This window comes from uncultured Helicobacter sp. (assembly GCF_949282165.1).
In the GTDB taxonomy this organism is placed as follows: domain Bacteria; phylum Campylobacterota; class Campylobacteria; order Campylobacterales; family Helicobacteraceae; genus Helicobacter_F.
The window spans coordinates 1-43,941 of sequence record NZ_CASDOV010000017.1 but is presented as its reverse complement, the minus strand read 5'-3'; the positions used below and the strand labels follow the sequence as shown (position 1 = coordinate 43,941).

53 protein-coding genes and 1 tRNA gene are annotated in these 43,941 nt (G+C 47.6%); 14 read left to right on the top strand and 40 right to left on the bottom strand.

Annotation, left to right across the window (positions count from 1 at the left end):
- The 9 genes from ACH2BK_RS08315 to ACH2BK_RS08275 all read right to left on the bottom strand — a co-directional run.
- Positions 1 to 284, bottom strand: a 284-nt coding sequence (locus ACH2BK_RS08315) for a hypothetical protein (protein ID WP_395003317.1), incomplete at its 3' end; no start/stop codon positions are given.
- A 62-nt stretch (positions 285 to 346) separates the two neighbouring features.
- Positions 347 to 2,896 (bottom strand): translation initiation factor IF-2, encoded by a 2,550-nt coding sequence (infB, locus tag ACH2BK_RS08310; RefSeq protein ID WP_395003315.1) that lies wholly within the window; start codon positions 2,894 to 2,896, stop codon positions 347 to 349.
- Between the two features lie 5 nt (positions 2,897 to 2,901).
- Entirely contained in the window at positions 2,902 to 3,126 is a 225-nt protein-coding gene (locus tag ACH2BK_RS08305; protein ID WP_395003313.1) for a DUF448 domain-containing protein, read from the bottom strand.
- Positions 3,127 to 3,142: 16 nt separating this feature from the next.
- Complete coding sequence (gene thrB, locus ACH2BK_RS08300; RefSeq protein WP_395003311.1) at positions 3,143 to 4,051, bottom strand: homoserine kinase; 909 nt, start codon at positions 4,049 to 4,051, stop codon at positions 3,143 to 3,145.
- A gap of 9 nt (positions 4,052 to 4,060) precedes the next feature.
- On the bottom strand, positions 4,061 to 4,546 hold the full coding sequence (locus ACH2BK_RS08295) for a hypothetical protein (protein WP_395003309.1): 486 nt from the start codon (positions 4,544 to 4,546) through the stop codon (positions 4,061 to 4,063).
- Positions 4,547 to 4,561: 15 nt separating this feature from the next.
- Entirely contained in the window at positions 4,562 to 5,335 is a 774-nt protein-coding gene (locus tag ACH2BK_RS08290) for a MotE family protein (protein ID WP_395003307.1), read from the bottom strand.
- Positions 5,332 to 5,751 carry a flagellar export protein FliJ gene (locus ACH2BK_RS08285; RefSeq protein WP_395003305.1) on the bottom strand — a complete coding sequence of 140 codons (420 nt, stop codon included), beginning with the start codon at positions 5,749 to 5,751 and terminating at the stop codon, positions 5,332 to 5,334. Before ACH2BK_RS08285 ends, ACH2BK_RS08290 begins: the two co-directional genes overlap by 4 nt.
- A 9-nt stretch (positions 5,752 to 5,760) precedes the next feature.
- Positions 5,761 to 7,005: an adenylosuccinate synthase gene (locus ACH2BK_RS08280; RefSeq protein ID WP_395003303.1), complete on the bottom strand. Its 1,245-nt coding sequence runs from the start codon at positions 7,003 to 7,005 to the stop codon at positions 5,761 to 5,763.
- A 28-nt stretch (positions 7,006 to 7,033) separates the two neighbouring features.
- Positions 7,034 to 7,876: an ATP phosphoribosyltransferase regulatory subunit gene (locus tag ACH2BK_RS08275; RefSeq protein WP_395003301.1), complete on the bottom strand. Its 843-nt coding sequence runs from the start codon at positions 7,874 to 7,876 to the stop codon at positions 7,034 to 7,036.
- Between the two features lie 124 nt (positions 7,877 to 8,000).
- On the opposite strand from ACH2BK_RS08275, the gene mnmA reads away from it, so the two are divergent.
- Positions 8,001 to 9,035 (top strand): tRNA 2-thiouridine(34) synthase MnmA, encoded by a 1,035-nt coding sequence (gene mnmA / locus ACH2BK_RS08270; protein WP_394996827.1) that lies wholly within the window; start codon positions 8,001 to 8,003, stop codon positions 9,033 to 9,035.
- A gap of 148 nt (positions 9,036 to 9,183) precedes the next feature.
- Here the strand turns inward: mnmA and yihA are convergent, their stop codons facing one another.
- From yihA to ACH2BK_RS08250, 4 genes are read right to left on the bottom strand one after another with little or no spacing between them, the layout of a single operon-like run.
- On the bottom strand, positions 9,184 to 9,789 hold the full coding sequence (yihA, locus tag ACH2BK_RS08265) for a ribosome biogenesis GTP-binding protein YihA/YsxC (RefSeq protein WP_395003299.1): 606 nt from the start codon (positions 9,787 to 9,789) through the stop codon (positions 9,184 to 9,186).
- 9 nt (positions 9,790 to 9,798) lie between these two features.
- Positions 9,799 to 10,329, bottom strand: coding sequence for a lipopolysaccharide transport periplasmic protein LptA (gene lptA / locus ACH2BK_RS08260; RefSeq protein WP_394996830.1), 531 nt, complete (start codon positions 10,327 to 10,329; stop codon positions 9,799 to 9,801).
- A 15-nt stretch (positions 10,330 to 10,344) separates the two neighbouring features.
- Complete coding sequence (locus ACH2BK_RS08255; RefSeq protein ID WP_395003297.1) at positions 10,345 to 11,427, bottom strand: transglycosylase SLT domain-containing protein; 1,083 nt, start codon at positions 11,425 to 11,427, stop codon at positions 10,345 to 10,347.
- On the bottom strand, positions 11,424 to 12,236 hold the full coding sequence (locus tag ACH2BK_RS08250; protein ID WP_395003295.1) for a TatD family hydrolase: 813 nt from the start codon (positions 12,234 to 12,236) through the stop codon (positions 11,424 to 11,426). The genes ACH2BK_RS08255 and ACH2BK_RS08250 overlap by 4 nt, the downstream gene beginning before the upstream one ends.
- An 89-nt stretch (positions 12,237 to 12,325) precedes the next feature.
- Between ACH2BK_RS08250 and ribE the strand changes: the two genes are divergently transcribed.
- The 5 genes from ribE to ACH2BK_RS08225 all read left to right on the top strand — a co-directional run bounded on the left by ribE (position 12,326) and on the right by ACH2BK_RS08225 (position 17,557).
- Positions 12,326 to 12,967, top strand: a complete 642-nt coding sequence (gene ribE, locus ACH2BK_RS08245; protein WP_394996912.1) for a riboflavin synthase — start codon at positions 12,326 to 12,328, stop codon at positions 12,965 to 12,967.
- A 2-nt stretch (positions 12,968 to 12,969) separates the two neighbouring features.
- Positions 12,970 to 13,251, top strand: a complete 282-nt coding sequence (locus ACH2BK_RS08240; RefSeq protein WP_394996835.1) for an EscU/YscU/HrcU family type III secretion system export apparatus switch protein — start codon at positions 12,970 to 12,972, stop codon at positions 13,249 to 13,251.
- Positions 13,252 to 13,253: 2 nt separating this feature from the next.
- Positions 13,254 to 13,898: an ABC transporter ATP-binding protein gene (locus ACH2BK_RS08235; protein WP_395003292.1), complete on the top strand. Its 645-nt coding sequence runs from the start codon at positions 13,254 to 13,256 to the stop codon at positions 13,896 to 13,898.
- A gap of 84 nt (positions 13,899 to 13,982) precedes the next feature.
- Positions 13,983 to 15,596: an ABC-F family ATP-binding cassette domain-containing protein gene (locus ACH2BK_RS08230; RefSeq protein ID WP_395003290.1), complete on the top strand. Its 1,614-nt coding sequence runs from the start codon at positions 13,983 to 13,985 to the stop codon at positions 15,594 to 15,596.
- A 236-nt stretch (positions 15,597 to 15,832) separates the two neighbouring features.
- Positions 15,833 to 17,557, top strand: coding sequence for a methyl-accepting chemotaxis protein (locus ACH2BK_RS08225; protein ID WP_395003288.1), 1,725 nt, complete (start codon positions 15,833 to 15,835; stop codon positions 17,555 to 17,557).
- Between the two features lie 59 nt (positions 17,558 to 17,616).
- On the opposite strand, the gene ACH2BK_RS08220 is transcribed toward ACH2BK_RS08225, so the two are convergent.
- Positions 17,617 to 17,742 carry a hypothetical protein gene (locus ACH2BK_RS08220; protein WP_395003286.1) on the bottom strand — a complete coding sequence of 42 codons (126 nt, stop codon included), beginning with the start codon at positions 17,740 to 17,742 and terminating at the stop codon, positions 17,617 to 17,619.
- 246 nt (positions 17,743 to 17,988) lie between these two features.
- Between ACH2BK_RS08220 and ACH2BK_RS08215 the strand changes: the two genes are divergently transcribed.
- Positions 17,989 to 18,222, top strand: coding sequence for a hypothetical protein (locus ACH2BK_RS08215; RefSeq protein WP_394996841.1), 234 nt, complete (start codon positions 17,989 to 17,991; stop codon positions 18,220 to 18,222).
- A 483-nt stretch (positions 18,223 to 18,705) separates the two neighbouring features.
- On the top strand, positions 18,706 to 18,879 hold the full coding sequence (locus tag ACH2BK_RS08210; RefSeq protein ID WP_395003284.1) for a hypothetical protein: 174 nt from the start codon (positions 18,706 to 18,708) through the stop codon (positions 18,877 to 18,879).
- A 3-nt stretch (positions 18,880 to 18,882) separates the two neighbouring features.
- Here the strand turns inward: ACH2BK_RS08210 and ACH2BK_RS08205 are convergent, their stop codons facing one another.
- The 10 genes from ACH2BK_RS08205 to ACH2BK_RS08160 all read right to left on the bottom strand — a co-directional run bounded on the left by ACH2BK_RS08205 (position 18,883) and on the right by ACH2BK_RS08160 (position 28,328).
- Positions 18,883 to 19,125 carry a hypothetical protein gene (locus ACH2BK_RS08205; RefSeq protein ID WP_395003282.1) on the bottom strand — a complete coding sequence of 81 codons (243 nt, stop codon included), beginning with the start codon at positions 19,123 to 19,125 and terminating at the stop codon, positions 18,883 to 18,885.
- The gene (gene fliS / locus ACH2BK_RS08200) at positions 19,125 to 19,508 is read right to left on the bottom strand and encodes a flagellar export chaperone FliS (RefSeq protein WP_394996847.1); all 384 of its coding nucleotides are present in this window, start codon (positions 19,506 to 19,508) and stop codon (positions 19,125 to 19,127) included. The genes ACH2BK_RS08205 and fliS overlap by 1 nt, the downstream gene beginning before the upstream one ends.
- 9 nt (positions 19,509 to 19,517) lie before the next feature.
- Positions 19,518 to 21,569 carry a flagellar filament capping protein FliD gene (gene fliD / locus ACH2BK_RS08195; protein ID WP_395003279.1) on the bottom strand — a complete coding sequence of 684 codons (2,052 nt, stop codon included), beginning with the start codon at positions 21,567 to 21,569 and terminating at the stop codon, positions 19,518 to 19,520.
- Positions 21,570 to 21,571: 2 nt separating this feature from the next.
- Positions 21,572 to 21,955, bottom strand: a complete 384-nt coding sequence (locus ACH2BK_RS08190; RefSeq protein WP_394996852.1) for a FlaG family protein — start codon at positions 21,953 to 21,955, stop codon at positions 21,572 to 21,574.
- Positions 21,956 to 22,021: 66 nt separating this feature from the next.
- Positions 22,022 to 23,254, bottom strand: a complete 1,233-nt coding sequence (locus tag ACH2BK_RS08185; RefSeq protein ID WP_395003277.1) for a murein hydrolase activator EnvC family protein — start codon at positions 23,252 to 23,254, stop codon at positions 22,022 to 22,024.
- A gap of 4 nt (positions 23,255 to 23,258) precedes the next feature.
- Positions 23,259 to 24,068: an FtsX-like permease family protein gene (locus tag ACH2BK_RS08180; RefSeq protein ID WP_394996859.1), complete on the bottom strand. Its 810-nt coding sequence runs from the start codon at positions 24,066 to 24,068 to the stop codon at positions 23,259 to 23,261.
- Positions 24,055 to 24,726, bottom strand: coding sequence for a cell division ATP-binding protein FtsE (locus tag ACH2BK_RS08175; protein ID WP_394996863.1), 672 nt, complete (start codon positions 24,724 to 24,726; stop codon positions 24,055 to 24,057). Before ACH2BK_RS08175 ends, ACH2BK_RS08180 begins: the two co-directional genes overlap by 14 nt.
- Entirely contained in the window at positions 24,723 to 25,973 is a 1,251-nt protein-coding gene (trmB, locus tag ACH2BK_RS08170; protein WP_395003275.1) for a tRNA (guanosine(46)-N7)-methyltransferase TrmB, read from the bottom strand. The genes ACH2BK_RS08175 and trmB overlap by 4 nt, the downstream gene beginning before the upstream one ends.
- 2 nt (positions 25,974 to 25,975) lie before the next feature.
- Complete coding sequence (locus ACH2BK_RS08165; RefSeq protein WP_394996867.1) at positions 25,976 to 27,241, bottom strand: hypothetical protein; 1,266 nt, start codon at positions 27,239 to 27,241, stop codon at positions 25,976 to 25,978.
- Complete coding sequence (locus tag ACH2BK_RS08160; protein ID WP_395003273.1) at positions 27,192 to 28,328, bottom strand: pseudouridine synthase; 1,137 nt, start codon at positions 28,326 to 28,328, stop codon at positions 27,192 to 27,194. Before ACH2BK_RS08160 ends, ACH2BK_RS08165 begins: the two co-directional genes overlap by 50 nt.
- Here ACH2BK_RS08160 and ACH2BK_RS08155 point away from each other — a divergent pair.
- Both ACH2BK_RS08155 and ACH2BK_RS08150 read left to right on the top strand, forming a co-directional pair.
- Positions 28,219 to 29,523 carry an FtsW/RodA/SpoVE family cell cycle protein gene (locus tag ACH2BK_RS08155; RefSeq protein ID WP_395003319.1) on the top strand — a complete coding sequence of 435 codons (1,305 nt, stop codon included), beginning with the start codon at positions 28,219 to 28,221 and terminating at the stop codon, positions 29,521 to 29,523. The two genes, ACH2BK_RS08160 and ACH2BK_RS08155, sit on opposite strands and share 110 nt — an antisense overlap.
- Positions 29,485 to 29,561: transfer RNA gene (locus ACH2BK_RS08150), tRNA-Ile, on the top strand. The genes ACH2BK_RS08155 and ACH2BK_RS08150 overlap by 39 nt, the downstream gene beginning before the upstream one ends.
- An 85-nt stretch (positions 29,562 to 29,646) precedes the next feature.
- Here the strand turns inward: ACH2BK_RS08150 and ACH2BK_RS08145 are convergent.
- From ACH2BK_RS08145 to recO, 9 genes are all read right to left on the bottom strand, one after another.
- Positions 29,647 to 30,039: a hypothetical protein gene (locus ACH2BK_RS08145; RefSeq protein ID WP_394996871.1), complete on the bottom strand. Its 393-nt coding sequence runs from the start codon at positions 30,037 to 30,039 to the stop codon at positions 29,647 to 29,649.
- Positions 30,036 to 30,530 carry a peptide-methionine (S)-S-oxide reductase MsrA gene (gene msrA / locus ACH2BK_RS08140; protein ID WP_394996873.1) on the bottom strand — a complete coding sequence of 165 codons (495 nt, stop codon included), beginning with the start codon at positions 30,528 to 30,530 and terminating at the stop codon, positions 30,036 to 30,038. Before msrA ends, ACH2BK_RS08145 begins: the two co-directional genes overlap by 4 nt.
- Positions 30,520 to 30,867 (bottom strand): dihydroneopterin aldolase, encoded by a 348-nt coding sequence (locus ACH2BK_RS08135; RefSeq protein WP_395003271.1) that lies wholly within the window; start codon positions 30,865 to 30,867, stop codon positions 30,520 to 30,522. Before ACH2BK_RS08135 ends, msrA begins: the two co-directional genes overlap by 11 nt.
- Before the next feature lie 3 nt (positions 30,868 to 30,870).
- Positions 30,871 to 31,548 carry a glycerol-3-phosphate 1-O-acyltransferase PlsY gene (gene plsY / locus ACH2BK_RS08130; protein ID WP_395003269.1) on the bottom strand — a complete coding sequence of 226 codons (678 nt, stop codon included), beginning with the start codon at positions 31,546 to 31,548 and terminating at the stop codon, positions 30,871 to 30,873.
- Between the two features lie 24 nt (positions 31,549 to 31,572).
- A complete protein-coding gene (locus ACH2BK_RS08125; protein WP_394996879.1) occupies positions 31,573 to 32,970 on the bottom strand; it encodes a methyl-accepting chemotaxis protein in 1,398 nt (465 codons plus the stop codon).
- Positions 32,967 to 33,479 (bottom strand): histidine kinase, encoded by a 513-nt coding sequence (locus ACH2BK_RS08120; RefSeq protein WP_394996880.1) that lies wholly within the window; start codon positions 33,477 to 33,479, stop codon positions 32,967 to 32,969. Before ACH2BK_RS08120 ends, ACH2BK_RS08125 begins: the two co-directional genes overlap by 4 nt.
- 401 nt (positions 33,480 to 33,880) lie before the next feature.
- The gene (locus ACH2BK_RS08115) at positions 33,881 to 34,009 is read right to left on the bottom strand and encodes a hypothetical protein (RefSeq protein WP_394996882.1); all 129 of its coding nucleotides are present in this window, start codon (positions 34,007 to 34,009) and stop codon (positions 33,881 to 33,883) included.
- A gap of 93 nt (positions 34,010 to 34,102) precedes the next feature.
- A complete protein-coding gene (locus ACH2BK_RS08110; protein ID WP_394996884.1) occupies positions 34,103 to 34,600 on the bottom strand; it encodes a flavodoxin in 498 nt (165 codons plus the stop codon).
- Between the two features lie 98 nt (positions 34,601 to 34,698).
- Positions 34,699 to 35,319, bottom strand: a complete 621-nt coding sequence (gene recO / locus ACH2BK_RS08105; RefSeq protein ID WP_394996886.1) for a recombination protein RecO — start codon at positions 35,317 to 35,319, stop codon at positions 34,699 to 34,701.
- A gap of 37 nt (positions 35,320 to 35,356) precedes the next feature.
- Here recO and ACH2BK_RS08100 point away from each other — a divergent pair, with 37 nt between their 5' ends.
- A complete protein-coding gene (locus ACH2BK_RS08100) occupies positions 35,357 to 35,485 on the top strand; it encodes a hypothetical protein (protein WP_395003266.1) in 129 nt (42 codons plus the stop codon).
- A gap of 13 nt (positions 35,486 to 35,498) precedes the next feature.
- On the opposite strand, the gene ACH2BK_RS08095 is transcribed toward ACH2BK_RS08100, so the two are convergent.
- The 6 genes from ACH2BK_RS08095 to ACH2BK_RS08070 form a co-directional block, all read right to left on the bottom strand.
- The gene (locus tag ACH2BK_RS08095; RefSeq protein WP_394996890.1) at positions 35,499 to 36,053 is read right to left on the bottom strand and encodes a peptidylprolyl isomerase; all 555 of its coding nucleotides are present in this window, start codon (positions 36,051 to 36,053) and stop codon (positions 35,499 to 35,501) included.
- A 10-nt stretch (positions 36,054 to 36,063) separates the two neighbouring features.
- Positions 36,064 to 36,903 (bottom strand): tetratricopeptide repeat protein, encoded by an 840-nt coding sequence (locus tag ACH2BK_RS08090; protein WP_395003264.1) that lies wholly within the window; start codon positions 36,901 to 36,903, stop codon positions 36,064 to 36,066.
- Positions 36,904 to 36,934: 31 nt separating this feature from the next.
- The gene (locus ACH2BK_RS08085; RefSeq protein ID WP_394996894.1) at positions 36,935 to 37,486 is read right to left on the bottom strand and encodes an OmpA family protein; all 552 of its coding nucleotides are present in this window, start codon (positions 37,484 to 37,486) and stop codon (positions 36,935 to 36,937) included.
- A 78-nt stretch (positions 37,487 to 37,564) separates the two neighbouring features.
- Entirely contained in the window at positions 37,565 to 38,833 is a 1,269-nt protein-coding gene (tolB, locus tag ACH2BK_RS08080) for a Tol-Pal system protein TolB (RefSeq protein ID WP_395003262.1), read from the bottom strand.
- A gap of 63 nt (positions 38,834 to 38,896) precedes the next feature.
- On the bottom strand, positions 38,897 to 39,862 hold the full coding sequence (locus tag ACH2BK_RS08075) for a TIGR02757 family protein (protein WP_395003260.1): 966 nt from the start codon (positions 39,860 to 39,862) through the stop codon (positions 38,897 to 38,899).
- Positions 39,862 to 41,214 carry a M99 family carboxypeptidase catalytic domain-containing protein gene (locus ACH2BK_RS08070; protein ID WP_394996900.1) on the bottom strand — a complete coding sequence of 451 codons (1,353 nt, stop codon included), beginning with the start codon at positions 41,212 to 41,214 and terminating at the stop codon, positions 39,862 to 39,864. The genes ACH2BK_RS08075 and ACH2BK_RS08070 overlap by 1 nt, the downstream gene beginning before the upstream one ends.
- Positions 41,215 to 41,328: 114 nt before the next feature.
- Between ACH2BK_RS08070 and ACH2BK_RS08065 the strand changes: the two genes are divergently transcribed.
- From ACH2BK_RS08065 to ACH2BK_RS08055, 3 genes are read left to right on the top strand one after another with little or no spacing between them, the layout of a single operon-like run.
- On the top strand, positions 41,329 to 41,826 hold the full coding sequence (locus ACH2BK_RS08065) for a flagellar FLiS export co-chaperone (protein WP_395003258.1): 498 nt from the start codon (positions 41,329 to 41,331) through the stop codon (positions 41,824 to 41,826).
- A gap of 5 nt (positions 41,827 to 41,831) precedes the next feature.
- A complete protein-coding gene (gltX, locus tag ACH2BK_RS08060) occupies positions 41,832 to 43,154 on the top strand; it encodes a glutamate--tRNA ligase (protein ID WP_394996903.1) in 1,323 nt (440 codons plus the stop codon).
- 14 nt (positions 43,155 to 43,168) lie between these two features.
- Positions 43,169 to 43,345: a hypothetical protein gene (locus ACH2BK_RS08055; protein WP_395003256.1), complete on the top strand. Its 177-nt coding sequence runs from the start codon at positions 43,169 to 43,171 to the stop codon at positions 43,343 to 43,345.
- Between the two features lie 227 nt (positions 43,346 to 43,572).
- On the opposite strand, the gene ACH2BK_RS08050 is transcribed toward ACH2BK_RS08055, so the two are convergent.
- A complete protein-coding gene (locus tag ACH2BK_RS08050) occupies positions 43,573 to 43,887 on the bottom strand; it encodes a hypothetical protein (RefSeq protein WP_395003254.1) in 315 nt (104 codons plus the stop codon).
- Between the last annotated feature and the right edge of the window lie 54 nt (positions 43,888 to 43,941).

The window sequence follows — 43,941 nt, the reverse complement described above, 5'->3', positions numbered from 1 at the left end:
CTTGGGCTAGCACCTTTTCTATAAACCCGCCTTTTGGCAAAACTTGTTATCGCTCGTGGGGAGTGAATCCCCACTTCGCTCCGCTTACGCGAGCATACATAGAATCTAAGTGCGAGATTGTGTAATTGTTTAGATTCTAAAATCGCATTATGATAAGACAATCTTACAAAGGCGCGTAATTTTTCTAAAAAATTAAAACGGCGCAGACAGAAAACCTTGAGATATTTGCGCCTTTTGGGCTTTGGGGCTAGGGCAAATTCCTGCACAAAGAGATTGTAGGACAAAATCCACACATAACCAAATCTATGGAAAGAAAGAGGCCAAAGCCTCTCTTGCTATGGCTTTATCAAATTTGTGCATGGAGTTTAACCTCCCTAAATGTCTCAAACACATCGCCCACACGCACATCGTTGTAGCCCTCAAGCATTATGCCACACTCATAGCCCTTGCCCACTTCTTTCACATCGTCTTTGAAGCGCTTGAGTGAGGCGATTTGCCCAGTATGCACCACCACACCATCGCGTATGAGGCGCACCTTGATACCGCGCGTGATAGTGCCATCTACCACCATACAGCCCGCGACTACGCCGACTTTGGGGATCGTGAATGTCTCGCGCACTTGGGCTTGTCCGGTATCCTCCTCTTGTATTACCGGATTCATCATTCCAGATATGAGTCCTTTAATCTCATCAAGCAGGGCATAAATCACAGAATAAGTCTTAATCTCTACGCTTAGTTCTTTTGCCTTGGCTTTGACATTGCCTGTGGGGCGGACATTAAAGCCAAGTATGAAGCTATTTTCGCTCGCACTTGCTAGCGAGACATCGCCCTCGGTGATCCCTCCCACGCTGGCACTAACGATATTCACACGCACCTCATCATTGCTAAGCCCCTCCAAGCTCGCCCTGATAGCCTCGAGGCTGCCCTGCGTATCGGCTTTGACAATCACGGGCAGCACGGCGAGATTGCCCTGTGCCACCATATCGCCCAACTCCTCAAAGGTAACCTTGGTGCTCTTGCTAAGCTCTTTTTGGCGCAAATACAAGGCGCGCTTTTGGGCATATTCGCGTGCTTGCGCCTCGCTATCTAGTGCCACAAGCGTGCTTCCCGCCTCTGGCACTTCCGATAAGCCCACGATTTGCGCGACACTTGAAGGCGTGAGGGATTTTACCGCGCGCCCTAGATCGTCATTCATAGCGCGTATGCGTCCAAAAGCCGTCCCCGCCACGACAGAATCTCCCACTTGCAAAGTCCCGCTCTGCACGATGATAGTCGCCACTGGTCCGCGCCCTTTTTCCAAACTCCCCTCTAGCACCACCGCCTTTGCCTTGCCCTCACTTGCGGCTTTGAGCTCTAGGAGCTGGGCTTGTATGAGGATCGTCTCTAGCAGCGTATCCACGCCTAAGCCCGTTTTAGCTGAAATGGGGATAAACTCATACTCCCCGCCCCAATCATTTGGGGTAAATCCTAGCTCGGCGCATTCGGCTTTGAGCTTGTCGGGATTGGTGTTTTCTTTGTCCATTTTATTCATCGCGATGATGATTTGCACGCCCGCTGCCTTGGCGTGATTGAGTGCCTCTATCGTCTGAGGCTTGACACCATCATCTGCGGCTATCACGATGATAGCGATATCGGTTACCTGCGCGCCACGACTGCGCATACTGCTAAACGCCTCGTGTCCGGGCGTATCGATAAAGCTGATGATCTTATCGTCCTTTTGCACCATATACGCGCCGATATGCTGCGTGATCCCGCCCGCCTCTTTGTGCGCTATGCGAGAGTTGCGGATATAATCGAGCAAAGAGGTTTTGCCGTGATCGACATGCCCCATAATCGTAACCACTGGCGGACGCTCTTTGAGCGAGCTTGTGTTTTCCTCATACGCGACTTCAAGGCTGCTTTTTTCATCAATGATAGAAACCTCTATCTTAAATTCCTCCGCCAAAATCTCGATAGAATCTTTGTCCAAAAAGTCGTTTTTTGTCGCCATCACTCCCAGATCAAAGAGCGTCTTTATCACATCTTTTAGCTCCCTGCCAGAGAGCTCGGCAAACTCATACACGCGCACTTCCTCGGGGATTGAGATGACACTTTTTAGCTCTTTTGGTGGCTCTTTTTGTTGGTATTTTTTGTTTTTTCTGCTGCCGCGGCGGATAGAGCCCTCATTCATCCACGGGCTTTTTTTATGCACTTGCACGCGCTCGGTAATGGCTTGCTTTAGGCGGTTTTCCTCCTCCTCATCGCGCACTTCGCGCTCATTGAGATCAAAGAGCATAATCTCATCTTGCTCATCATCATAATCCCGCTCAAAAGTAATCTCCCTATCTTCTAAAATATCGATTTTGTGCTCGCCGCTATGCTTGTGCGCGGGGCGGGCTTTGGGCGATTTTTTGGGCTTGGCTTTGTATTCCTCATTTTGGGTTTGGGCTAAAAGCTCCTTGTAGCTAAGCGATGAGGGCTGCTTGTTTTGCTCGGGCTTTGGCTGCTCATTTTTGCGCACGATGCGAAGTCCCTTTTTGGGCGGTTCTTTGCTAGGCTCTGGGAGAGGTTCAGAATCTAGCTCTTTTTTGGGCTCTAGTGGCTCTGTCTTGGGGGCTTGCTGCGGCTCTTTGGAATCTTGTGTATCTTGCGCTTCTTGTGTGGGCTTAGGATCTTTGGTAGCTTTTGGCTTGGTGGTTTTTTTGGTAGAGGATTTTTCTTTGGCGGGGGCTTTGGGCTTGGGTGGATTGGGATTAATCCCTGTGGATAAAAACTCATAGAGTGCGCCCGCCTCCTCCTCTGTGATACTCGAAGAAGTCGTCTTGACATTTAAGCCCATCTCTAGGGCTTTTTCAAACACCTCCTTGGTGCTTTTGGCACATTCCTCCGCCACTTTGGTTAGTCTCACTTTTGCCATACTTGTCATACTCCTTTAGATTCTGTGTTTTGCTGTATTTTGTAGCGTTTCATCACGCCGCGCATCGCCTTTGGATCCTCATAGCAACGCGCACAGAGATAAAAGCTCCTGCCCACACCGCTAAATACACACAAGGCATTTTGCACAACTTGCAATCTCTTCAATTCACTCTGCAAAAGCCTCGCCCTACAAGCCACGCACATTCTCGTCTGTTTGGGGTTTCTCATCATTATACCAACATTCTAATTAAAATTCTCTAACGCCCAGATTGTCAAACCCTAGTGTGAGTATGCGGCATTTTGGGAAATTTTGCTCAAGAGTGCGCGCGAGATTGTGCGCATCGTCCTTGTAGCAGACATTAAGGAATGATGAGCCACTCCCGCTAAGCGTGCTTAATAGTGCGCCATTCTCTAACGCGGTGCGCTGCAGTGCAAAGAGCATAGGCAAGGCTTTCATACGCGTGTTTTGGTGGATTCTATCGCGGCTTGCTAGGCGCAGCTTTTCCCAATCGCCCTGCAAAAATGCCGCGCTCAAAAGTGAGGAATGCGAGAGGTTAAACACACAATCCTTGAGTTTATAGAGCTTTGGCAGACTCCGTCGCGAGTGCTTAGTCGAGATGCTCTGTGTAGGGATCGCCACCACCGCACGCAGAGAATCTGGAATATCAGCACGGATATGCACGACATTTTGGGTTTGAATCTTGCTGCCATAGTGCTCCAAAATCGCGACATTAAAGCCACCAAAAGTCGCGGGAGTGATATTATCTGGGTGGTTTTCGTATTCTATGGCGAGATTTAGAATCTTTTGCTTATCGATTGGCTCGCCCATATATTTGAGTGCTGCATAAATCGCGCTCACAATCACCGCCGAGCTCGAGCCAAGCCCGCGTGAAACGGGGATAGTGTTTTCAAACAAAAACTTGCAACGCGCCTGCCTGTCATAACGCTCTAGAATCTGTGAAAAGATTTTGACAAAGACATTATCGACTTTGAGTTTTAGGTATTGCTCGCCCTCGCCTATGATTTGCACGCTTGTGATATTGGCGGGGGTGATTTGGATTTTGTTATACAAGCCTAGGGCTAGTCCTAGGCAATCAAAACCCGGACCGAGATTTGCGCTTGTGGCGGGGACGATGAGATTTAATCTAGATTGCATACGCTCTCCTCATACCGCTGGCAGGACATACAGCGGGGTATTCTCACGCCCAAATTCTTGGGGATAGAGAATCTGTGGCAGCACAAACTCCCCTGCTTGCTGGCTAGATTCTAAAACAATCTCGCCATCGCGTAAGAGAAAATATTTATCAGCAAAGGCGTGGATAGGCTGATTGTCATTAAAGGCAAAGCTTGGGAGGCTAAAGAGCTCATAACCCCGAGTCTGGGCAAGCGTGTGGAGGTAGATATGCGTGGCTTTGAGCGCGCTAAAACGCCCCGGACCACGCGCGTAGTAGATACGCCCCAAACCCACGCCCTCGCTTAAAAGCGTGCTAAAAAGCTCATTAAGCGCGTGTGTGGTGTGCCCATAGAATCTATACATTTTGTGCAGCCTCATACCGCTCCCCTTGCCCTCCTCTGTGCGTGGCTGCGCATACAATCCCGCTATAAGCGGCTCATTGACACTAATAAGCCCCAAATGATACATCGCCATCATCGCACTCCGACTTGTCTAGTTGTTTTCATCTTGTGGTGGTTGTGAATCTTGCTCTAGGGGAGATTGCGTAGATTCTAAAGACTGCGCGGGGGTTTGCACGGATTGCGCCTCTAGAGAATCTACAAACTCACTTTTAGGAGGTTGTGGGGCTGGCGGGAGATTGGAGGCTTGCTCGCCCTGTGGCTGGCGCATTTTTTGCGTTATCATCGCGGCTTTTTGCGCGTCCATCTTGGCGAGGATTTTACTCACATCCTTGGGATTCATACTCGAGAGGATTGCCACGACTTCTTGCTCTGGCATTTGCTCAAATATCGCCGCGGACTTGCCCTCTTTCATCTGCTGATAGCTCTGCGTGATTTTGTCATCGCTGCCCTTTTGCATTTTGCGCAAAATCTCTTCGTTTTTAGCAAGGAGATCTTGGATATACTCCTCGCGCGCTTTCATATCGAGCTCGGCTTGCTCTTGGAGCTTTTGAAACTCCGCCCTTGCCTGCTCTTTTGCCTTTTGGAACTCTAGGATTTTTTCATTGATTTGGGATTCTTGCTCGCTTAATTTACGGCTTTTTTCCTCCAAAATCACTTGCGTGGCGTTTTGGAGCACTTGGAGGGCTTGCTGACGCTCGTCTATGGCTTGGAGCTCTTGGCGGATCTCGTCCTTGCGCTGATCAAAGATGATATTGCAATCAAGCAGCTGCGTGCCCTGCGTGCTAGGCGATGAGCCACTTTGAAGCGGGGCTGATAGCAGCAGCCCACAAAACGCGCACAGCGCGCCAACCCATACCGCTCTCATACCACCCCCCTGCGATGGAGTAGGATAGAGATCTCATCGAGCTCCTTATCGTGCGCGATTTTTAGGGCTTTGAGCTTAGATTCTCGCTCCTTGGTATCAAGGTATTTGATTTTTTCGTATTCGATATGGAGGGCTTTGTATTCCTCACGCAAGGTTTTGGCTTGGGCTTTGAGATGGGAGAGCTCGCTATGGAGTGTGTCGATATGCCCCAAAAGATTGTCTCTAGTCTGCATAAGTGCGCGATACACGCCAAAATCCCCGCTTGTAGGGAAACGCACCTGCCCCACATCACGCATAAACGCATCAATCTCGGCTTGCTTTTGTGCTACGAGGAGATTGTGCTGCATCATCTTGCGCTCACAGCTTTGGAGTGCTTTGTGGCGCAGGCTAAGGATCGCGCTAAATTTTGTCTTCAAAGCCTCTCCTTAGCGCGTGATCACATCTTCTCTATCGGGGCTTGTGGAGAGTAGGGAGATCTTTACTCCCACAAACTGCTCCAAAAACTCGATATAGGCTTTTGCGCTTGGTGGGAGAGCGGACTCATCGCGTATGCCCGCCACACTATCCCAGCCAGCAAACTCAGTGTAGATGGGCCTGACATTTTCGTAATCTGTGGGGATATAGGCGATTTGCTCTCCATTATACTCATACGCGGTGCAGACTTTGATACGCTCCAATCCATCGAGCACATCCATTTTCATAATCGCCAAGCTCGTGCAGCCATTGATACGGCACGCGTATTTGACTGCTACCGCGTCAAACCACCCACACCGCCGAGCTCGCCCCGTAGTCGTACCAAACTCCGCGCCTCTTTGGCGGATATACTCGCCACTTTGCCCAAAATCCTCGGTAGGAAACACGCCATTGCCCACTCTTGTGCAATACGCCTTGGCTATCCCTATCACTTGTTCCATATCGCGTGGGGCTAGCCCCGTGCCGCTACACGCGCCTGAAGCCGTGGTGTTAGAGCTTGTCACAAAGGGATAGGTGCCGTGATCGATATCTAGCATACTTCCCTGCGCGCCCTCACACAGAATCTTCTTACCGCCCTCCTGTGCTCGCCACAAAAGCTGCGTGGTATCACACACAAAGGGCAGCAGCACTTTCGCGCTAGATTCTAACCCACTCATTACAGAATCTAAGCTCGGCAACACAAAGTTGTATTTATCCTGCAAAACCTGCATTTCTTTTAGGGCATTGGCGATTTTTTGCTCCAAAGCCCCAAAATCCCGCAAATCCACCATACGAATCCCACTGCGCGCGATTTTGTCCGTATAAGCTGGTCCGATACCCTTGCCTGTAGTGCCAATAGCTCTGTCTTTTTTGTGCGCTTCCTTTGCTTTATCAAGCAGGCTATGATAGGGCAAAATGATATGCGCCTTGTCGCTGATAAAAAGTCGCCCTTGGAGGTTTTCAAATGGTTCTAACTCTTTTAAAAGCGCGCTAGGATCGATAACTACGCCATTGCCGATAACATTTTTGCAATGCGGATACAAAATCCCCGATGGGATAAGGTGCAGGGCGATTTTTTGTCCATTTACCACAATCGTATGCCCAGCGTTATGCCCTCCTTGGTAGCGCACGACATACTCATAATCCTTAGCAAGCGCATCGACGATTTTGCCCTTGCCCTCATCACCCCACTGAATCCCAACGACTAAATCTGCCATTGCTCACGCTCCCTTATGTTTGTAATGATTATCTAAGCAAAATATCTACGATATTATCCGTATAGATGGCAAAGCCACACGAGGGCGTTTGGGAAATCGTGTATTTGCCCCCGATAACAAGGATTGTATTGCCACAAATCATACGATAAAACAAATCCTCATAATACTGCCCCGGCGCGTAAAAAAGCGGAGAAAAAATACTCTCTTTATACTCACAAAAACTCGCGCACTCTAGCATTGCCTCTAGCTCTGTGGTGAGGAAGCGTGGCATATTTTTGATACATCGCTCCAAATCCTGCCGCGTATTCACCTCAATGAGATCTTTTAAAAAACGCTCTTTGTTCGCGATAGATTCCATATCGGGATTGTTAAATGCTTGGATATCGATACTTAGGTGTTTGGCGCACAAAAGGGGAATTTTTTGGTTACAAATCTGCAAAATGGGGGACAACCCAAGCTCGCCCATAATCATCGCTGAAAGCCCCATAACCGGCGTGAGCGAGACGCCATCGAGAAATTCCGCGCCGATTTGGTGCAGCTCGGTGGTGGGATAGTCATACACAGGCTGGATATAAAACCACTTCTTATGGCTCGTGCTGCGCGCGATTCGCTTGGTAATGATACGCATCACATCAATCGTGCTATCATAGCGCAACACAATCTGATGGTTGTCCTCACCGCTAAAGCAAATCATATCGCGGTTAGAAAAGTCATCTTGGTGGCTTAGGAAGCTAAAAATAGGTGTGGCAATCTCCTTATAGTCGTTCTCATAGAGAATCTTTATAGCCTTAGATTCTATATCGCGCTTTAGTCTCGCGGATTTGCCAAAGTAGAGTTTGCTCCCTTGGGGCAGTTCGTGATCTAAAATCAATCCTAATCCTTTCTCACAATAAAAGGCGCGATTATAGCACACGCACCCTTTAAATATTCCTTGATAATTTACCTTAACGCTCTACAATGCCAAGCCTCAAATCCCAAGTAGTAAAAGGAATGTGATGTCAAAAAAAGTAGCACTGCTAATGAGCGGTGGTGTGGATAGCTCCTATTGTGCCCATCTGCTCAAATCCCAAGGCTATGAAGTGGTGGGAATCTACCTCAAACTCCACGACAAAGAAGCAAAACACGAAGTCTTTATCGCAAACTGCCAAAAGGTGAGCGCGGAGCTGGGCATAGAGTTTCATATCCTGCAAGCCCAAGCGGAGTTTAGGGCGATCGTGTATGATGAGTTTGTTAATGCTTACAAGCGCGGCGAGACGCCAAACCCCTGCACGCTTTGCAATCCGCTTATCAAATTTGGCTTAGCCCTGCAGGAGGCAAAAAAGCTAGGCTGTGAGCATATCGCCACGGGGCATTATGCTAAGATCACGCAATACAATGGGATAAAGCGAATCCAAAAGGCGCGTGATGAGACAAAAGATCAAAGCTACTTCCTCTATGCACTGCCACAAGAGGCGATAGATTCTATCATTTTCCCACTAGGGGATAGCCTCAAGGCAGAGATCAAACCCACCGCGCTCCAAATCCTGCCGTTTTTGGGCACACTAGAGACTTATAAAGATTCTCAAGAGATTTGTTTTGTCGAGACGGATTATATCGATGTGCTCAAAAAACACGAGCAAGTCGAGCAAAAGGGCATAGTGCGCAACGCTCAAGGCGAAGTGGTGGGCGAGCATAATGGCTATATGCAATACACTATCGGCAAGCGCAAGGGCTTTAGAGTCTTTGGCGCGCACGAGCCCCATTATGTGATGGGGATAAATCCCGACAAAAACGAGCTCATCGTAGGCAGCAAAGAGGAGCTACAAACCAATATCGTGTATGCAGCCAACAAATCGCTTAATATCCCACTTACCAAGGAATTGTATGAAGTCAAAATCCGCTATCGCTCCACTCCTATCAAAGCGCGTGTGAGTGTGGAAAATGGCATCATCACTGCACAATTGCAAGAGAGTGCCTATGGCGTGGCAAAGGGACAGGCTCTCGTGGTGTATGATGGCGATGTGGTGCTTGGCGGAGGCGTGATAGTATAGAATCTTATTAAGGGCTAGGATTTACAAAGGCTGTGGATTCAAACCACACAAGCTTAAATCCAAAAGATTTTCAAAAGCATGTCCTAGCCCTTGGTGTGTTATGGCGTTTGTTGGGTTTGTAGTCTTTTTGTGGGATTGGTGGCGCACCTCACGCCTCGCCTAGCACTCTCTCTAGCACAAAGGCGCGCAAATCCTCTGTGGTGGGGATTTTTAGCTTTGGGTTATGCTGTGTGCTGCTAAGCAATGCGCGGGCGTTTTTGAGCTTGCTTAGCTCGCTTTGGGTGAGCTTATCGGCTTTGGTAAAGATTGTGAGGATCTCCTGATCCCCGCGCTTAAAGCCCTCAATCAGTGCGCACACCTCATCATCTTGCGCTAGATTTGGGTGGCGCGCATCGCGCAAATGGATAAAGAGCCTGATACTCCCTCGCTGTCGCAAAAACTCCAGCAAATGCCGCTCCCACTTAGCCTTTATCTCCTTGCTCACTTTCGCATACCCAAACCCGGGCAAATCCACAAACACAAGCGGGATTGTCTCGCTCTCGCGCACAAATTCCACGCTAAAAAAATTTATAAGCTGTGTCTTACCCGGCGTGGCAGAGCTTTTGGCAAGTTTTTTGCCTAGCAGGAGATTGAGCAGGCTCGATTTGCCCACATTGCTACGCCCTAGGAATACAACCTCGCTATGCTGCGCACTCGGGGCTTGGGCGATATGCTGTGCGCTAGTGAGGAAGTGCGCGTTTTTGGCGATCATCATACACGCGCCTCATTTGCCCTTAGCATTGCCCTTTGGCTTAGAATCTTTTGCTTTAGAATCCTTATCCTCGTCCTCATCGAGCAAAAATATCAGCGTCGTGGGCTTATCTTTAGCACCTTCTGAATACGCCTGCCCCTGTTTGTTGTTTAGCGTCATAAACTCCCCTGTGATGGTATTGGGGCTATCTTTTTCTTGAATCTTAGCGTTTTCATAGAGGCGATACTCGTCTTTGAGCGTATCATACACGACTTTTTGCGCGCTGCCATTTATCTTCCTGCCATCTTCTGTCTCTACATAGAATCTCACATTGCCCGTGGCGGTGTATTCTAGGGGCTTGCGCTTTTTGTCGGTTTTGATGACTACCTTGTCCGCCCAAAGCTTGTCGTTGGCTTTTTTGACAAACACATCGGAGTTGAGCTCGATGAGGTTGGTCCTGTCATCGCTACGGAAAGTTTTGGCATTAACCTCTAGTTTTTCCGCGCCTAGCAGTGCGTGTGCCACCACAGCTATCACGGCTATTATGAGAGCAAATCTTTTCATACGCCACCTTAGATTCTATGTTTTTTTGGGGATTGGGATTATAAGCTTTTGGTTGATTGAAAGCCGCGTGGTGCTTAAGCCATTGACGCGTTTTAGCTCATTGATACTTGTTTTGTATTGGCGCGCGATGGAACTTAGCGTATCGCCCTTTTGGACTTTGTGCATCATAAAGGCGGAGTTTGGCTGATAGTTCGCGTCAAAATGCTGCTTAAAGCGTGCGAGCTTCTCGTATGGCAGATAGACATTGTATTCCTTATCGCCCGCTCCGGGGGGCAAAAACGCGTATTTAAAGTGCATATTATAGCTGCGCAATTCATTTAGCGACATTCCCGCACTTTGGGCGATGATGCCTAGGGGCACACCGCTTTTTAGCTTTAAAATCGCTAGGGTATCAGTCGCGCCGCGATTGAGGAGGTATTCAGAATCGTTGCTTTTCAAAAAATCCGCGTCGTTAAACACCAAGCTCATCGCCACAATCTTGCGGATATAGTTGCGCGTTTCGGGCGGGAGGTATTTTTTGTCCTCATCGAGCAGGGTTTGGAGCGAGCTATCGCCCCCGGCTTCCTCTATGGCTTTTTGCAAACGCGTGTAGCCACAATTATACGCCATCATCGCTAGATACCACTCCCCTGTGAGGTTATAGAGCTGTTTTAGGTAGGTGATGGCTGCCTGCGTGCTTTTGATAGAATCTTGTCGCTCATCGATATAGTCGTTTATCTCTAGCCCCAGCCCCTTAGCAGTAGCGGGCATAAACTGCCAAATACCCGAGGCTTTTTTGGAGCTTTTGGCGTTAATGATAAATTCCGATTCCACCATCGCGAGGAATAAAAACTCTTGGGGCAAGCCCTCTTGGGCTATCATACTGCGGATAATGGGGATAAAAGTGTAGCTATTGTCAAATCGCTTGAGAAAATACTGCGCGCTAGATTCTATCGCGTCGCGCTGATCTGCCTGCTCGGGCAAAAAGTCATAGCCTAGCCCAAAAGATTGCAAAATCTTTGGCGTATGCCCATCACTATGCACAAAGGAATAATACTCCTCCCCCGCGCAGCTTAGCACCATCATCGCGCCCAAAAGTATGCTTCTTAAGCACTTCATAGGGCTTGCTCCGCCTCCGCCTCTATACTCGTGCAGGCGGCATAGATTGGCGGCACTTGGCTAAAGAGTGTGTAGGCATTTTGCGTGCTTATGGTGTGAATCTCTGTAGGCGTGCGGTGGAGTATCTCAGCGATTTTCTCCGCGATAAGTGGGATATACTTTGGCTCATTGCGTTCTCCTCTGTGTGGGTGGGGCGTGAGATAGGGCGCATCCGTCTCTAGCAGCAAGCGATCTAGTGGCACTGATGGCAGCACTTCTATGAGCCTACGCGCGTTTTTAAAGGTGCAAACCCCGCCAATGCCATAATAAAAATTTTCAAGCCCTAGCAAGATTCTATCGGCGTTAAAGCAATGCAACACGCCTCTAAGATTTGGGTAGTTTTTTAGAATCTCAAAGGCATCGTTTGACGCCTCGCGAATATGCACGATAAGCGGTTTGTCAAGCTCTAGGGCGAGCTCAATCTGTGTGACAAAAAGCTCCTTTTGGCGCGCTTTATACGCCTCCACTTCTGAATCTGGCAAGCGAAAATAATCTAGCCCACACTCCCCGATAGCCACGCACTTCTCATCGCGCGCGAACTCTAGGAGCAAATCCCTATCAAAGCTCTCAAGCTCACAGGGGTGAATCCCCGCTGCAAAATAAATAGACTCGTAGCGATGTGCTATGTCCCTAGCCCTAGGGAGATCGCCACCAAACGCACCGGGTATGATAATCTGCCTAACCCCCGCACTAAAAGCCTCACTAATCACGCTATCCAAATCCCCATCATAGGCTTGTGAATCCAAATGGCAATGCGTATCAATCATCATCGTCTAAAAAACCTTTGAGAAAAATTGTGATAAAATTTTTGATAATGAAAGCTACATTGTAGCACAAGTAAGTTTAAGCAAGGGTTGTGATGTTTAGTGGGCTTATCAGAGAGATTGGCAAAATCGCGAGTTTGAGAGGCAATAGGCTTAGCGTGCTGTGTGAGTATGAGCCTCGTATCGGAGATTCTATCGCGGTTAATGGCGTGTGCCTCACGGCTATAGAATCTAGCAAAAAAGGCTTTGTCGCCGAGCTGAGCGAGACGACAAAATCCCTCATTGCTTTAGAAAATTTTTCGCCCAACGCCCCCGTGCATATCGAGCCGGCGTTACGCGCGGATTCTCGGCTAGATGGGCATATCGTGCAGGGGCATATCGATGGCATAGGCGTGATAGAGGCTATCACCCACCACGCCGCGCAAAGCGATTTTTTCCTAAGCACCGCGCCACAGACGCTAAAAGCGATTTTGCCCAAAGGCTCCATCAGCGTAGATGGCGTCAGTCTCACGATTGTGGATGTCGCGCCTAGTGGCTTTTGGCTCACGATTATCCCCCACACGCTGCACAACACGCTCTTTAAAACCTACAAACTCTCCCAACGCGTAAATCTCGAAACCGATATGTTTGTGCGCAACACTCTAGCAATCCTCCAAAACCTCCAAGCCCATAACCAAATCCCCACGCGCTCCCCAAAATCGTGGGCGAGCATAGATTCTATCCAGCTTGCCTTCTAGCAATGCCAAAGCCATTTGCCAAAGCCGCAGCACTCGCGTATAATGCCGCCACACACAATGCCCCAAAAGTCGTGGCAAGCGGCAGGGGCGAGGTGGCTATGCGTATCATCGCTAAAGCAAAGGAGTTTGAAGTGCCGCTATTTTGTAATGAAGCGTTGGTGGATTCACTGCTTAATGCGCCGCTAGATTCAGAAATCGCGCCCGAGCTGTATGTAGCGGTATCGCGTGTGTTTGCGTGGATTATCCGATGTGAGAGAAGCGCGCAGCTAAGCCAAAAGGAGTGAAAATGGAGTTACTAAGCGCACAAAACTTAAGCCATAGCTTTGATTATACAATCTATGAGGGATTAAACCTCACGCTAAATGCGGGCGAGAAAATCGCCATAATCGGCGTGAGTGGGAGCGGGAAAAGCACGATTTTAAACAACCTCTCTACAATGCTAAAACCAACAAGCGGAGTGGTAAATATCCTAGCATCTCGCGATATTTACGCGCTTAGAGCACAGGAGCTGCTGCGCATACGCCGCTATGAGCTTGGCATTATTTTTCAAGCGCACTATCTCTTTCGCGGATTTGATGTCAGAGAAAATCTCGAGCTAGCAAGCATAATGAGCAATCAGCCTATTGATATGGAGTTACTCGAGCGATTTGAGATAGCCCACACACTCAAGCAACAAATCGGCGAGCTAAGCGGAGGGCAGCAGCAACGCCTCTCTATCGCGAGGGTGCTTAGCAAAAAACCAAAGATTATCTTTGCCGATGAGCCCACGGGGAATTTGGATTCACAAACCGCGCATAAAGTGATGGAATGTGTGTTTGAGTATGTGAGGGCACAAAATGCCGGTATCATCATCGCCACCCACGATACACATATCGCCCAAATGTGCGATAGAATCTACACGCTAGCAAACCATCGCCTTGTGCAGGTATAGTGCCTAGATTCTGCCCTCCTTAAAGACTTTATCAATAAACCTGCTATACAATACTTACAAAACACAATCCCTTAAGGACAGACAATGCTACAAACCATCAACCTTTCAATGCGTTATCCGACAAAAAAACTCTTTGAAAATGTGAATCTAGTGCTAGATTCTGGCAAGCGATATGGGCTCATTGGCGCAAATGGCGCGGGCAAATCGACTTTTTTAAAAATCCTAAGTGGGGCTTATGAGGCAAGTAGTGGCGAGGTAGTCATCGCGCCAAATGCGCGCCTTGGGGTGCTAGGACAGGATCAGTATGCCTTTGAAAATCTTAGCCTAAAAGACGCGGTGCTCATTGGCAACAAACGGCTTTATGACGCGCTAAAGCGCAAGGAATATCTCTATGAAAACGCGGATTTGAGCGATGAGGCGACTAATGAGGAGCTGGGCGAGCTTGAGATGATTTGTGCTGAGGAAGATCCGATGTATGAATACGATGTGGTGATAGAAAAGATTTTAGAGGACTTAGGATTCTCTGCTGACAAACATAGTGAGCTAATGAGCACGCTCACAGGGGGCGATAAGTTTAAGATTTTGCTCGCCCAAGTGCTTTTCCCAAAGCCCGATATTTTGCTCCTTGATGAGCCTACCAATAACCTCGACTTGCCCTCTATCGCGTGGCTAGAGGAAAACCTCAAGCGGCACGAGGGCACAATGGTAGTCATCAGCCACGATAGGCACTTTCTAAATAGCGTCTGCACGCATATTTTGGATATGGATTTTGGCGGTGTGCGCGAGTTTAGCGGGAATTATGATGATTGGTATATCGCCTCCACACTCATTGCCAAGCAGCAAGAAGCCGAGCGCAACAAAAAACTCAAAGAAAAAGAGGAGCTAGAGAGCTTTATCCGCCGCTTTTCTGCCAACGCCTCCAAAGCCAAGCAAGCCACAAGCCGCCAAAAGCAGCTAGAAAAGCTCGATATACAAAATCTCGCCGTGAGCTCGCGGCGCGATCCTAGTATCGTCTTTAAGCCAAACCGCGCTATTGGCAACGAAGCCCTAGAGTGCGAAAATATCTCCAAAAGCTATGGGGATAAAAAGGTGCTAGAAAATCTTAGCCTAAAGATTTTGCCCGGCGATAAAATCGCGCTTATTGGGGCAAATGGCGTGGGCAAAAGCACGCTAGTGCAGATTCTAGTAGAGGAGCTAGGGGCAGATAGTGGCGTAGTCAAGTGGGGCGCGACGATTGAGCGCAGTTATTTCCCCCAAAATGTGAGCGAGGAGATAAGGGGCGAGGAGAGCCTCTATGAGTGGCTTAGGGGCTTTGATAAGAAAAAAGAGAGTGGCGAGATACGCAACGCGCTAGGGCGAATGCTCTTTAGCGGGGAGGAGCAGGAGAAGTCTATAAACGCGCTAAGCGGGGGCGAGAAGCACAGAATGGTGCTCAGCAAGATTATGCTTGAGGGCGGGAATTTTTTGGTGCTTGATGAGCCCACCAACCACCTTGATTTAGAATCCATCATTGCCCTTGGCGAGGCACTCTATCGCTTTGGCGGGAATGTGCTATGCGTGAGCCACGATAGAGAGCTTATCGATGCGTATGCCAATCGTATCATCGAGCTTGTGGCAGTAGAAAATGGCGCGGCAAAAGTCATCGATTTCCGCGGGAGCTATGAGGAGTATTTAGAATCCAAAAATAGAGTGCATTGATTTAATGCAAGTTTGTTTCACAAACTTGATACCGCTCGTGGTAAATGAATTGCCACTCGCTCCTCACAACCACAGCGGCGACTACCCTTATTAAGCAACCGATAAAGTTTAAGTTTTTGTTTCATTTCTATACAAAGTGAGAAAAAGCCCCTGCCAAAAAATACCATATCTTAATCTTACGCAAGTTATCATAAAATATGCTATCTTAAGGAAAAGGACTTATTAAGGAGGATTTAATGAAAAATATCAAAGTCGAATGGCGTTTGGCCATTCTTTTATCAATCCTTTTGCTTGTGAGTATCGGCGTTATCGCAATCCTTGACCTCCAGCTTAGATCACAAGCCCACACCATCGTGCAACAAAACATAGAATCCACGATAGAAAACCAACTGCGCAATCAGGTGGATTCTATGGCAAACCTCATCACAGAGGCCACCAAAGGCATAACCGATCCCGTGCAAAAAGAGCGCACTATCAACACACTCCTAGCGCACGCGACTTTTGAACCTGATGAAAGCGGATACTTCTTTGTCTATCGTGAGCACACAGCCGTTGCCTATCCGTATTATATGCAAGATATTCTAGGCAAAGATCTCATAAATCACAAAGATCCTAATGGCGTGCTCCTTATCCAAGAGCTCTATAAAGTCTCACAGCAAGGCGGTGGATTTGTGCATTATGTGTGGCCCAAAAAAGTCAATGACAAGCTCGTCGATACGCCCAAAATCTCCTACGTCACGATGATAGCGGGCGAGAAAAATCTGTGGATTGGCACAGGCGTGTATGTCGATCAAATCGATCAAATCACAGCCCATATCGATGAGGAGTTTGCTAGCCACATCGTCACCATCAGTATGTGGGGAGTGATTGTGTATGTGATTATCTCTAGCGGGTTTGGATTTTTTATTGTGCATGGGCTAGTGAGCTCCATCACTATGGTGAGCAATGGGCTCGCGGAGTTTTTTAGCTTTTTGCGCAAAGAGCGCAGCGTGGCGAGCCCCATACCCCTAGAGAGCCGAGACAGACTAGGTGTGATGGCCACACTCATCAACCAAAGCACCAAAGACATCCAATCCCAAATCAACAGCGACAATGCCGCTATCCAAGACACCATAGAAGCACTAAAAATCGTGCAAGATGGGGATTTGAGCAAGCGCATACACACCAAGGGCGCAAGCGATCAGATAAATAAGCTCATCGCACTCTTTAATACCACACTAGAGCAGCTAGAGCGCAAAATCGGCACATCGCTCCCAGCTATCTCACAACTTTTAGAATCTTATAGGCGTTTTGACTTTACGCCGACTTTGGAGCGTGCAAATGGGGAGTTTGAGAGCAGTATCAACACACTAGGAGCGCAAATCCGCTCGCTCCTAGCAAACTCCTATGATATGGCCCAAAAGCTTGAGCTAGATTCACGCACGCTAAATAGCGAAGTGGAGAATCTCATGAGTGCCGCCACGCAGCAAACACAGCAGCTAAGTATCAATGCCGCTCACACAGAATCTATGTATGTCGCCATACAGGGGATTAATGAGCATTCCAAAGAAGTGATTGAGCAAACCCAGCACATCCGCTCCATCGTGAGCATGATCCAAGACATCGCCTCACAAACCAACCTCCTCGCACTCAATGCCGCGATTGAAGCCGCGCGCGCAGGCGAGCATGGGCGTGGGTTTGCCGTGGTGGCTGATGAAGTGAGAAAACTTGCCGAGCGCACGAGCACGAGTCTTAACCAAATCGAGGCAAACATCAGCGTGCTGATTGAGAGCATCGATAAGACGATGAGTGAGATCGCTAAGCAAAGCGAGGGAATCGAGCAGATTAACCAATCTATGAGTGCGCTAGAATCTAGCAATCAGCACAACACACAAGCCGCGCACAACACGCACCACATCGCGCAGCAAGTTCAGAGCTTGGCGGATTCTGTCAATGAGAATCTAGCGGATAAGAAGTTTTAGAGTCATTGTGGGTTTGTGTGTCCTAAACTATCCTTTGTGCCCGAGGCGAGGCCTCGTGTCTATGATGGGGCGATGAGGCGCGACACGAGCGACAACAAATCTCCAAAGGAGAATCTGGTTTGGTTTATAAAATCTACTCCATCGCCAAGCGGCATTTCTGACGCGCCGACACTAGAAAATCGCAAAATCTCGCTTAAGAGTTGCGTGTATGTGTGCGTAGCAAAGCAGTGGAGATTTGAGCGCCCATGAGTGAAACAATAGATCTAGATTACAGATTCTCTGAAGCCATTACACAACCTAACTCAATAGTTTCAGATTCTAAACAATTCACACAATCCACAACGCCAAAAACCTCATCAAAACTTTGCCCGATATCAAAAACCTCATCAAAACTTTGCCCGATATCAATAATAGTGCATGCAGTAGCGCAATTGCAAAATTGCGCCATTTTTGCGGAGCAAAAATCCAATCAAAATATCCTATGCGAAGCACCTTTATCAAACACACAGAATCTACGCAACATAGAATCTAAAGCAGATTCAGAATCTGTGGCAAACTTAGAATCTAACCTCCTAGATTCACGCTCTCACGGATATGTTCTAGATTCTCATCATCACTTGTTTGCGCAAAAGAAAAGGGGTATTATCCCCTCCCCGCACTCTTAAAGCCCACAAAAAGATAAAGCGCCGCGTTTTTGCTGTGGCTTTACTTGCAACCCGTTGGCTCTTTTTTGGCAGCCACAAAGTATATCTTTTGGCGGGAGTGCCTCGCTATCCCCACTTCTAGCGCAATCGTTGTGGTGGCACTGCTCCCACCTTTTTCCCGATTTTCGCCACCACGACAAGGGCGAGGGGCGGTATGCGCTACCGCACTACACATTTGATTGGATTTTTGCTCCGCAAAAATGGCAGAATCTAAATCCTTAGATTCTGCTCAGCTTGCGCTATCGCGCACATTATTATTTGTATTTAGCAAAGCCTTGTTAAGGTTTTTGGTGTTGTAGATTCTATAATTGATTTAGATTCTAAACCCACACGAGATCTGTAGTTTTCCTACATTCGGCACTTGGCTTGCCTCTTAGCGTGGTATAGATTCTATAAGCTTGCTACTGCAAGCAAAAAACGAAGTTTCTTTAGAAAATTAGTATTGTGCAAGTAGGGTGGGTTGCTATCGCAACAGAGGCGGTGGTGCTTGTGGAGTTTTTGTCGGGTGCGGGGGTAGGAGCTACCTTAAGCGGTAGTGACTACTCCCCAAACCCGCCAAATCTCTGCGATGATTCCCAAAGGAGCCATTTTCCTTACGCACAAAAGCTGCATTTGTAGAATCTAGCTTTCCAAAAACGCCTTAGCCGCCTTTATCTGCTCCATTGAGGTTTTGGCAAGTTGCTTTTTGTAAGTGAGAAGTTTGAGGGTTTGGGAGATGAGCTCCTTGGCTTGGAGCTTAGATTCTAGGGGGCTTTGGGCGAGATCGTCTGGGAGCTCTTGGGTGAGGAGAAAAGCCCTCTGATCGTCTTGGCTAAGAATCGCGACTTTGAGCGCGTCTAGCCACTGCTGCGTGCCAAAGCTCATTAGCGCATTAGCTCATCGGCATTGACTTCACGCCACGCCTCGAGCAATCCTCTGGCCACATTCATCACGATATCGATTTTTGCAGTGTCGTTGGTGACATTGGCTTGGGTTAGGAGCTTGATTTGGTGGGTATAAAGCCCCGTGAGATACACCGCGACATCCCCGCCCCTCTCGTAATCAAGGGTATTGAGCAATTCTGTGAAAATATCAGTAGTGCGATTGATATAATAGATTTTTTTCTCTATATCTTGGGCTTCCATATAGCGTTTTGTCTGCGCACAAAATCGCAAAATCCCCTCATAGAGCATCTCCACAAGCTTCACAGGCGACTCCACCATCACAGAATTTTGCTGATACAGATTGTAAGCATTTGTGCTTCTCATATATCCCCCTTATTTCTTAGCGACAGATTGATCTATCATCATCTGCACGCTATTAAAAGCGTTATTAGTCCTTGAGATTTGGCTATCATAGGCGGCAAACCTCTGCGCCATCAAATCATAGCGCGTATCAAGCATTGAGATAGCTCGCTTTCTGTCTTCTTTTAGTCGCTTGTCCTCTCTTGTGAGACTTTCCTCAAGCAATTTCAACCTTGAGTTACTACCATCGACAAATTTCGCCAATTCTTTATCGAGCATTGCAAAAACGCCATCGATTTGCACCTCGCGAAACTCCCTAGTCGTCATCTTGCCATAGAAAAAATCGCGTGTGCCCTCTGGATCGTTATTTACCTCCGTGCGGAGTTTGCTCGCATCAAGACTCATCACACCCTTTTCATTGACGCTAATGCCGTATTTGACAAGGGAATATTTGTCAATCCCCCCGCCCATATGAAAAGTGAGAATCTTATTGAGTGCTGGGCGTATCATACGCACGCTACTATCGCCATTAAACACTCCCGCGATACGCGTATCCTCATCATATCGCGTGAGCTCATCGACTTTCATACTCAGCTGATTGTAGCTCTCCACAAACTTCGTAACGCTCTCTATGATAGATTCACTATCGTTTGTAACATTGATGATAGCAGGCCTGCCCGGCTCTGTGGTGGAGAGCAGCTCGATACTAATCCCCGTGGCGATATCATCGATAGTGTTTGTGGGGCGCTGCATCCGTATGCCATTGTAGCTAAAGATCGCATCTTGAGCCCTTTGGATATTTTTGATTTTAAAGAGATCGTTTTGGGTGCGCACATAGTCCATCGCCACGCCCTGCTTGAGATTGCCTAGTGCTTCTAGAGCTTTTTTACTTTTTTCGTCATTGTTTGCGCTGATATTCACCTCGCCGGTATCGGAGTTTATCACGATTTTGCCATCATCTGTGGCGTGGGAGTGCAAGCCCGCGATATTGTCAATCGCCTCGGCGATAACTTTGGCATTTTGGTAAGAAGAGTTGTTTCTGTGCGTGAGTGTGGCGAGATCTAGGGGCACGGTGCCGATGGTGATGGTGCCCTCTAGCTTGCCGGCTTGGACTTTTTGGGTGGTGATGAGATCGCTAGATTCACGATTATCGTTGCTATTAGTTATCTTAAAGCCCATTTGCGTGCTCTTAGCTCCGCCTACCTGCACGCTATAGCCCCGCTTGTCGTTGATGATAAGGTTATCGCCACTCTCGCCAAGCCCGATATTAATCTCGCCACTCTCAAGCAATTCTTGCAAGTCAGAATCCGCAGCGATCGCGTTTATAATCGCCTCTTTGAGAGCTTTGGCGTTGTCATTAGATTTAGATTCTGTGGAGGTTTGTAGCTCGATACTAAGCGTCTTACTCCCGCCCTTTTTGTCCGTGAGCGTGAGGGTAAAATCGTCGTTTTTTAAGTCAAGATTCCCGGATTTTAGCGTATTGCCATTTAGTGTTTCGCCAAAGTAGATTCTGTTATGCTCGCCCGTCTCTTTGGAGTTGATCATCAGCTGATAGGGGTTTGCGCCACCGGTTTTCATAATCGTGCCAATCACCTCGGTGTTTGTCTTATCCGTGATGAGTTGGGCGACTTCTTCAAGCGTCATACCAGCTTTTATGCCAATCTCATAAAACTTGCCCTTAGTGTAAAAGCGCAAAGTCGCATCTTTTTGGCTAAATACTGAATCCCTCTCTGCAAACTTCGTCCCCACTTCATTGATATCGCTTTGGGCTAGTGAATCTATATCAAGCTTGATATCTTGGATAGGCACGCCATCGCCGATAGTGGCTTTTACCGCGTCGCCTATCACATTATGAGATCGCCCCAAATAGGTGGAGTAGTCCCCGAGCTTGCTTGTGTGGGATTTCATCTCGCGCACACCACTCATGAGATCCACAAGTTGTGTTTGCTTCTCTACATTTTGCTCGATTTTTTTGTCTATGGGCGCGACTTGCGTGCCTTCATCGGCTTTGCGCAGCTTCTCGATGGTGTCATAATTCAGGACATTGCTGCCAATGCCTAGGGAGCTTAGTTTGCCTAAAGCCATAGCTAGCCTTGTTGGTTAAAGATAATTCCCACAACCTCACGCATACGCTTCATAAGCTCGATAGCTTCCTTGCTAGGAATCTCGCGTATGACTTTGTCCCCGCCGTATTCCTTTACCGTAACCGTCAAGCCGGGGATATCATCATTATATGCGAAATTTATACTCGTGCCCACTCGCTTCATCTCGTCATTGAGCTTTTTGCTTAGCTCCACAAGCTCTTCTTTGAGATGCTCCTTGCTTTTCTTGGCTTGCTCTTTGTTGATAGAATCTTGGATAAGATCCTGCACACTCCCGGATTTTTGCGCGCTAGTGCCACTTGGCATAGCTTTTACCATATCCACAAGCTGGCTTTGTGCTCCCTTGATATCATTTACTGCCATATTCATAGTAGTTTCCTCCTTGAAACTTTTAGAAATACGACAGGCATATCGGCGAAAAAAATTTTTATTAAATCATTGTATTTTAATCAGCTGCAAGGGATCGATATGCTTGTCTTTTTGGGTTACTTCAAAGCTTAGTTTCTCATGGACTTTGCCTATCGTGTAGCCCTTTTTGACAAACACACCGGGCTTTATGGTATCAGAGATTCTATCCATATACGCATACACGGTATAGAGCGAATCTTTATGCTCGATGATCACCACTTTTTTAATCACGGGATTATCTTTGGCAAACACCACCTTGCCATCGAGCACATTTTTGACATCGGCATTGCGATTTTTAGGCACAAGTATGATATTTTCATAAAAAAACTTCATCTTATACACCGGATCAAAAGTGGGACCAAATTTTTGCTCGATACGGAAGCTATTTGGTGCGAGTGGCGGGATAGTCTTGCTCCCACGATAGGAAGTTGTGGAGATATCTTTATACGCACTTGAAGCGATTTTTATATCCTTGCTTGCTTGGATCGTGCGCTTTGGCTTTGGGTTTTTGGCTTGGGCTTGCTCCTCTTTTTGGATTTTTTCTTGGATTTTTCTCTGATTTTGCTCTTGAGTGATTTTGAGATTGTTTAAGATAGAATCTAGATTCTTGCGCTCTGTGTTGATATCTTGAAGTTTTTGGTTATAGACTTTGAGATCTTCTTGCATAGACGCAATGATTTGCTCTTGCTTAGCTTTTATGCCCTCAAGTGCGTCGCGCTTTTTTGTCTGCTCTTGTATGGAGCTCTGAATCTGTGTGATATTTTTTGCGACATTGAGGATTTCTCCCTCAAGCGTATCGCGCGTTTGGTTTAGGGACTTGATACGCTTTTTTGCGAGATTGATGAGGATTGTGTAAATCTCTCGTGAGAGCACATCTTCTTTGCTATCCACCTCGCCACTTAGCGCGTAAAACGCCATACTCTGACTGAGCAAGCTCACGATCTCCTCTTCTGTTGCGCTGCGCTTTTGTAGGAGTTCCTCCTGACGCTTTTTATTGGCTTGCAGGGATTTTTCTTGTGTGGAGTATTTGTTTTTGTTTTGGTTAATCTCTCTTTGGAGATTCTCAATTTGTGAATCTAGCTTGATGATTTCTTGGTTTTTGGCATTGATCGCACTGCCTATTTCAGAGATTTTTTGACTCACTTTGTCTTTGGCTTGTTGGTTTTGGGCGATTTTTTGGGAATTAATCGTAATGTCTTTTTGGATATCTGCCCACACACAGGCAGATACAAGCACTATAAGCCAAAAAAGTGCGCGCATAAATTTAGAGATCTTTTTGCTTAAGTATCACAAAGCACACGCACACAAGCGAGATAACAAGCGAGCAGGAAAGCAAAATGATACTATCACTCCACACTTTGATAATCTGCGTGCTCACTTCTAGCGTATGGGCGAGCTCAGCAGCTAAAGGACTAGCCTTAAAATAATACAGCGCACACAAACTCATCACGCCCACAAGCACTGAATCTATCACAGCGAGCTTGAAAAGTATGCTATTGCGCATCCACGATGGCGCACCCAAAAAGCTCATAATCTCCATTCTCTCACTATGCTCAAACCGCCACACCTCAATTTGCTTCACCATAAGCAAGCAGCTAAGAATCGCGCTAAGGATTGAAAACACCAGCACTGAACCTTTGATGATAAGCAGGAGTTTATACACTTGTGAGTGGGATTTGCTAAAAGATTCTACCTTGGTTACGCCATTTAGCTTTAAAAGCGTGGAGTGTATCTGCTCGAGGCGTTCTTTGTCTGGAAACACAGAAAGGCGCAAGGAGTAAAACAATGGCAGCTCTTTTTGGAGCGATTGGAGAGCGTCTTTGCTAAGCTCTTTTTTGAGCTCATTTATCATATAATCTGGTGCCACAGGCTTCATCTCCTCCGCCTCACGCACGAAAGTCTGCACCTTTTGCAGATCTAGGGATTCTTTAGAAGCGATGATGATGGAATAGCTATTTGCGAGTTTTTGCTCGTGCGTGGAGATGGAGCGGTTAATCAGCATAATGCTCTCAATCCCAAAGAGCAGGGCAAGCAAAGGAATGATTAATGCCAAATGTCTTTTAATTGAACTCATACACAACCCCTTCTTCGATATGTAAGCGTCTGTAATTGATATTAAGGCTCTCTGGCAGGCGGTGAGTAACCACCACGATGGTAATCCCTAGCTGCTCATTGACGCCCTTTAGGAGATTCCATATCAGCTCACTAGAGTAGTCATCGAGATTCCCCGTGGGCTCATCGGCTAGGATAATCGCGGGATTATGCGCCAAAGCCCTCGCCATAGCTACGCGCTGCTGCTCCCCACCGCTAAGCTCTAGGGGGAATTTATTTGCCTTATGCGAGAGTTTAATATGCGCTAGGAGTCGCTCCACCTGCTCTTTGCAAATCTCTTTTTTGTAGCCATTGATACTCATAGGCAGCATTACATTTCTCTCGATATTCCATTCTTTGACGAGCTTGTAGTCTTGGAAGACGATACCGATGTTTTGCCGCAGGTAGTGAATCTTGGATTTGGAAGCGCGAGACATATTGACCCCATACACCTCAAGACTCCCACCTTTGATAGGCAAATGCCCATACAGGGAGCTTAAAATCGTGCTTTTGCCGCTCCCACTCGCCCCGGTAATAAACACAAATTCCTTAGCACGCACGCTAAAACTTGCGTTTTTGATGACATTCTCATCGTTTTTGTAGCCTAGATTCAGATTTTTTGCTTCTATAATCGCACTCAAGGTGTATCCTTAGATTCTAAGATGTGTATCAAAAGCCTATGAGCCGCTAAAGCCGCTTGTGTAGGGAGTGGCGGGGCATTGAGGTAGCGCATCGCGCCATTTTGGAGTAGCACAAACGCACTTTGTGGCTCATCAAAATCCCCCAAACACAGGGCTATAACATACTCACTATCGTGTTTGTATATGGCATCTATGTGCAGAAAATACTCTTTTTCCACAATCTTTGGCAATGCGGGCGAAGCGATGAGATTTTCAATCTGTCGCACCACCTCACTCGCCATATCTCCACACGCGCCACGGAATACAAAATCGCCATTTTGGAGCGATTTTTGAGCGTTTTGTGCGCACGGGGGCGCAAATATCTTGCTATCAAAGATTTCTTTTTGCTGCTTGCGCCAGCGCGCCTCGTATTTGCTCGTGATAGGCAAGGTGGCATTTTTTTCTATGAGAATCTGCGCTTTTGGCAGGCTTAGGGCGAGGCTTAGCGCATAATCAAAATACTCCCTATCATCGGTGCGCAGGTGCAAAAATCCGCTCTGCCCCAAAGAGGCGTGGCTCTCATCATCTCGCGGAGTGAGTGCGCGCATAGCGTGGTGCAGGGACATCGGACTTATCACGCGCCTATGGGGCTTTTTATGCCACGGCACAGGAAAATGCACATAGAGATTTTTTAGCGAGGCATTTGGGATAAGCTGGAGCAAAATCCGCGCATCGATATGCGAGACATAGAGATTATTTAGTCCCAAAAGCTCGACTTGGCGCAAAACCTGCTCGATGGATGGCGTATGAATCTCTAGCCCCAAAAAAAGCTCGCTAGGATTTTGTCTTGCGAGATTTAGCAAATGCCGCCCCGAGCCAAAGCCCACTTCGATACTTAGGGGCTTTTGATGATGGAGGACAAACTCATAAGCCTGCATTTTTGAGAGCAAAAACGGGCTTTGGGTGCGCTGCCTAGGGGTGTTTTGCGAGAGATTATGCCCTATCACTCCACTAGAGCGTGCGCACAAAATCCCTAGCACGTCTTTGATAATCCCAATGGGCTTTAGGCGTGTGGATTTTTCGCATTTATACAAAGTCGAGCCCTCGCGCACACTCTCACGGATAAAAAACTCCTGCTTGCCCTGCCGCACGAGAATGAGGCGTTGGGTGGGATTGTGCGCGTTAGTGAATCTTGCTACAAACTCATAGCCCCCGCTTGAAAAAGGCAGGGGGAAGTCTTGGGGTTGTGCAGTGTGAAAATGTGGCATAGCTATCGCTGCAGCGTAACGCTCCCACTTTGGGGAGATTCTATGCCAAACTTATCGATACTCACGACACTATAGGAGTAGTCAATCCCGCGTTTGGCTTCCTTGTCGATAAATTGCGTGGTTTTGATATTGTTGTAGCGATTGTTGCGATTGGTTTGTGAATCTCGCCTATACAGCGCGTATTTGACAGCGCGCCCATCGCTTGGAGCAGCCCAAGTGATTGCGATGGTGTTGCCTTGGACTTGGGAACTCGTGATGGTTGGTGTAGCGGGGCGAGAGAGCGTAGTCCCCACGATAGGCTCGCCTAAACGCTCGCCATCAAAGCCATACATATCCACGCCCACGATTTGGTAGGCGACATTTTGCCCGTGGTTTTGGAGCGTGTGTGTGTAGGAGGTTTTTTGCGTGGTGGCGATGAGCGTGTATCTGCCGTTGTTTTGCATATCGGCATAGATTCTATACGAAGTGGCTTTGGGGTGGGGCTGCCACGCAAGCTGGATTTGGCGCGGTAGGTGCGTGGTGGCACTCACGCCCTCTATGGGCTCTATGAGATCAAGCGTGCGCACACTCACTTCTTCAGAGGGCTCGGAGATATTGCCCTCAAAGTCCTTAGCCAACACGCGATAGACATAGCTCGTGCCATCTTGGAGATTGGTATCAAAATACTCGATATTTAGGCGGTGCTTGAGTTCTTTTAGGGTTTGGAACTCATTTTGAGAATCCTTGCGTTGGATAATGTAGGATTTGACACTTGGATTTGGGTGGGGCGTGATGATGAGCTTAATCGTCCTTGGGCGTGAGCTTATGGCAAACACTCCCTCTATGGGATCGATAAATGAAGTCTGGACTTTGATAGCTTGGGAGTAGGGGCTCATCGTATTATCCCTGCCAAGCGTGGCAAAGAGATAGTAATAGGTGCTTTTGGGTTTTAGATTAGTATCAAAAAAATGCGTGGCAAGGGGATTTTTGAGCGTTGCTATGTGGGTGAAAGATTCTAAAGTGAGATTTTGTGGTGCTTGTGAATCTTGCCCCGCATTGTGCTGCGATGAATCCGCACGAAAGATGACAAAACCATCGATACTCGTGGGCGAGCCATCTTCTAGCTTGTCCTTGCTCTCCCACTCAAACGCCACGCTGCTCACATCGCTAAGGACTTTGATTTTGTGAATCTTAGGGAGGTTTTCATCGATACTTAGGGGCTTTTGCACCCCACAACCACTAAAAACGCCCAAAACAATCCACAATAAACCGAGCTGATAGCACTTCATCAAGCTTATCCTTATCAAAATATCGTTCCAAAAACGCTACCATATCGGCAAAAAGTGGCGCTTTGAAAACAAACTGCGTGGAATCTAGCCGAGTAGATTCTGTGCAATCTCTAGGGTGTGAGAGATACATAAGATAGGCGTGCAGCAGCACTCTGTGCGCGCCAAACTCCCCCTTGTAGCCATAGAGCGCATCGCCGACGATAGATCGCCCTAAACTCTCTAAATGCGCGCGAATCTGATGTGTGCGCCCGGTATAGAGCTTCACGGCGATGAGTTGGAGGGACTGCTGCGCGCAGTCTAAAAGCGGCACAAACACGCTTTTAGAATACCTCAATCCCGCGTGCGCGGGCGTGTCGTGTGATAGCTCCTCGCGTGGCAGCAAAGCAGTGGTGGGCGTGATATGGCGCATAGACTCGCGCTCGTGTGCATTATGTGCTGCGTATGGGGCGAGCTTTGCGATTTTTAGACGATTTTTGGGGTGGCGTCCTAGGTAGCACTCTATGGTGGTAGCCTCTCTAAGCGGATTAGTGATAAGTGCGAGGTAGTAGCGTCCCATTTGGCGAGATTTGAGCTGCGCGCTTAGGGCATTGTGGGCGTAAGGGGTTTTGGCTATGGCAAGCACGCCGCTTGTGTGCCTATCAAGCCTATGCACAATCCCATAGCGCAAATCCCCACAAAGATTGCGGATAGGGGGCTGGGTGAGTTTGAGCCAATCGACTAATGTCGGCTCTTTGAGCGATGGGGCTTCGTGAATGACGATATTTGGCGGCTTATTGATGATGAGTATCTCTGAATCTTGGTGCAAAACCTCGATATGGGCAAATTCTGGCTTTGCCTGCGTGAGCGATTCTAGGCTTGTGTAATCGTGCATTGGGGGTGGTGTATCTGCTGCAAGCACGCGCAGGGTATCGCCTAGGACTACTTGTGTGCTGGGCTTTAGACAACGCTTATCATTAAGGAGCACCTGCTCACGCTTGATGAGCTGCAGGGCTTGTGCGCGTGGGATTTGGAGGCAGGCACTTAGCACAGAATCTAAGCGGGGCTTGGGAGTGGTGGCTAAGTCTTTTTGTGTTATAATCATTTGCATACAGAGAACTCTTTGGATTTTAAGGATAGCTTTAGAAATGAATGCTAAGAAAATTCTAGCACATTTTGACTTTATTGTGATTTTGCTTGTGCTGCCTTTAGTCGTGCTCTCCTTTATGCTGGTGCGCGAACTTGATGAGATAATGTTTGCTAAGCAAATCAAATATCTTGTGATGAGCTTGTGCGTGGGTTTGGTGGTGTTTTTTATCCCCTTTAGGCGACTGAATTACTCTATTATCTTTTTGTATGTCCTGCTGCTTGTGTTGCTTGTGCTTGTGAAGTTTATCGGTGTGGAGAAAAACTCCGCGGTGCGGTGGATTGAGATACCTTTTACGAGCTTTTCAATCCAACCTAGTGAAGTGATGAAAATCGCGCTTATGCTGTTTTTGGCGTCCTATATCTCTAAAAATCCGCCACCTAGCGAGGGCTATGGGTGGAAAGACTTTGGGATTATCCTCTCCTTTGTGCTTTTGCCCTTTTTTATTATCCTGCTTGAGCCGGATTTGGGCACGGCACTCATCGTCTTGCTCGTGGGCTTTGGGGTGCTATTCCTCGTGGGCGTGCATAAAAAAATCTGGATAACTCTTGGCATCGCTGGGATTTTACTCATCCCCATTACTTATTCTGTGGCATTTAGCGCGGGGCTGCTCAAGCCCTACCACCAAAAGCGCATTAACGATTTTGTGAGTGGCGAATACCCCTATCAGGTTCAGCAAGCCCTTATCGCTATTGGCTCGGGCGGGATAAATGGGCAGGCAAAAGAGATGGCAACCCAATCCCAACTAAACTTCCTCCCCTACGCAAGCACGGATTTTTTGTTTGCCTATTATGTCGAGCGATTTGGGCTGCTTGGGGCGTTTGGGCTGCTTGGGCTGTATATGTGCCTCATCTTGTATCTGCTAAGCATTTGCTTGGGCGCGATGAAGGATTATTTTTTGCGCGTGGTGAGTGGGTATATCGCGATATTGTTTTTTTTGTATGCGGGGGTGAATATCTGTATGGTGATCGGATTAGCCCCTGTGGTGGGCATACCTCTGCCGATGATGAGCTATGGGGGCACGAGCTTTATGACTTTTGTGATTTTGCTAATGATTCTAGAAAACGCCCTTGCGTTTAGATTCGTTTTTGAGTATAATGCGCACTCCCCAATCAGTCGTGGGCCTTTAGCTCAGCTGGTTAGAGCGCTCGGCTCATAACCGATCGGTCGCAGGTTCGAGTCCTGCAAGGCCCACCACTTCTCACACTACTTCTAGATTCTATCACGATATTTTTCACTTTTTGGATTGTTGGCAAGTCTGTGTTTGTGTGCGTGAAACGCGCTATTTAGAATCCTGCAAAGGCGTTAGGGCGGGGCTAAAGTCCTTGATACTTTGCTCAAAAATATTTTGCGTGCCCGAGGTAGGATCAAAAAGTGAGCGTGAAAGGCTCTGGTGGCAGTGTATGCAGGTATCAATCACTTTGTGCGACTCTGCAAGAGCTGGCGCGCGCACCCTTTGGACATCGTGGCAAGCAAAGCAATCCCTGCCACAGCCCTCGCCCATATCCACCTGCGCCATTTTTTCTTCAGTATGACAGGTTTTGCACTCGCGCATAGGAGCGTGGCGCGTGTCTTTGGCATAATCAAGCCTAAAATGACAGCTCGCACAATCCCCCGAGCAAGTCGCCCATACCACGCCTACAAGGCACGCCAATACCCACACAAAGCGCATCATCGCCCCCTAGCCTTGCTCATATCAATATGGCAATAGCCGTGGGGATTTTTGAGCAGGTATTTTTGGTGATAAGATTCTGCGGGGTAGAAATTTTGCAGCAGCATCACTTCTGTGACAACCGCTCGCGTGTGTAGCGGCGCGATATGCTCATCTATAAATGCTTGGATAGAGGGCAAAATCTGCGCGTCTTTGGTGTAGATTCCATTGCGATATTGTGTGCCTATGTCGTTGGCTTGGTAGTTAAGCGCGGTGGGATCTATCACATCAAAAAACTTCCATAATAGCTTAGGGAGGCTTAGGCTTGCAGATTCATACACGATATGCACGGCTTCAACGGCGTTAGTGAGATTAGCGCAAACCTGCTCATAGCTAGGGTTTGGAAGGGAGGAGTTGGCATAGCCTACTTGTGTCTCGCACACGCCCTCAATGAGATCAAAATACCTCTGCAATCCCCAAAAGCACCCGCCCGCTAGATAAATCTCATCGCGCATTTAATCCCTCAAAGCTCTTTTGCGCGCTCACGCCGACTTTGCAATGTGGCAGAATCTGTGGCTTTGTGATATGAAAATCAATAGCACTAATCGCCTCAAATCGCGCTTTAAGCGCGCCACACACGCCCTCTATAAGCTCTTCTAGCAACCCATAGGCATTGGCGCAAATGGTGTCTTGGATACACTCCACCACGCGCACATAATCTAGATAGCCCTCATCATAGCGATAGTGAATCTTAGCGTTTATGCGCACTTCTTGTTTATTTACGCGCTCAGATTCTAAAATCCCTACGATAGTCTCAAAGCGCAAATCCTCAATCTCAAGGCAGTATAGCATACCTTAGAGCACCTTGCCTTCACTCCCGCTTAGGAGGCGTTTGATATTGGGGATATGCGTGTAGAGTATGAGCACGCCTATGAGCACCACGGGCGTGTGTGTATGCACTTGTGAGAGGATATTTATAGAATCTGGTATAGGCAGCACATAGGGCACGACAAAGGTGAGCGCGATACCACTTAACACGCCAAGGAGTGAAGAGAGCGATGAGATTTTTAGCACCTTGCCCACAAAGCCCCACACAACAAGCCCCAAAGCCCCCTCGATAGGTATGAGCAGGATAGTAGAACCAATTGCCGTTGCCACGCCTTTGCCGCCATTAAAGCCTAGATATGGACTATAGCAATGCCCTAGGATTGAGAGGATAGCAATAAGCCACTGCGCCTCAAAGCCCAAGCCGCACAATTTAGCGACAAGCACGACAAACATTCCCTTGCACGCATCAAGCACGATCGTGCTCACAGCCAAAATCTTGGCATTTTTGGGATTAATCTCCTTGATAGCGCGATAGACATTTGTCGCGCCGATACTGCCAGAGCCTATCGTGCGCACATCGATTTTGTAAAAAACCTTTGTCAAAAATAGTCCAAAGGGTATCCCGCCCACGAGATAGGCGATGAGGTAAAACACTACATTATTATTTGTCAAAATCTCTGCCAACGCTCCTAAAAATCCGCTCAACACACTCGCTCCTTTGCACCACGCTCACAGGCTTGAAGATTGCGCATTAGCACTATCAAGGAGTGCTATGGCTTGTTGTGAATCCTCCTCAAGCTGCTGCAGGTTTTTGACAATTATATCAGAAGTTTCTTGTGTAACTTCTTGTGTGAGGACAGCAAGTGCGGCGTGCGCGCTTGATTTGAGCTTAGATTCTATGGCGTGGATTTTCTCTGTATTGAACATTTTGATTTTTTGTGCGAGACGATCGTCATCGAGGTATTTGGAGATGGGATTGATATTTTCAAACGCACAAACCTCTTTTTTGTTATTAAAGCTTAGATACAACGAGGATTTGTATAAGATATGATCGAGCTTAGAGACGCTTAGTAGCAAGCCGCGCGAGAGCTTTTCAAACATACCAAAGAGCTCTTTAGTCGTCTCCCCAAGCCCGGCAAAGACTTCGTTAAAATGCCCCACGCTTTTGTGCGCGGAGTTCGCTACTTGCATCACGTGCGAGGAGTTTTCTAAAATCGTATTTATCTCTTGCTGCATAGTTTGCACCACGATGGCGATATCACTCGTGGCTTTGTGCGTCTTTTCAGCGAGCTTGCGCACCTCATCGGCTACCACGGCAAACCCACGCCCGTGCTCGCCCGCGCGCGCTGCCTCAATGGAGGCATTAAGCGCGAGGAGGTTTGTCTGATCGGCGATATCACGGATGATGCCAATCACAGAGCTGATATCTTGAGATTTTTGCGCGAAACTCTCGATGGTGTTGTTGTTGTCATTGATTGAAACGATGAGATCGTCAATAGATGAGGTGATTTGGGCGACATCCTCTTGGGATTGCTGCGAGACTTGCGCAATAGAGGAGACTTGAGAATCCGCAGTGCCCATGCGCTCCAAATCCTCGCCCAAATCCTCTGAAACCTTGCTTAAATCCGTGTTTTGGTTTTGCAAACTCATATTCATCAGTGCCTTTGCTAGGGCGTTTGAGATATTTTCCTTAGCACTTTCCTCCACTTTGTCAAGTGCGGAATTTATCGTATGGATACTCGTAGAGAGCGCGCCTTTGAGTCCTTGCGCCATAGCCTTGCGATAAAATCGCCCCTCCTGCGTGCTTTTGACTGCCGTGGCTATCTCGCGCATAAAGGCTTCGATATTATCAATCACGATGTTGATATTGTTTGCCAAATGGTGCAAATCCGCATCGCCCTGTATAAAAAGCACTCTGTCCTCAAACTCACCCTGTCTGTATCGCTCGGACACTTTGAGAATCCTCTGCAAAAGCTTGGTGCGCAAGTTCATCTTGTATTGTGCCACGCCAAGCACGATGAGCAAAATCCCTGTAAGCACGAGACTTGGCGAAAACCCATACCACACAATATCTAGCACGATGCCCACGATACTAAGAACGATCGCAACCCATAACAGAATCTTCATCGATAGCCCCCTATCTCGCCCTGTGCTTGCAGGGATATCATCAGTTCATTCCATGTTTGCTTATGGGATTTGAGAATCTCTGTGATGTAGTCTTGGGCTGCTTGCATACCTTGAGAGGATTCAAGCTCAAGGCATTTTTTATAAATCGTGCTTAGTGCTTCCACACCTGCCTTGCTCGCGCGCCGCCGCACGGAGTAGTATCCCACTATCTTGCCATGAGTATCGTATGATGGCGTGACATTGGCAAAAACCCAGTAAGTATCGCCCTTCATGGAGCGATTGCACACAAAGGCAAAAAACTCCTCCCCGCTCCCAATCGTATCCCATAAGAGTTTAAACGCCACGCGCGGCATAGATTCATAGCGTATGAGATTGTGAGGTTTGTTGATAAATTCCTTTTGTTCCTTAAAGCCACCAAAATAGCAAAAATCCTCATTAGCATAGGTGATCTTGCCTCTCATATCGGTTTTAGAAGTGATAAGGGTATCATCTTGTAAAAATAATTCCATGTAATGTGTCCTCCAAAAATAAAAAATCCCGCAATTCTACTGCAAAATTCCATACAAAAATCGTTTTTTTTTTTTTTGTCTAATGTGCTAGGAAATATCGCATTTTTGCGCACAGTGGGGAAAATCTATAGGTTATAGTCCGCGATTTTTGCTTTGGTGTGTGGGGTGTTCTGGTATATATTGTAAATTTTGCTAGGGCATTTGCTCCCAATTTGTGCGTGAGTATTTCGCCCTCACTCCGCTTAGATTCACACACAGAATCCAAGAGCGAGATTCTATGATTTGCTAGCATGAGCGCGTCAGGAGGGCGATTTGAAAGAATCTAGCCAAAGAGATTCACAAAGCACCTTATAGAGAATCTGTGGGATTAGATTTTGTAAGTTGTGTTAAGTCTTTAGAATCTACTCGCCTGCGTTTATAGAATCTAGGGGCAGATTCTGCAATGTGTTATCCTCATATCGTGTGAGGTGTGCGCACTCTAAGCTAGGAGGTTTTGGTAAGTTACTAACACTGAGCGGGGCTTCAAGCAAGCCCTCGCCCCTTTCTTGCGCTCAATAGGGAATCTAAACTATTGGCTTATGATGTGTAGATTCTAGAATATCGGGTTTAGAATCTAGCCTCGCTCAAACAAACTCGCCCTTTATCTGCGCCACCCATTTGGCGATACGCTCATCGCTTAGCTCGCTTTGATTATCCTCATCAAGTAGCAACCCCACAAGTTTCCCATCCACAAGTGCTTCTGTGGAGTCAAAATAATAGCCCTCATTGGCTGTCTGCCCTATACGCTTGGCTTTTGCGGCTTTGTGATAGAGGTAGGAGACGCCATTACAAAATGTATCGCTGTAAGTGTCCTGATCGCCCACGCCGATAAACGCCACGACTTTGCCAGCAAAGTCCTCCTCGCTCAATGTCTCCAAAAAGCTATCCCAATCATCTTGCAAGTCCCCTAGTCCGTAGGTGGGCGTGGCAAGGATAAGATTGCTAAAGCCCATAAACTCCTCCTTAGAGGCTTTGGCGATATCAAAAAGCTGCGCGTCCCCGCCGAGCTCTTTGGCGACTTTTTGGCAGATGCCTTGGGTGTTTGAAGAATCGCTCCCATAAAAAATACCGACTTTTTGCATAATAGCTCCTTGTGGATAATCTTAATAGAGAAGTTAAGAATAATTCTTATCTCTATCGATGGAATGATACTATATATTTTGTAACAGAGGAAAAAATCTCATAGTCCAAGGCAGAGGATTTGCCAGAGTTTCTGCACTTGTGCGTCCTCTAGGTGCAGGGTGGAGGTGTGGGCGAAATACTCCAAAATCTCGGATTTGTCAAACGCAAAGCCCTGCACGCAGTGAGGGTGCGCAAACAAAAACGATCGCCCCAATGTGATGACAGAATCTAGCGTGCCATCACAGATAAAGCAGCGGTTTGCCTCCCACCGCCCTAGTCGCCCCTCATAGGCTAGCAGACGCGCATAGGATTCTAAAAACACGCGCAGGGGGTTTTGTTTGGCGATTTTTTGCGCGCTATGCTCTAAGAGATTGAAATAAAACTCCCCCACCTCATACACTTCATCCAAATGCCGCTCCAATAAGCCCAAAAACCGCTGCCACGCATACACGCGCTCCCACTCGCGCTCCCAGCCAAAGGACAAATGCAGGATATGGCGCACTTGGGGCAGGAAATGCGCGTTGGCGCGCTCCTCAAAGTCGATTTTATACCCCAGCCCGATGGTGCTATGACGCGCTCCATAAAATCGATAAAAGCTCCGAAAGCTCTGTGGTGTGAGGATTTTTAGTATGAGATCTTGGGTTTTGGTTGGTATGATTTTTAAGATATACCCTTGCATAACGCGCCTGTGTGGTAGGATAAAGCGTAATTATACAATGTTTTGGGGTGGAGATTCTAAAAAAGAGAGTGGGCTTATGGGCAGGAAAGGTAAAGCAGGAGAGAGAGTAAGGGGATACCCCCCTCTAACAACGCAGGAGAGAATCTATCGCAAAGACAGAATCTAGCGCAGCATAGAATCTAGTGCCCGCAGCCACAGCCTCCCCCGCCACCACCACAGCAGCCTCCACCTCCGTGATGATGGTGTCCGCCGCCGCTTCCGCAGCCACAGCCTCCGCCTACACCGCCTTGTAGTATCTCCATCTCCGTGGCATCACGCACATCAAGGATATTGATATTGAAATTGAGCGTTTTGCCTGCTAGCGGGTGGTTGTAGTCGATGATAACGATTTGATCGTTAAAATCTTTGACAATCACTTGCGCGGTTTGTCCATCATCACTCTGCCCAAAAAGCGTCATACCGGCTTTAAGCTCGATACCCTCAAACTGATCGCGTGCGACTTCTTGGATAAGATCTGGCTGATAGATTCCATACGCGTCTTCGGGCTTGACTTCCACGGAGAGCTTATCCCCTGTCTTCGCACCCATAAGGGCATTTTCTAGCCCGCTGATGATTTGGTTTGCCCCCACGAGAAATTCTAGCGGCGCACCACTTTTGTTAGAATCTATCATCTCTTTGCTTGCGACATCGGATACTTCGTATTCTATGCTAACGACTTTGTTGTGTGCGATCATTTGTGTTCCTTTATTGTTTAAGTTCTTTGGCTTGTGCTGCCTCTTTGCTTTGTGGGTAGGCTGCGATCAAAGCTTCTAGGAAAGAATTATAATTTGCCATATCTTTAATCCCCTTGAAACAAAGCGCGGTATGCAGTAAAAGCGTGGGCATATACGCGCCCTTATCGCTTAGTGCCACACTCGCCTTGTAGTATTTAATCGCTAAATGGTAATCTTTCTGCAAATACGCGATTTCGCCCAGATAAAAGGTTGTTTCAGGAGTGTTGTATTTGTTGTCTTTGAGCCATAGCATAATGTCCTTGGCAGATTTGTAGTGCTTTTTTTTGATAAGCTCCTTGGCTTGGGCAAAGAGTTCGGGGCTCTTGCTTTTGTCAAATTGTGGCTTTTGGGATTGTTTGCTCTCTTGTTTTTGCGCTCCCTTGGTGCTTTGGGCGCTAAGCTTTTCGAGCTCTTGGAGGATATTCTCTTGGGTTTTTATCGTGAGCGTGTGGAGCTCTTGCATTTTAGAATCTAGCGTAGCAATCTGTGTGCTTTGCTGCTCTAAAAGCGTCTTTAATGCCGCAATCTCGCTCTTTAGATTCTCAATCTCTTGTGTGTTGGTTGTGCTCTGGGCTATAGTGCTTTGGAGTTTTTGGTGTTGGGATTCATAGAGGCTCATTAGCCCTTCTTGGGATTGTTTGAGCGTTTCTTGCTGTTGTTGGATTTGTGTAGTGAGATTTAGGAGGCTTTGGGCGGTGCCTTGCAGGGAGGAGAGATCTTTTTTAGTCGCGCCGCTTTGCCTCTCAAAAGCCGATGGCTCGGCTCCGTAGCACACAAAAGAGAGCAATAAACAAGCTAGGATATACCTCATCTTGGCTCGCTACTTGTGCCACTTCTATACGTTATTGCGCGAGTTTAAAATCCACGCGTCTGTTGGCCTTGTAGCATTCTTGCGTGGCTTGGGTGCATACGGGCTTGCTCTCGCCATAGGTTACGGTGGAGAGATTGCTAGGATTGACACCGCGTATCTCGAGTGCGTTTCTCACAGAATCTGCGCGCTTTTTGCCGAGTGCGAAGTTGTATTCATCTGAACCAAACGAGTCGGTATTGCCCTCTAGCACCACTTTGGCACCAGATTGCTTGAGAGCATTGGCGGCTTTTTCGATATTAGGGAGCATATCCTCGCTAATGGCGTATTTGTCAAACCCAAACAAAATCGTGGGCAAACCCTGTCCATCAAGCTGCACAAAATTATCGCTCGCACTCGCACCGCCTCCGTTTGCGCTCTCGCTTGCATCGCCACCTTGAGAGACGATAACGGGCGTGGTGGGCGCGTCTTGTCCCTGCACAGCTAGGGCACCGCTACCACCACCAGAGACTTTCACATCATCGCCACATCCAGCGATAAAGATTGCAAGCACGCCAATCACACTTATGATACTAATGCGTTTCATGACTAACCTCCTGTAATTTATGAGCTTATAGCATTATAGCTTGTAAAGGTGTGAGAGTCAAATGCCCGCCACAGCCTGCTACCAGTCATAGGACTGAATCTTTACCTTAGGCAGTGAGAAAAAATAGCTGCTATTGTAATCTAGTCGGATAATCCCTAGCGCGCTTTGGGTTTGGGTGTGCTTGATATACATAATGTTTTTGCCATCTTTTGAGAATGTGGGCATTTGGTTGGAGCCCTTTTCGGTTAAGCGGCGTATGAAGTCGCTATTAGTCGCTATAAGGTAGATATTAAAAGTATTGAGCCCAAATTCATTGTTGCTCTCGCGGCTTGTATAGACAATGTATTTGTCGTGGCTGGCTACCGAGCTATTATTGCGCCCGTGGAAGACAAGCTGCTCGACATTGCCGCCCTCAATATTAGTCGCAAAGACATTGGGATAGCCCAGCCTATCGGAGACAAACGCCACTTCCTTTTCGCCATTGATAAACTTCCCGCCCACATCGATTCCTGAAAAAGTCGTTAGTCGCTTGAGATTTTTTGTCTGCAGCTCATAGAGATACACATCTGCCGCGCCTTTGTTTGGCGTGAGGCTAAGCAGGAGCCTTTGTCCATCGCTGCTGACATCTGAGACTACTGCCATACCATCGCTTTGGGTGATAATCTCGGCGGTGTTGGTGCTTAGCTCATAGCGCAAAATCGTGGGTTTGTCGTTGATATAGCGCGTAAAGTAGATGATGGTTTTTTCTTTATTGCCCCATTTGGGGAAGATATTTAGCCCGCCTTGTATGATATCCTGCTGAAAGGTTAGCGTGTAGTCCGCTAGCGTGATGAGGCTATTGCCTGAAGTCGTGTATTTAGAGAGCACCACAAGCTCGCGCATCCAATCTATGCGCGGTGCTTGGACATAGGTATTTATCCCGATACACATCTCGTGCGCAAGGAATGGATAGCGATTGAGCGTGGGTTGGGTGTATTCCTGCTCGAGCACCTTTTTGGCATTACGCACATCATAGAGCACCAACCGCCCTGCAATCCCCCCGCCTCTTTTGCTCGCGCTCACACGCGCGATGAGATCGATTTTTTTGTCCTTGTAGGTTTGGAAGTCTGGCTCCCTGTCCTTGACGCTCTCGCCCTTTTCTACTTGGAAGTGATTGCTCACCTTCAAATCCCCCACAAGTTGGGAGAGGAGCTTTTGCCCGTATTCGTTGTTGTCTGCGATATGCTCGACTACGATAAAGGGGAGTTTGGTAGAGCTTGTGATGATCTCAAGAGTTGCATCAAGTGCTGCCATAGGCATAGCCCACAGAGCCCATAGCATAGCAAAGATTAAAAAGCGTTTTGGCATTGTTTCTCCTTAAAAGGGCATATTGTAGCTTGAAAACTCTAAATTCGGCATTAGGCGGTTTCTTTAAACACCTAGGGCATTTGTGGGCGTTGCGCTAAGCCCTCTATCTGGCAAATCTCGCTTTGTCTGTCCGATCCTATAGAGTGCAAAATCATAGCGCACCGGATCTGCGGGAGAGAATCTACGCAAAGAATCTGTGAGCTCCAAAGCCGCGGCAAGATCGTAGCTTTTGCGCGTAAGCAGCCCTAGATTCTGTCCTACCTTGAAAGTATGCGTATCAAGGGGTATGATGAGCTCGCTTGGATCTAGCATATCCCGCCAAATCCCAAAATCAAGCGCATCATCGCGCACCATCCAACGCACAAAGAGATTCCATCGCTTCAGCGGGCTTTTGCCCTTGGGGCTAAAGGACTTAGGTGTGGTTTGTGTGAGAGAATCTAACCCTAGATGAGGCTTGTGGGATTTGCTAGCACCGCTGGCGGTTTTAGATTCTATATTTTTATCCAATCCCGCGCCGAGTGCGAACTCCACGCCCCGACTTTGCGCCCCAATCTCCCTAGCTATCTCGCGCAGTGTCGCTATGGTGTGATAGATGGCATTTAGAACCCTATAGGGCGTGTAGGTGGCATTTGCCAACCCATAGGCAAAGACTTCCTTAATCCCGCCGCGCCTGATACACTCTCGCAAAATCCCAAACAACGCCCCTATATCCTCGGCACTTTGGAATCGATAGTATGGCAGTCCCTTACGCGTATGCAACGCGTGCAACTCGTGTGAATCTAGTAGCGCAAAATCTAGCGTGCGCAAAAACGCCACGATTTGCCTAGCACTGCCATAGGAGAGGAGCGCGCATAGCAGGGCAATCTCGGCAAAATGTGGGTGGCGCGTGTGCTCTCGCACGATGATGAGCGGATCGGCTAGCACAAGGCTGCTTGCGGTGTTGCAAGCCTGATAGTGTGAGTCCAAAAAGGCTTGGAGGTTTTTAGATTCTAGGTTTTGGCGTGGGCGCGTGGGCTTGTGGCGTGGCATTATGGCACAAATTCTACCAGTATCATACCCGCAAACGCCTCGCCTTTATAAAACTCCACGCGATAGATTCTCTCACTCTTATCAATGGCGAACTTCTTGTGCATAGCGCGTTTGTGGATAAGCGTGTCAAACTCTTGTGGCTTAGGGCTGCTATCGCCGGGCTTGACAAAGCCTATCACATTGGCGCGATAGTCCTGCTTAGATTCTATAAAAAATGATTGTTTGGCTTTGATAATCCCGCCCATCTTGACTTCTTGGGCTGCCTCTCCATCTAGGGATACGCGCACACTCGCCAAGCTATGATCAAACTCCAAATACAAGGGCTTTAGCACGCCCATCGTGCGCCCGCCGTATTTTATCCCTATGCTCCCATCATCTCGCTGCATAAGCCCTAGGATATAGCTTTGTGAATCTAGGCGCACCTCTTGGAGCTTAGTTTTGGCACTTGTGGGCATAGGGAAAAAGTTTAGTGGGGATTTGAGGTTTAGCACGGGCAAGGTGATGAGTGAATCTATACTAAAGGTAAGCTTTGGATCGTTTATGAGTTTGGCGAGGGTTTGGGGCGTGAGGGTGAAATTGCGCTCATACTCGATCCCCACTGCGTTAAAAAACCCCTCAATCCCTAGCAAATGATAGTATGCCTTCTCGCGCAGGGGCAGGGTTTTGGAAGCTTCGTGGGCAAAGGCTGGTTTGCCGTGTGTGATAGCAAAAAATGTGAGGCTTTTTTGCATTTGCGTATCTTTGATAGCGGTTTGGGTGTTGCGGATATGGTAGGTGTGCAGCGGCTTCAAAAGCCCCGTGTTGGTATGCGCGACTACTTGGGCGATGATCTCTTTGAGATTCCCATAGGGCGAGACATCAATAGAATCTTGATCGATGATAGAGCAGTTCCCCCACCGCTTGGGGCTTAGCATTTCACTAATATGCTTCTCACGATAGAATCCACTGCCATCGTGCATATGGAATATCGCCTGCACATCGGGGCGCAAAATCTGCTCTTTAATCTTTTGGATGGTGTGGTATTCTGGATCTTGCTCGCTCAAAGCCGCGAATTTGCGATTGAGATCGCCATACACGCCGCGATTGTTATAAAACATCGAGTGCGGGCTAAGGACGGGGATCACGCGGACATTGCCCTTTTTTATCGTGTAGTATTGGAGTAAGAGATTGGTGGCATTATACGCTCCGGGCTCATCGCCCTGTATGCCCGACATAATCAGCACGCTAGGTCCTTGTGAATCTTGTGTGGGCATATCATAGACTTTGAAGTCAATGGGAGCGATTTTTGCCCCCCACACTGCACTACAAAGTATCATCGCACACATTCCCACACGCCACATTCCTAGCCACATAACCGCTTCCTTTAGTTCAAAATGGCGGCATTATAACACAAAAGCACGCGGATATGTGGAATGCAATATGCTTAACGTGGGGCTAGATGAGAGATTCACACAAAGGGTATGATTATGATAGATTTGGCTTCATTGAGTTTAGGGCAGCATATCGCCACTGCTAGCAATCCACACAAAAACTTTGGCGAAGATTCTAAGGGATTAAACGAGTTTATCGGAGCGTTGCAAATGGCTAACATCGCCCTTGGTAAGATTATAAAAGAGATAGAATCTTGTGAGCTAGAAGACTGCGTGAGCAAGGAGGAGCTAGGGAGACTGCAGAGTAGTGCGTGCGTGCGCATAGAGGAGATTATCCAAAATGCCAAGTTTATGGGCACGCCGCTCTTTGACACGCCCCTAAGCGCGAAAGTGAGCGGCGCACTCAAAGGCATTACTTTTGAAAACCCCTTAGCCCTCTCACAGGATTTTAGCGCGATGAAGGGCTTTATAGAGGATAAGAGGGCTGAATCTAATGATTTGCTCCTAGAGCTTAGCGAGGCACTTTTATCCCCTAGTGATGCGCGCTTTGAATCTGTAGATAGCACTAAGCTTGCTCATATGTTTAAGAGCTAGATTCTATGCTACGCTTTGCTCCCTCGCCCACAGGCGATATGCACATCGGCAACCTGCGCGCCGCGATTTTTAACTACATCATCGCTAAGCAAACCAACCAGCCCTTTTTAATCCGCATAGAGGACACCGATACTGCGCGCAATATCGAGGGCAAGGACAAGGAGATACTAAGCCTGCTCAATCTCTTTGGGCTTTTGTGGGATAAGCTCGTGTATCAAAGCCACAATTTTAGCCACCACCAAAAAATCGCACATTATCTCATCGCCAAAGACAAGGCGTTTTATTGCTACTGCACTAAGGAATTTTTGGAGCAAAAGCGCGAGGAGGCTAAGGCGCAAAAGAGGGCGTTTCGCTACGATGAGAGCTGGGCGCAGATTCACAAAGATTCTAATCCCAAGCCGGTGGTGCGACTGCGCGGGGCGCGTGAGGCGATAGGATTTAGTGATGAGATTAAAGGCGAGATTAGCTTTAGCCCCAATGAAATCGATAGCTTTGTGATATTAAAAGACGATGGAATCCCCACCTACAACTTCGCCTGTGCGCTTGATGATATGCTCTATGATATCAGCTTTATCGTGCGTGGGGAGGATCACGTGAGCAACACCCCGCGCCAAATTCTCGTGCGCCAATACCTAGACTACACCAAAGACATCGGTTATGCGCACCTGCCTATTATTCTAGGCGAGAGTGGCTCTAAAATGAGCAAGCGCGATAACGCCTCAAGCGTGAGCTGGCTGCTAGAGCAAGGATTTTTGCCTCAAGCAATTATTAATTATCTCATCGCTATGGGCAATAAAACGCCCACCGAGATTTTTAGACTCCACGACGCCATAGAGTGGTTTGACATCAAAAACATCGCCAAATCACCCGTGAAGTTTGACATCAAAAAACTGCGCTTTATCAATCGCGAACATCTCAAAATGCTAAATGAAAGCGAGCTAGCCCTTTTGCTTAGCACCAAAGATCCTAGCATAGGTGGCTTGGCAAAGCTCTATCTGCAGGAAGCCAGCACGCTCAATGAAATCCGCGATAAGATAGATTCTATCTTTAGCCCAAAGGATATTTACGCGCTCTATGAGGGGCAGGACTTTAGCGAGCCTTGCAGGATTCTCTATGAGGCGTTTGTGGCACTCATAGCAGAGCATTCCCTAGCCCTGCGCGAGTATGAATCTCTCAAAGCCGAGCTTTTAGAGCGCACAGGGCTCAAGGGTAAGAACTTCTTTAAGCCCCTTAGAATCTTACTCACAGGCACATCGCAGGGCTTAGAATTACACGAGATTTATCCATTTTTGCAGTTTTTCCTCAGCGACATCGTGCGACTAAAATAGAATCTAATACCGCGATGAACGCCCTAGCTCTCAAAGCCTATGTTTTGCGCGTGGTGGGAGCGTATCCGCTTGGGTTTGTCGTGCTTAGCGTGCATTGTGGGTGGGTGCTTTTGGCATTGCTTACGCACTCGCCTGCCGCTCCTATCGTGTTTTGGGACGATCTTTGCCTTATGGTAGTCAGACAGCATTAAAGCACACGATGAGGGCGTTTATCTTTAAGCTTTAGTGATGAAAAGCGCGCTTTTAAACTGATACTTGTGCTAGATAACGCCATAGTAGAGAGCGAGCATAAGCCTAGCACAAACAATGGATAAAGCACCTCAATGCCAACCGCACTCATCACGACACAGGAGCAGCGAGCGGGATTTGTGCTTTAGATTCTGTGTTTTGTTTTTGTGAATCTTTAGATTCTGTGGAGCTAGATTCTAAATTTGAATCTGAAGTAATGAATCTTAGAATCTAAATTTTCTTTAGAATCTGTTGGACTAGATTCTGCAAGTTGTGTGTTCCCTAAATTTTCCGCCTTAGATTTAGATTCTGAATCTGCTTTAGATTCTGTAATTTCCGCATTGCTTAGATTCTGCATTTTTCCATTTCTCAAAGTTGCATTCTCACGGATATTTTCTAGATTCTGTGCATTGTTTTGTTTTTTCGCAAAAAGGGGTGTTATCCCCTCCCCGCTCCCCTTAGCCCCGAAAAAGCCGCCGCTGTTTTTGCTGCGCTTTGCTTGCAAGCCTTCGGCACGGCAAACGGGGAGAGAGCCTCGCTGTATCCGCTTCTAGCGCAA

What these genes read in the sequence shown, in the direction of transcription:
- ACH2BK_RS08065 (WP_395003258.1), top strand. Translation starts at nt 41,329, where the DNA reads ATGATAGATTTGGCTTCATTGAGTTTAGGGCAGCATATCGCCACTGCT.
- ACH2BK_RS08110 (WP_394996884.1), bottom strand. Translation starts at nt 34,600, where the DNA reads ATGCAAAAAGTCGGTATTTTTTATGGGAGCGATTCTTCAAACACCCAA.
- ACH2BK_RS08295 (WP_395003309.1), bottom strand. Translation starts at nt 4,546, where the DNA reads ATGATGGCGATGTATCATTTGGGGCTTATTAGTGTCAATGAGCCGCTT.
- ACH2BK_RS08120 (WP_394996880.1), bottom strand. Translation starts at nt 33,479, where the DNA reads ATGGAATTATTTTTACAAGATGATACCCTTATCACTTCTAAAACCGAT.
- ACH2BK_RS08075 (WP_395003260.1), bottom strand. Translation starts at nt 39,862, where the DNA reads ATGCCACGCCACAAGCCCACGCGCCCACGCCAAAACCTAGAATCTAAA.
- ACH2BK_RS08190 (WP_394996852.1), bottom strand. Translation starts at nt 21,955, where the DNA reads ATGAATATGGCAGTAAATGATATCAAGGGAGCACAAAGCCAGCTTGTG.
- ACH2BK_RS08205 (WP_395003282.1), bottom strand. Translation starts at nt 19,125, where the DNA reads ATGAGCTTTGGCACGCAGCAGTGGCTAGACGCGCTCAAAGTCGCGATT.
- ACH2BK_RS08250 (WP_395003295.1), bottom strand. Translation starts at nt 12,236, where the DNA reads ATGATGATTGATACGCATTGCCATTTGGATTCACAAGCCTATGATGGG.
- ACH2BK_RS08070 (WP_394996900.1), bottom strand. Translation starts at nt 41,214, where the DNA reads ATGTGGCTAGGAATGTGGCGTGTGGGAATGTGTGCGATGATACTTTGT.
- infB (WP_395003315.1), bottom strand. Translation starts at nt 2,896, where the DNA reads ATGGCAAAAGTGAGACTAACCAAAGTGGCGGAGGAATGTGCCAAAAGC.
- ACH2BK_RS08055 (WP_395003256.1), top strand. Translation starts at nt 43,169, where the DNA reads ATGAACGCCCTAGCTCTCAAAGCCTATGTTTTGCGCGTGGTGGGAGCG.
- ACH2BK_RS08280 (WP_395003303.1), bottom strand. Translation starts at nt 7,005, where the DNA reads ATGGCAGATTTAGTCGTTGGGATTCAGTGGGGTGATGAGGGCAAGGGC.
- mnmA (WP_394996827.1), top strand. Translation starts at nt 8,001, where the DNA reads ATGTCAAAAAAAGTAGCACTGCTAATGAGCGGTGGTGTGGATAGCTCC.
- ACH2BK_RS08095 (WP_394996890.1), bottom strand. Translation starts at nt 36,053, where the DNA reads ATGATCGCACACAACAAAGTCGTTAGCATAGAATACGAAGTATCCGAT.
- gltX (WP_394996903.1), top strand. Translation starts at nt 41,832, where the DNA reads ATGCTACGCTTTGCTCCCTCGCCCACAGGCGATATGCACATCGGCAAC.
- msrA (WP_394996873.1), bottom strand. Translation starts at nt 30,530, where the DNA reads ATGCGCGATGAGATTTATCTAGCGGGCGGGTGCTTTTGGGGATTGCAG.
- ACH2BK_RS08155 (WP_395003319.1), top strand. Translation starts at nt 28,219, where the DNA reads ATGAGCTGCAGGGCTTGTGCGCGTGGGATTTGGAGGCAGGCACTTAGC.
- ACH2BK_RS08145 (WP_394996871.1), bottom strand. Translation starts at nt 30,039, where the DNA reads ATGATGCGCTTTGTGTGGGTATTGGCGTGCCTTGTAGGCGTGGTATGG.
- ACH2BK_RS08305 (WP_395003313.1), bottom strand. Translation starts at nt 3,126, where the DNA reads ATGATGAGAAACCCCAAACAGACGAGAATGTGCGTGGCTTGTAGGGCG.
- recO (WP_394996886.1), bottom strand. Translation starts at nt 35,319, where the DNA reads ATGCAAGGGTATATCTTAAAAATCATACCAACCAAAACCCAAGATCTC.
- fliS (WP_394996847.1), bottom strand. Translation starts at nt 19,508, where the DNA reads ATGAGAAGCACAAATGCTTACAATCTGTATCAGCAAAATTCTGTGATG.
- ACH2BK_RS08165 (WP_394996867.1), bottom strand. Translation starts at nt 27,241, where the DNA reads ATGAAGTGCTATCAGCTCGGTTTATTGTGGATTGTTTTGGGCGTTTTT.
- ACH2BK_RS08290 (WP_395003307.1), bottom strand. Translation starts at nt 5,335, where the DNA reads ATGAGAGCGGTATGGGTTGGCGCGCTGTGCGCGTTTTGTGGGCTGCTG.
- ACH2BK_RS08160 (WP_395003273.1), bottom strand. Translation starts at nt 28,328, where the DNA reads ATGCAAATGATTATAACACAAAAAGACTTAGCCACCACTCCCAAGCCC.
- trmB (WP_395003275.1), bottom strand. Translation starts at nt 25,973, where the DNA reads ATGCCACATTTTCACACTGCACAACCCCAAGACTTCCCCCTGCCTTTT.
- yihA (WP_395003299.1), bottom strand. Translation starts at nt 9,789, where the DNA reads ATGATGATCGCCAAAAACGCGCACTTCCTCACTAGCGCACAGCATATC.
- ACH2BK_RS08180 (WP_394996859.1), bottom strand. Translation starts at nt 24,068, where the DNA reads ATGAGTTCAATTAAAAGACATTTGGCATTAATCATTCCTTTGCTTGCC.
- ACH2BK_RS08240 (WP_394996835.1), top strand. Translation starts at nt 12,970, where the DNA reads ATGCCAAAGCCATTTGCCAAAGCCGCAGCACTCGCGTATAATGCCGCC.
- ACH2BK_RS08230 (WP_395003290.1), top strand. Translation starts at nt 13,983, where the DNA reads ATGCTACAAACCATCAACCTTTCAATGCGTTATCCGACAAAAAAACTC.
- lptA (WP_394996830.1), bottom strand. Translation starts at nt 10,329, where the DNA reads ATGAAAAGATTTGCTCTCATAATAGCCGTGATAGCTGTGGTGGCACAC.
- ACH2BK_RS08225 (WP_395003288.1), top strand. Translation starts at nt 15,833, where the DNA reads ATGAAAAATATCAAAGTCGAATGGCGTTTGGCCATTCTTTTATCAATC.
- tolB (WP_395003262.1), bottom strand. Translation starts at nt 38,833, where the DNA reads ATGCCAAAACGCTTTTTAATCTTTGCTATGCTATGGGCTCTGTGGGCT.
- ACH2BK_RS08100 (WP_395003266.1), top strand. Translation starts at nt 35,357, where the DNA reads ATGTTTTGGGGTGGAGATTCTAAAAAAGAGAGTGGGCTTATGGGCAGG.
- ACH2BK_RS08235 (WP_395003292.1), top strand. Translation starts at nt 13,254, where the DNA reads ATGGAGTTACTAAGCGCACAAAACTTAAGCCATAGCTTTGATTATACA.
- ribE (WP_394996912.1), top strand. Translation starts at nt 12,326, where the DNA reads ATGTTTAGTGGGCTTATCAGAGAGATTGGCAAAATCGCGAGTTTGAGA.
- ACH2BK_RS08135 (WP_395003271.1), bottom strand. Translation starts at nt 30,867, where the DNA reads ATGCTATACTGCCTTGAGATTGAGGATTTGCGCTTTGAGACTATCGTA.
- thrB (WP_395003311.1), bottom strand. Translation starts at nt 4,051, where the DNA reads ATGCAATCTAGATTAAATCTCATCGTCCCCGCCACAAGCGCAAATCTC.
- ACH2BK_RS08255 (WP_395003297.1), bottom strand. Translation starts at nt 11,427, where the DNA reads ATGAAGTGCTTAAGAAGCATACTTTTGGGCGCGATGATGGTGCTAAGC.
- fliD (WP_395003279.1), bottom strand. Translation starts at nt 21,569, where the DNA reads ATGGCTTTAGGCAAACTAAGCTCCCTAGGCATTGGCAGCAATGTCCTG.
- ACH2BK_RS08125 (WP_394996879.1), bottom strand. Translation starts at nt 32,970, where the DNA reads ATGAAGATTCTGTTATGGGTTGCGATCGTTCTTAGTATCGTGGGCATC.
- ACH2BK_RS08085 (WP_394996894.1), bottom strand. Translation starts at nt 37,486, where the DNA reads ATGAAACGCATTAGTATCATAAGTGTGATTGGCGTGCTTGCAATCTTT.
- ACH2BK_RS08185 (WP_395003277.1), bottom strand. Translation starts at nt 23,254, where the DNA reads ATGCGCGCACTTTTTTGGCTTATAGTGCTTGTATCTGCCTGTGTGTGG.
- ACH2BK_RS08090 (WP_395003264.1), bottom strand. Translation starts at nt 36,903, where the DNA reads ATGAGGTATATCCTAGCTTGTTTATTGCTCTCTTTTGTGTGCTACGGA.